43 protein-coding genes (2 of these 43 cut by a window edge) are annotated in these 57,671 nt (G+C 36.1%); 11 read left to right on the forward strand and 32 right to left on the reverse strand.

All coding sequences use genetic code 11. The features are described from left to right. The 4 genes from ACRD62_RS07945 to ACRD62_RS07960 all read right to left on the reverse strand — a co-directional run. Nucleotides 1–80, reverse strand: the beginning of a protein-coding gene (locus tag ACRD62_RS07945; protein WP_430819597.1) for a hypothetical protein. The gene continues 625 nt to the left of window position 1, outside the view; the window shows 80 of its 705 coding nt (coding positions 1–80); the start codon lies at nt 78–80; its stop codon lies off the left edge, out of view. Between the two features lie 163 nt (nt 81–243). Next, a complete protein-coding gene (locus ACRD62_RS07950; protein WP_430819598.1) occupies nt 244–999 on the reverse strand; it encodes a succinate dehydrogenase/fumarate reductase iron-sulfur subunit in 756 nt (251 codons plus the stop codon). Between the two features lie 39 nt (nt 1,000–1,038). After that, nucleotides 1,039–2,976, reverse strand: a complete 1,938-nt coding sequence (locus ACRD62_RS07955; protein ID WP_430819599.1) for a fumarate reductase/succinate dehydrogenase flavoprotein subunit — start codon at nt 2,974–2,976, stop codon at nt 1,039–1,041. A gap of 19 nt (nt 2,977–2,995) precedes the next feature. Continuing rightward, nucleotides 2,996–3,664, reverse strand: coding sequence for a succinate dehydrogenase cytochrome b subunit (locus ACRD62_RS07960; RefSeq protein ID WP_430819600.1), 669 nt, complete (start codon nt 3,662–3,664; stop codon nt 2,996–2,998). Nucleotides 3,665–4,278: 614 nt separating this feature from the next. Here ACRD62_RS07960 and frr point away from each other — a divergent pair. Then, nucleotides 4,279–4,842, forward strand: a complete 564-nt coding sequence (gene frr / locus ACRD62_RS07965; protein ID WP_430819601.1) for a ribosome recycling factor — start codon at nt 4,279–4,281, stop codon at nt 4,840–4,842. A 44-nt stretch (nt 4,843–4,886) separates the two neighbouring features. On the opposite strand, the gene ACRD62_RS07970 is transcribed toward frr, so the two are convergent. The 4 genes from ACRD62_RS07970 to ACRD62_RS07985 all read right to left on the reverse strand — a co-directional run bounded on the left by ACRD62_RS07970 (nt 4,887) and on the right by ACRD62_RS07985 (nt 9,715). After that, the gene (locus ACRD62_RS07970) at nt 4,887–5,684 is read right to left on the reverse strand and encodes a BtpA/SgcQ family protein (protein ID WP_430819602.1); all 798 of its coding nucleotides are present in this window, start codon (nt 5,682–5,684) and stop codon (nt 4,887–4,889) included. Between the two features lie 6 nt (nt 5,685–5,690). Beyond that, a complete protein-coding gene (locus ACRD62_RS07975; protein ID WP_430819603.1) occupies nt 5,691–7,523 on the reverse strand; it encodes an ATP-binding protein in 1,833 nt (610 codons plus the stop codon). Between the two features lie 177 nt (nt 7,524–7,700). After that, complete coding sequence (locus tag ACRD62_RS07980; protein WP_430819604.1) at nt 7,701–8,720, reverse strand: radical SAM/SPASM domain-containing protein; 1,020 nt, start codon at nt 8,718–8,720, stop codon at nt 7,701–7,703. Beyond that, nucleotides 8,720–9,715: an OmpA family protein gene (locus ACRD62_RS07985; RefSeq protein WP_430819605.1), complete on the reverse strand. Its 996-nt coding sequence runs from the start codon at nt 9,713–9,715 to the stop codon at nt 8,720–8,722. The genes ACRD62_RS07980 and ACRD62_RS07985 overlap by 1 nt, the downstream gene beginning before the upstream one ends. Nucleotides 9,716–9,815: 100 nt before the next feature. Between ACRD62_RS07985 and dxs the strand changes: the two genes are divergently transcribed. The 4 genes from dxs to ACRD62_RS08005 all read left to right on the forward strand — a co-directional run bounded on the left by dxs (nt 9,816) and on the right by ACRD62_RS08005 (nt 16,056). After that, complete coding sequence (gene dxs, locus ACRD62_RS07990) at nt 9,816–11,726, forward strand: 1-deoxy-D-xylulose-5-phosphate synthase (RefSeq protein ID WP_430819606.1); 1,911 nt, start codon at nt 9,816–9,818, stop codon at nt 11,724–11,726. 452 nt (nt 11,727–12,178) lie between these two features. Then, nucleotides 12,179–12,799 carry a T9SS type A sorting domain-containing protein gene (locus tag ACRD62_RS07995; RefSeq protein WP_430819607.1) on the forward strand — a complete coding sequence of 207 codons (621 nt, stop codon included), beginning with the start codon at nt 12,179–12,181 and terminating at the stop codon, nt 12,797–12,799. Nucleotides 12,800–12,936: 137 nt separating this feature from the next. After that, entirely contained in the window at nt 12,937–13,581 is a 645-nt protein-coding gene (locus ACRD62_RS08000) for an HD domain-containing protein (RefSeq protein WP_430819608.1), read from the forward strand. 93 nt (nt 13,582–13,674) lie between these two features. Next, nucleotides 13,675–16,056 (forward strand): penicillin-binding protein 1A, encoded by a 2,382-nt coding sequence (locus ACRD62_RS08005; RefSeq protein ID WP_430819609.1) that lies wholly within the window; start codon nt 13,675–13,677, stop codon nt 16,054–16,056. Nucleotides 16,057–16,073: 17 nt separating this feature from the next. Here ACRD62_RS08005 and ACRD62_RS08010 read toward each other — a convergent pair whose 3' ends face one another. The 7 genes from ACRD62_RS08010 to ACRD62_RS08040 form a co-directional block, all read right to left on the reverse strand. After that, the gene (locus tag ACRD62_RS08010; protein WP_430819610.1) at nt 16,074–16,493 is read right to left on the reverse strand and encodes an MgtC/SapB family protein; all 420 of its coding nucleotides are present in this window, start codon (nt 16,491–16,493) and stop codon (nt 16,074–16,076) included. A gap of 136 nt (nt 16,494–16,629) precedes the next feature. Beyond that, nucleotides 16,630–18,912 (reverse strand): S9 family peptidase, encoded by a 2,283-nt coding sequence (locus tag ACRD62_RS08015; RefSeq protein ID WP_430819611.1) that lies wholly within the window; start codon nt 18,910–18,912, stop codon nt 16,630–16,632. A 170-nt stretch (nt 18,913–19,082) separates the two neighbouring features. Then, nucleotides 19,083–19,556, reverse strand: a complete 474-nt coding sequence (locus ACRD62_RS08020; RefSeq protein WP_430819612.1) for a hypothetical protein — start codon at nt 19,554–19,556, stop codon at nt 19,083–19,085. Between the two features lie 164 nt (nt 19,557–19,720). Beyond that, nucleotides 19,721–20,533 (reverse strand): DUF2971 domain-containing protein, encoded by an 813-nt coding sequence (locus ACRD62_RS08025; protein WP_430819613.1) that lies wholly within the window; start codon nt 20,531–20,533, stop codon nt 19,721–19,723. Between the two features lie 23 nt (nt 20,534–20,556). Continuing rightward, a complete protein-coding gene (locus tag ACRD62_RS08030) occupies nt 20,557–20,946 on the reverse strand; it encodes a hypothetical protein (protein WP_430819614.1) in 390 nt (129 codons plus the stop codon). Nucleotides 20,947–20,985: 39 nt separating this feature from the next. Next, complete coding sequence (locus tag ACRD62_RS08035; RefSeq protein ID WP_430819615.1) at nt 20,986–21,864, reverse strand: exonuclease domain-containing protein; 879 nt, start codon at nt 21,862–21,864, stop codon at nt 20,986–20,988. 306 nt (nt 21,865–22,170) lie between these two features. Further along, complete coding sequence (locus ACRD62_RS08040; RefSeq protein WP_430819616.1) at nt 22,171–22,485, reverse strand: hypothetical protein; 315 nt, start codon at nt 22,483–22,485, stop codon at nt 22,171–22,173. A gap of 501 nt (nt 22,486–22,986) precedes the next feature. Here ACRD62_RS08040 and ACRD62_RS08045 point away from each other — a divergent pair. Then, nucleotides 22,987–23,760, forward strand: coding sequence for a class I SAM-dependent methyltransferase (locus ACRD62_RS08045; protein WP_430819617.1), 774 nt, complete (start codon nt 22,987–22,989; stop codon nt 23,758–23,760). Between the two features lie 80 nt (nt 23,761–23,840). On the opposite strand, the gene ACRD62_RS08050 is transcribed toward ACRD62_RS08045, so the two are convergent. From ACRD62_RS08050 to ACRD62_RS08060, 3 genes are all read right to left on the reverse strand, one after another. Continuing rightward, nucleotides 23,841–24,440, reverse strand: a complete 600-nt coding sequence (locus ACRD62_RS08050; protein ID WP_430819618.1) for a MarC family protein — start codon at nt 24,438–24,440, stop codon at nt 23,841–23,843. Between the two features lie 149 nt (nt 24,441–24,589). After that, on the reverse strand, nt 24,590–24,910 hold the full coding sequence (locus ACRD62_RS08055) for a hypothetical protein (RefSeq protein ID WP_321406038.1): 321 nt from the start codon (nt 24,908–24,910) through the stop codon (nt 24,590–24,592). A gap of 94 nt (nt 24,911–25,004) precedes the next feature. After that, entirely contained in the window at nt 25,005–25,781 is a 777-nt protein-coding gene (locus ACRD62_RS08060) for a LytR/AlgR family response regulator transcription factor (protein ID WP_430819619.1), read from the reverse strand. A 154-nt stretch (nt 25,782–25,935) separates the two neighbouring features. On the opposite strand from ACRD62_RS08060, the gene ACRD62_RS08065 reads away from it, so the two are divergent. Continuing rightward, on the forward strand, nt 25,936–26,304 hold the full coding sequence (locus ACRD62_RS08065; RefSeq protein WP_430819620.1) for a MotA/TolQ/ExbB proton channel family protein: 369 nt from the start codon (nt 25,936–25,938) through the stop codon (nt 26,302–26,304). A gap of 63 nt (nt 26,305–26,367) precedes the next feature. Here the strand turns inward: ACRD62_RS08065 and ACRD62_RS08070 are convergent, their stop codons facing one another. Continuing rightward, entirely contained in the window at nt 26,368–30,390 is a 4,023-nt protein-coding gene (locus ACRD62_RS08070) for a hybrid sensor histidine kinase/response regulator (RefSeq protein WP_430819621.1), read from the reverse strand. A gap of 196 nt (nt 30,391–30,586) precedes the next feature. On the opposite strand from ACRD62_RS08070, the gene ACRD62_RS08075 reads away from it, so the two are divergent. From ACRD62_RS08075 to ACRD62_RS08085, 3 genes are all read left to right on the forward strand, one after another. After that, the gene (locus tag ACRD62_RS08075) at nt 30,587–32,986 is read left to right on the forward strand and encodes a glycoside hydrolase family 2 TIM barrel-domain containing protein (RefSeq protein WP_430819622.1); all 2,400 of its coding nucleotides are present in this window, start codon (nt 30,587–30,589) and stop codon (nt 32,984–32,986) included. A 20-nt stretch (nt 32,987–33,006) separates the two neighbouring features. Next, nucleotides 33,007–35,844, forward strand: a complete 2,838-nt coding sequence (locus tag ACRD62_RS08080; protein ID WP_430819623.1) for an NPCBM/NEW2 domain-containing protein — start codon at nt 33,007–33,009, stop codon at nt 35,842–35,844. Nucleotides 35,845–36,164: 320 nt separating this feature from the next. Then, on the forward strand, nt 36,165–40,457 hold the full coding sequence (locus ACRD62_RS08085) for a family 43 glycosylhydrolase (RefSeq protein WP_430819624.1): 4,293 nt from the start codon (nt 36,165–36,167) through the stop codon (nt 40,455–40,457). Nucleotides 40,458–40,514: 57 nt separating this feature from the next. On the opposite strand, the gene ACRD62_RS08090 is transcribed toward ACRD62_RS08085, so the two are convergent. From ACRD62_RS08090 to ACRD62_RS08125, 8 genes are all read right to left on the reverse strand, one after another. Then, complete coding sequence (locus tag ACRD62_RS08090) at nt 40,515–41,870, reverse strand: glycoside hydrolase family 27 protein (protein WP_430819625.1); 1,356 nt, start codon at nt 41,868–41,870, stop codon at nt 40,515–40,517. Between the two features lie 166 nt (nt 41,871–42,036). After that, a complete protein-coding gene (locus tag ACRD62_RS08095) occupies nt 42,037–42,702 on the reverse strand; it encodes a hypothetical protein (protein WP_430819626.1) in 666 nt (221 codons plus the stop codon). A 145-nt stretch (nt 42,703–42,847) separates the two neighbouring features. Continuing rightward, nucleotides 42,848–43,750: a CPBP family intramembrane glutamic endopeptidase gene (locus ACRD62_RS08100; RefSeq protein WP_430819627.1), complete on the reverse strand. Its 903-nt coding sequence runs from the start codon at nt 43,748–43,750 to the stop codon at nt 42,848–42,850. A gap of 80 nt (nt 43,751–43,830) precedes the next feature. After that, complete coding sequence (locus ACRD62_RS08105) at nt 43,831–44,880, reverse strand: PEGA domain-containing protein (RefSeq protein WP_430819628.1); 1,050 nt, start codon at nt 44,878–44,880, stop codon at nt 43,831–43,833. A gap of 73 nt (nt 44,881–44,953) precedes the next feature. Beyond that, nucleotides 44,954–46,408 carry an MFS transporter gene (locus tag ACRD62_RS08110; RefSeq protein WP_430819629.1) on the reverse strand — a complete coding sequence of 485 codons (1,455 nt, stop codon included), beginning with the start codon at nt 46,406–46,408 and terminating at the stop codon, nt 44,954–44,956. A 67-nt stretch (nt 46,409–46,475) separates the two neighbouring features. Continuing rightward, entirely contained in the window at nt 46,476–47,909 is a 1,434-nt protein-coding gene (locus ACRD62_RS08115) for a M20/M25/M40 family metallo-hydrolase (RefSeq protein WP_430819630.1), read from the reverse strand. Nucleotides 47,910–48,043: 134 nt separating this feature from the next. Next, nucleotides 48,044–48,625, reverse strand: a complete 582-nt coding sequence (locus ACRD62_RS08120) for a hypothetical protein (protein WP_430819631.1) — start codon at nt 48,623–48,625, stop codon at nt 48,044–48,046. A gap of 90 nt (nt 48,626–48,715) precedes the next feature. Continuing rightward, nucleotides 48,716–51,136, reverse strand: a complete 2,421-nt coding sequence (locus ACRD62_RS08125) for a DUF5916 domain-containing protein (RefSeq protein WP_430819632.1) — start codon at nt 51,134–51,136, stop codon at nt 48,716–48,718. Between the two features lie 268 nt (nt 51,137–51,404). On the opposite strand from ACRD62_RS08125, the gene tyrS reads away from it, so the two are divergent. Further along, on the forward strand, nt 51,405–52,697 hold the full coding sequence (gene tyrS / locus ACRD62_RS08130; RefSeq protein WP_430819633.1) for a tyrosine--tRNA ligase: 1,293 nt from the start codon (nt 51,405–51,407) through the stop codon (nt 52,695–52,697). A gap of 67 nt (nt 52,698–52,764) precedes the next feature. Here tyrS and ACRD62_RS08135 read toward each other — a convergent pair whose 3' ends face one another. From ACRD62_RS08135 to ACRD62_RS08155, 5 genes are all read right to left on the reverse strand, one after another. Further along, nucleotides 52,765–53,997 (reverse strand): PP2C family protein-serine/threonine phosphatase, encoded by a 1,233-nt coding sequence (locus tag ACRD62_RS08135; RefSeq protein ID WP_430819634.1) that lies wholly within the window; start codon nt 53,995–53,997, stop codon nt 52,765–52,767. Between the two features lie 153 nt (nt 53,998–54,150). Then, a complete protein-coding gene (efp, locus tag ACRD62_RS08140; RefSeq protein WP_430819635.1) occupies nt 54,151–54,720 on the reverse strand; it encodes an elongation factor P in 570 nt (189 codons plus the stop codon). Between the two features lie 168 nt (nt 54,721–54,888). Next, nucleotides 54,889–55,698 (reverse strand): DUF3108 domain-containing protein, encoded by an 810-nt coding sequence (locus ACRD62_RS08145; protein WP_430819636.1) that lies wholly within the window; start codon nt 55,696–55,698, stop codon nt 54,889–54,891. A 70-nt stretch (nt 55,699–55,768) separates the two neighbouring features. Continuing rightward, nucleotides 55,769–56,470, reverse strand: a complete 702-nt coding sequence (gene tsaB, locus ACRD62_RS08150) for a tRNA (adenosine(37)-N6)-threonylcarbamoyltransferase complex dimerization subunit type 1 TsaB (protein ID WP_430819637.1) — start codon at nt 56,468–56,470, stop codon at nt 55,769–55,771. A gap of 42 nt (nt 56,471–56,512) precedes the next feature. Further along, on the reverse strand, nt 56,513–57,671 hold the 3' portion of the coding sequence (locus tag ACRD62_RS08155) for an efflux RND transporter periplasmic adaptor subunit (protein ID WP_430819638.1). The gene runs 113 nt beyond the window's last position; only the last 1,159 of its 1,272 coding nucleotides appear in the window; its start codon lies beyond the right edge, outside the window; the stop codon is at nt 56,513–56,515.

The raw sequence follows: 57,671 nt of genomic DNA on the forward strand, positions 1-57,671 counted from the left end.
TCCTGCATCCCTTTTAACTGTAAGGCCTTCATGGCTCTTAATCGGGCTTGATCAGTATTAGGTAGACGACGATATGGCATAGTCAATCAGTTTAAATGGAACCTATTCGCACCTAAAATAGAAAAAATACATATTATTAACAAGTTAAATTCTAATGAAATAACGTTTGGTCGGAAATGAAGTGCAAAAAAAAACCACCTTTCCAATGAAAGGTGGTTGGAGGAGTATAAAAAGCTTCAAGCCTTAGTCTTGAAATTTAGCTTTTAAAAATTCACGGTTCAAACGTGCGATATTTGAAATTGAAACACTCTTAGGACATTCAACTTCGCAAGCACCGGTATTGGTACAGTTACCAAAACCTAATTCATCCATTTTTGCAACCATGTTTTTAGCACGACGGGCAGCTTCAACTTTACCTTGAGGTAATAAAGCCAGGTGACTAACTTTTGCTGAAACGAACAACATTGCTGATCCGTTTTTACAAGTTGCTACACAAGCACCACATCCAATACATGAAGCTGCATCCATAGCCTCATCAGCATCATCCTTAGGAATAGGAATAGCATTGGCATCAGGTACACCACCAGTACTTACAGATGTGTAACCACCAGCTGCAATAATCTGATCGAAAGCACTACGGTTAACAATCAAATCTTTAATTACAGGGAAACCAGCAGAACGCCATGGCTCAATGGTGATGGTTTCACCGTCTTTGAACTTACGCATGTGCAACTGACAAGTAGTAACATCATCATCTGGTCCATGCGGACGTCCGTTGATGTATAATGAACACATACCGCAAATACCTTCACGACAATCGTGATCAAAAGCAACTGGTTCACTGCCTTCGTTTACCAACTGCTCATTCAAGATGTCCATCATTTCAAGGAATGAACTGTCGGTAGATACTTTCTCTAATTTGTATGTTTCAAAACGACCTTTATCCTTAGGCCCGTTCTGACGCCAAACCTTTAGAGTCAAATTTATATTATTTTCCATTTTTCTCTGTTTAACTATTGAAACTAATGACCTGTGAGATTATTTATAATTACGTTGAGCAACTTTTACCACTTCAAAAGTAAGGTCTTCCTTAATTAACTCAGGAGCTTTTTCCTCACCCTGGTATTGCCAACAAGCAGCGTATGCAAATTTGTCATCCTGACGTTTTGCTTCACCTTCTTCTGTTTGGAACTCTTCGCGGAAGTGACCACCACAAGATTCCTCACGATTCAGTGCATCGCGTGCCATCAAATCACCAATCTCAATAAAGTCAGCCAAACGAGAGGCTTTTTCTAATTCTACGTTCATTCCTTCTGATGATCCTGGGATACGAACATTTGAATAGAATTCTTTCTTGATTGCTGCAATTTTCTCGATAGCAGTTTCTAATCCTTCTTTGGTACGTGCCATTCCAACAAAATCCCACATCACTAGGCCTAGTTCTTTGTGGATGCTGTCAACAGAACGATTTCCTTTAATTGCCAATAATTTTGCGAATTTATCTTTTGCAGTTTTTTCTGCTTCGACGAACTCTTTTTCTTCACCGGTCATACGTGGTGTTGAAATATCATCAGCCAGATAGTTCTGAATAGTGTATGGAAGAACGAAATAACCATCGGCTAAACCTTGCATTAAAGCTGAAGCACCTAAACGGTTTGCTCCGTGATCAGAGAAGTTAGCTTCTCCGGCTGCAAATAAACCAGGGATAGTTGTTTGTAATTCATAATCAACCCAAATACCACCCATTGTATAGTGGATAGCAGGATAGATCATCATTGGTGTTTCGTATGGATTGTCATCAACAATCTTTTCGTACATCTGGAATAAGTTTCCGTAACGGGCACGAATTGCATCTTCACCTAAACGCTCAATAGCTGATTTGAAATCAAGATAAACAGCTAATCCTGTTGCACCTACACCAAAACCTGCATCACAACGTTCTTTAGCTGCACGAGATGCAACGTCACGAGGCACAAGGTTACCAAATGCAGGGTAGCGACGCTCTAAATAGTAGTCGCGATCTTCTTCTTTAATATCTTTTGGTTTCAGCTTTCCTGCACGGATAGCATCAACATCTTCTTTCTTTTTAGGAACCCAGATACGACCATCGTTACGCAATGATTCCGACATCAAAGTAAGTTTCGACTGGAACTCACCGTGCACAGGAATACAGGTTGGGTGAATCTGAGCAAAACATGGGTTTGCAAACAATGCACCTTTTTGATAAGCCTTAATCGCTGCTGAACCATTTGATCCCATTGCATTGGTAGAAAGGAAGAATGTGTTTCCGTATCCACCTGTAGCCAATACAACAGCATGACCAAAATGACGCTGGAATTCGCCGGTTACAAGGTCGCGGGCAATAACACCACGAGCTTTACCGTCAACCATCACAATGTCAACAATCTCTGTGCGAGTATAAAGATTAACTGTTCCTGCATTTACCTGGCGCATTAAAGCCTGGTAAGCACCAATTAACAACTGCTGGCCAGTTTGTCCTTTTGCATAGAAAGTACGACTAACCTGAGCACCACCAAAGGAACGGTTGTCAAGCAAACCTCCGTACTCACGTGCGAAAGGTACACCCTGAGCTACACATTGGTCAATGATGTCGTTACTTACTTCAGCTAAACGGTGTACGTTAGCTTCACGAGCACGGTAGTCACCACCTTTAACGGTATCATAAAATAAACGGTGTACTGAGTCACCATCGTTTGGATAATTTTTGGCCGCATTGATACCTCCCTGTGCTGCAATAGAGTGAGCACGTCGAGGTGAATCCTGAATAGTGAAGTTCTTTACATTGAACCCCATTTCTCCAAAAGAGGCAGCAGCTGAAGCTCCCGCTAAACCTGTTCCTACAACAATAATATCCAGTTTACGCTTATTAGCGGGGTTAACCAGTTTCTGGTTGGCTTTATATTTAGACCACTTTTCGGCCAATGGCCCTTCGGGTATCTTAGAATCTAATTTCATATCTTAATAATTAATTAAATTATGACAATAACATTGCAACAACAATAACACAGAAACCGAGACTTACAGCCCATGCAAAGATTGTTCCGATGATGGTCCAACGCTTACGCCAGATTCCGTTGTTTAAACCAACAGTTTGGAATGCTGACCAAAAACCATGTGTCAGGTGTAAGGCTAATCCTAAGCAGCCAATTATATATAAAATGGCCTTAACAGGATTTTGCAGATTGTTTTTTACAAGTGTGTACGTGTCATGCATGTGAGTGCCATGAACTTCTGGAGCTGTACCTGTAATTTGAAGAGGCACAAAATAATCGTAAACGTGAACAGTTAAGAAGGCAAGAACAACAATACCTAAAATGCCCATGTTTTTTGATGCCCACATTACTTCTTTAGTGTTGTTGCCTGAGGAATATTTAGCATTTCCTCGTGCTTTATTGTTTTGTGCAGTTAAAATAGCTGCATAAACAATGTGCACAATAAAACCTAAAGCCAACACCGGTTGTAATCCAAACTTAATAAGTGGTAAAGCCATGAAATTAGCAGCAATGTTAAATGTTTCGCCGCCATCTGGAACCAACAAACATAAGTTAATGGATAAATGGACTATCAGAAAGATAATCAAGAAAAGTCCTGATGCACCCATCATGAATTTTCTTCCAATCGAGGAACCGAAAAAAGTACCCATAAGAATCCTTTTAAAATTTATTGAATTGTGTAATTAATTTTTGATTTTTAAGTGTGCAAATGTAAATGTGAAAGTGCCTTTTGGCAAGCAATAATAAAGAAAAAATTCTCTATTTATATCAATTCTAATTAATTCTTGATTTTCCACTTTCTGATCGACTAAATTTTAACAAATATTATTACAATTTACCATTTATTTAAGGTGTTCATTTACATATAAATCATACGTAACTAGTATTGTTTTCGGCGGGTTAAAACAGTTTGAGTAAAGTTAATAAAATGTTTTGAGTGGAACTTTACATTATCTTTAAATAATCACTGAATTGGCTCTAGCAAATTATAAAATCGAAACTTTACAAGATAAATGGACTATAAAATCACTGATATGATTAAGAAGTGAGCTCAGTGTAATTACTTTCAAGGCAAAAAAGAACGAGGAGGGAAAATTTTGTTAGAAAATGTCAATATGATATATGGTGAATAAGGTTGTGAAAATCTTTAAACTGTATTTCTGGCAAGTAAAAATAAATGTGCTTTTAATGAAGGCTTTTTATATTCGTCTAAAGTTTTATACTTTTGTTGATGATAGAGTAAAACAATCATACATTTACGACCATGCAAGAAGAAATTGAATTAGTACTGGAAGATACCAAAGAAAGAATGGAAAAGGCTCTGGAGCATCTTGACAACGAACTGGCCAAGATTCGTGCCGGTAAAGCCAATCCAAAAATGCTTGAAGGGGTATTAGTTGAATACTATGGTAGTATGAGTCCACTTTCGCAGGTTGCAAACTTAAGTACTCCTGATCCAAGAACAATTGCGATTCAACCCTGGGAAAAGCAATTAATCGGAGCTATTGAAAAGGGAATTTTAGTTGCTAATTTAGGATTAAATCCAGATAATAATGGTGAGATAATTCGTATTAATATTCCGCCGTTAACAGAGGAGCGCAGACGTGATTTAGTAAAACAGGCGAAAAAAGAATGTGAAGATGCTAAAGTAAGTGTTCGCAGCGCTCGTCGGGATAGCAACGAAGAATTAAAGAGAATGAAGAAAGATGGTCTGTCGGAAGATTTAGAGAAAGATGCAGAAGCAGATGTTCAAAAGATGACCGATGCCTTTATTAAGAAGATTGATGAAATGTTTGAGGTGAAAGAAAAGGATATTCTTACTGTATAACCTCAATAATAATATATGGTAACCCCGATTTTTATCGGGGTTTTTTATTGCCTTAAGTTTTTAACTTTACTCATGAATGTTTTGATGCGTTCAATGTCAACATCGTTTGTCCATTTCCCATCGTATTTGAAATGGGAGCCAATAATAAAAACATCTGCCTGATGCCAATAGGTTTCAATGTTGTCAGCTGTAATTCCTGATCCTATTAGAATAGGTGATTTAAGTGCAGATTTTAAACCGGCCAGATCAGCCGGTTCAACAGCTTCACCGGTGCGATTGCCTGTAATAATAATTCCATCACTCAAAAAGAATTCTGCTGCTTTTGCCGTTTCAAGAAGTGAAACATCAGACGTAATAGCATGGGAAGAATGTTTCTTTTTGATATCGGTAAAGATCTTTATTTTTTCAGCACCGATTAATTTACGATACCTTAATAATTCACCGGCACAGCTATTCATCAGTCCTTCATCGGCAATATGAGAAAAAACAAATCCTTCAGCCCTAATAAAGTCCAGATCATTTGCATGAGCAACCGCCAAAGCCTGTTTGTTGGCCCCTGCTAAAATCTGAATACCTAAAGGAATACTGATATTTCTTCTGATCTCGTTGGCAATAACTGCCATCGCTGCCGTAATTTCATGATCAACCTCTTTGTTCAAATAAGGAATATCATGCATATTCTCTATCATAATCGCATCAATACCTGCATTTTGATAGAGGTTTGCCTCGGATACAGCTTTCTTTACAATTTCCTTTACCGATGATTGATTATGAGGTGTACCAGGAAGTGCACCCACATGTATCATGCCGACAATAATTTTGTACGGCGATTTAAGGTTCATATTTGCTTAAGCTTGATTTCTGTTCCCGGGTACGTACTTGTTGATAGTCAGCAATAAGTCTTCGTAACCAATTGGTTTGGCAATGTAGTCGTCACAACCAGCCTCTTTCGATTTTTCTTTTTCTTCAGAGAGAGCATAAGCTGTTTGAGCAATTACCGGAACATTTTTACTGATGCTCTTAATCTCGCGGGTTGCTGTATATCCATCCATTAACGGCATCTTAATATCCATCAATACAAGGTCTATATTATTGACCTTTCGGAATACATTTACAGCTTCCTGTCCGTCTTTTGCCCAGATCAGACTAGCATTGGATAATGCCAGTGCGACTTCTATGTATCTGAAGTTGTCTTCTTCGTCCTCGGCCACAAGGAATGTTTTGCCTTCCCAATTGAAGTCCCGAATAGCCTCTCTTTTTTTATCTTCTTCAAGCTTTTGGTTCATTAGTCGGTGGTAAGGTAGCGTGAAATAGAATGTTGTTCCAATCATTGCTTCCGATTCGACCCATATTTCTCCGCCTAATAAGTCTACCAGATGTTTGGCAATTGAAAGTCCAATACCGGTTCCTCCATAGAGGCGTTGCTTGTCATTGTTAAATTTAGAGAAACGTTCAAAAATTTCGTTTTCTTTGCCTCGAGGAAGCCCAATGCCTGTGTCTTTAACATAGAATTGCAGAAACTGATCTTCGATTTGCGTATATCCAAATTCGATAAAACCACGTTCGGTAAATTTAATGGCATTACCAATCAGGTTTACCAGAATTTGTTTCAGTCTGTGTTCGTCAGTGAGTATAAGAATGTTATTATCACTAACTCCTTCTTTAAGGTACAGCTTTAGGTTAAATAATCCTCTACGTTTAATGTCTTCATGGAAATTTTCAAAAATATCCGACATTAACGAATGAAGTTTACAAGGGCCATTCTTGATTTGTAATTGTCCACTGTCCAGTTTTGAGATATCTATTATATCTTCTACCAGTGTCAGGAGGTTTTTTCCGTTTATTTTGATAAGATTAACAAATTCCTCTTTTTCGGTAGTATCAATCTCTGGATGAGACAATAGATTTGAGAATCCCAAAATGGCATTCATCGGGGTCCTGATTTCGTGCGACATGTTCGACAAGAAAGAAGTCTTGAGGCGGTCACTTTCCTCGGCTTTTCTTTTTGCCAATACAAGGTTTTCATGTTCACGGCGTAGTAATCTTCTGAATCGTTGCTCTTTTTTAAGACTGAACAACATGCCGTTTAATAAGCTGTTAAGCGGTAGGAGGGTGATAAGAATAACTATAGTGAAAACGACTGCAAGTCGCAGGAAATCCATAAAAGGTATGGCTGGTTCGTAAGGGATTTTAATTATTGGTACATACAACAGTACTGCAGAAACTGTTAGTGAAACAGTAGAAATCAGGATGGATAGCCATGCGCTTTTCTGACCTACAAGAATGCCGGCCATAAGTGTGTAGGAAAGTAAAAACATGTATCCTACAGCTGAATTATTTGCTTTGAGAACTTGGTAAATGCCTATCAAATAAATTAAAAACAATATCCATCCAACCCTGAATTTAAAAGGTAATGATCTGACTGAGGTCACAAAAACAGCCGATAAGAAAACAAAGGTGGTGAAAACTGCGTTGGTATATGCTTCTTCCTGAATAAAGGTGAGTCCCAGATATAGATAAACTACAAGGCCAAAAAACAAGACTCCAATGGAGAAATAATGGAATATGCGCTCACGCCAGTAGTGAAGGCCATCTCCAGTTGGTGTGGATGAAGGACCTAAGCGCCTACGGATAAACACATCTATTTCCCTTACTAGCCTTGAACCTTTACTCTTTGCCATGAATTGATTAAGGCTTTACTTGTGTGTGACCATAATGGGTTAGTTAATCTTACCTTGCTAAAGGTAATTATTTCTAATAGTTATTCTAAGGTTTAAAAAGAAAAAGTAGGTAACAACTTATTAACAATTTTGAATATTTATTATACGGTTGAACAGGATGCTTTGAAACTGACCTAATTATGACCAAAAGCTTCTCCCTTCGGGACAATTGTGACACATGCTGATGTTTTTTTTATTCTGTAGAATGTTAGTTTTGAACAGCTGGCTTTCCTTCGATTTCCATATTTCGGAAAAGTTGTTGGTGGTAATGTCTCCTAATAGATAAATTGCATCTTTATCGTAACAACATGGGGCAACTTTGCCATTCCAGGTGATAACGGCTGAATGCCATTGACGCCAGCATTTATTTAGCATTTTTCCTTTTATTCTCAATCGATGCGTGTTTTCGTATCGGCGAAAGCGTTCGATTGTAGGAGGTTCAACAGGGCTGTCACTGTAATTGTTAAATTGGGCAGTTTTAAATTCAAGTTTATCAACAGATAAATCCTTCGCAATTTTCTTTATTTCTTCTAATTGGTGTTGGTTGTGTTTAAATACCAGGAATTGAATGATAACCAATGGGTATCTTTTTTTTAATTTCTTTTTGGCAGAAGTAATGTTTTTAATGCCTTCAATTACTTTATGTAAACTACCTCCGATTCTGTATTTTTCATAACTCTCTTGAGTTGTGCCATCAACAGAAAAGATAATTCTTGTAAGGCCAGATTCGACAATTTTTTTACCAAGAGCTGGTGTTATAAAGTGTCCATTAGTTGAGGTTGAGGTATAGAGGTTTTTATTATTGGCCAATTGTATTAATTCCGGAAAGTCAGGGTGCATGGTTGGTTCTCCCTGGATATAAAGGTTGAGGTAAATGAGTTCTTTGGGTAGTTGGTCTATGATTTTTTTGTATTCAACCAACGAAATTTTTCCACGAGGTCTTAAAAGTGTATTGGTTCCCGTTGGGCATTCGGGGCATTTAAGGTTGCAAATGCTTGTTGGTTCAATGGAAAGAGCTAACGGTTGGTGTTTAATAATTGCATACTTTGTAATTTGGGTCAGGTAGTAGTTAAGGATAGTCTTAAAAGCATTGGCTATTCTTTTGAAGTTTAAAACCCTAAGAATAGCCCAAGCTTCAAGTATTTTTATTCTTACCATTATTTATTTTCCAATAAATTCAGAATTTGATCCATTTTTGGTGTGAGAATAATTTCTGTTCTTCGATTAGCTTGTAATGAGGCGGCATCTGAACCATCTTTAACTGGTAGAAAAGCGCTTCTTCCTGATGCAGAAATCATGGAAGGGTCTATTTGACTATTGTCAAGCATGATTCTCACCACGGAAGTAGCTCGTTTGACACTTAAATCCCAGTTATCCAACAGTACACCACTTTTAAATGGAACCTTATCTGTGTGCCCTTCGACAATTATTTCAATATTCTTATTTTCTTCAAGAACACGTGCTATTTTTCTTAGTGCTTCAGCTCCTTGAGTATTCACCTGGTAGCTGCCTGATTGGAATAGTAATTTCTCTTCAAGTGATACATAAACCTTCCCGTCCTTCATATGAACTTTCAATTCGTCGCTTGAAAAACCAGTTAGGGCATCATTGATACTTTTTCTTAGGGCTAAAAGGGCATTGTCTTTTTGTTGTAGAGCTTTTTCTAATTCCTGTAACCTTGAGTTTTGAGATTCCATTTGGCTTTTTGAGGCTGCCAGCTCTTTTTGTTGTTTAAGCAGATCGGTCTCTGCTTTATGGAGTGCGTCTTCGCGTGCCTGTAGCTCTTCCTGTAGTTTTTGTAAAAAGGCTAATAATTCTTTATTGTCGGCATCGCTGCCTGATGAGTTTTTGAATTTTTGTAATGCGTCAGTGTAGCTTTTGTTAAGATCGGCATATTTGTATTGTTCTTTTTGAAGCCTACGACTTAGGTTGGTAGTGTCCTGAAGAAGTTGTTCGATTTGTTTTTTTAATCTTTGAACTTCGGCTGAAAGTTCGTTCTTGCTAACCTTCAATTCCTCATTTTCTGATCTGAGTATTCCGGCTTCTTGATCCAATTGGTTGGCTCTGTCAGCGGTTTCCTGATATTGTTTCAATGGAATACAGGCTGTTGAATAAACAATTGCTATAAAACTTACTAAAATCCACTTCTTCATAATATGTAATTTTTCAACTCAAAGATTATAAATTATCTTTGTCGGGCAAAATGCATTTTTGACATTTGTCAACGCAACCCAAGTATTAGATTATAATAATATGAACGAAGGCTCAAGCCGTTTATTGGATACTATCAATTCTCCAGATGATTTAAAGAAAATCGATTCAGAGTTTCTTCCTCAGGTTTGTAATGAGTTGAGAGAGTTTATTATCGATGCTCTTTCATGTAATCCAGGTCATTTTGGAGCCAGTTTAGGTGTAGTAGAACTAACGGTTGCTCTTCATTATGTATTTAATACGCCTTACGATAAAATTATTTGGGATGTGGGTCATCAGGCGTATGGACATAAAATACTTACAGGTCGTAGGGATCGATTTTATACCAACCGTAAATTTAAAGGCTTAAGCGGCTTTCCAAATATTTTTGAGAGCGAATATGATGCCTTTGGAGTAGGGCATTCTTCAACTTCGATTTCTGCTGGTGTTGGCATTGCTACTGCGGCTTCAATGCGAGGTGATGATCAACAACAGGTGGTTGCTATAATTGGTGATGGAGCTATGACTGCCGGTATGGCATTTGAAGGGTTAAATAATATGTCGGCTTTAAAGTCGAATATGACGGTTATATTAAATGATAATAATATGGCCATTGATCCAAATGTTGGAGGATTTAGTGAATACCTTGTTGATATTGCCACCTCTGGAACATATAATAAACTGAGATCTGAAGCTTTTAAGGCTTTGGAAAAGATGAAGCTTGCCGGACCACGTTCTAAGGAAATGATTACCAAGCTTAATAATTCGTTAAAGAATTTATTAACCAAACAGACAAATATTTTTGAAGGTCTTAATATAAGGTACTTTGGTCCGGTTGATGGTCATGATGTACAGCACTTAACTCGGGTGTTGAGTGATTTGAAAAACATTAAAGGACCTAAAGTGCTTCATGTAATTACCAAAAAAGGTAAAGGATTTAAATTTGCTGAAGAAAATCAAACAGCCTGGCATGCTGTGGGTGATAAGTTTGATAAGCTAACGGGAGAATTACTTAAATCAAATACTTCTTCTGTACCTAAACCGCCTAAATTTCAGGATGTTTTTGGTCAGACGATTGTTGAATTGGCTGAAAAGAACGAGAAGATTGTTGGTATTACACCTGCTATGCCATCAGGATGTAGTCTAAATATTATGATGGAGAAGATGCCTGATCGTGCATTTGATGTTGGAATAGCAGAGCAGCATGCTGTAACTTTTTCAGCAGGATTGGCAATTGCAGGCTATGTTCCTTTTTGTAATATCTATTCTTCTTTTATGCAACGGTCTTTCGATCAGGTTATTCATGATGTTGCATTGCAAAAACTTAATGTTGTTTTTTGTTTAGATAGAGGCGGACTTGTAGGAGCAGATGGGGCTACTCATCATGGTGTATACGATTTGTCATTCTTCAGGGGCGTTCCAAATTTGGTTGTTTCGTCTCCGATGGATGAAATTGAATTACGTAATTTAATGTATACGGCTCAGTTGCCTGATAAGGGTCCTTTTTCAATAAGGTATCCCCGCGGAATTGGCTCCAATATCGATTGGCAGCAACCAATGACTGAAATTAAAATAGGAACAGGACGAAAACTAAAAGATGGTAAAGATTTGGCTGTTCTTTCTATTGGTCCTGTTGGAGTGAAAGCTGGACAGGTCATTGCAAAGATCGAAAGAGATAATTTAACCATAGCGCATTACGATATGCGTTTTGTTAAGCCATTGGATGAGGCGTTGCTTCATGAAGTCTTCCAAAAGCATAAACGCATTGTTACCATCGAAGATGGTACTGTTGTAGGTGGTTTAGGAAGTGCTGTACTTGAATTTATGGCTGATAATGGTTATCGGGCAAGAGTAAAGCGCTTAGGTGTGCCTGATGAGTTTATTGAACATGGTACGCAAACAGAATTGTATGGGGTGTGTGGATTCGATAAAGAAGGAATTGAAAAAGCAATTTTTGAATTATTGGAAAGTTGATTTATGAAATTTATTCAATAACTCAACTTTATACTATCAGATTATAATTTTATAGCTCAAAAATTCTTATAATATTTAGTTATGGCTGCCGCAAAACTTCACATTTATTAAGACAAGCTATCCAATCTAAATGTATTTTAACAACTAAAAAGGCTTTGTTTCTACCCTAAAAATAATAAATACGACTTTTAGGTCTTATTTTTATTTAAAAAATCACTCATTTTTACTTTTTTTGAATCAACCCCCTAAAAAATTATCTAAAACACACTTAAAAATCACTTTTTTACTAATGTACCCCCAAAATACATATTAAATTTAAACTTTAATGCTTTTTTAACACTTGTGCCCCCTTTTTTGTATTGTTGTTTTATAAAAACCATCTACTTTTGTCATGTCAACCTATTCAAAGTAGGGGCAACAATAAATTATTAATAATTATAAATTTTATTACTATGAAAAAGGTAAGTGTTTTAAAAGGAGTTTTTGCTATCGCTGCGATAGCGTTTTTATCCACCAGTGCATTCGGAAAAGGTAAATTAGTTATCAGTAAATATCTTGATACTGATTATGCAGTTGTGTCAGCATTAAGTGATGCTAGCAGTAGCTTTAAAGTAAAAGTTTACGATGACGAAGGTTATGTATTGTATACAAGTCCATTTGTAAGTGATGCTTCTTCATTCCAAAAATTGTTTGACTTGAAATCTTTTGCAGATGGAAGATACAAAGTTGTTTTCGAAAGTGGAGATGCAAAAGTTTCTGAGGTGTTTTATGTAAGTAATCGTGAGTTGGTTCTACCTAAAGCTAAATTGGCAAAAGCAGAAGAGCAAGCAAATGCAGTTAAGCCTTTTGTTAGAAAAGACGGTAACAACCTTTATGTAAGTCACATTAACTTCGAAAAATCAGCTTTCTCAATGAGCATTGATGATTTGTACGGAAACGAAATCTACAGTTCAAGTCTGCCACGCGAAACTTCTTACTCAGGAATGTTCGATATCAGTAAGCTACCAGCAGGAAGCTATTCAGTAATGTTAACTTATGGAAATCAAAAGTACTACTATGAATTCAATAAATAATAATGATGAATGTGACCAAAGTGACCAAATAATCACTTTCAAAGAGCGAATAAGCGGTGTTTCAGAAATTTCTTGAAACACCGTTTTTTTTTGTGCTTATTTTAGAGTTATCATTTTTCGGATGCATATTTGTAATCATGAAAGAGCAGGTAAGAAATAATATTGAGGAATGGGCCAAAGAAAAACTCATTTCAGTTGATGCCGGTCATGATTGGTGGCATATCGAACGGGTATTGGCAAATGCAAAAAAAATACATCAGATTGAAGGAGGTGAATGGACAGTGATTGAGTTATCAGTCTTATTGCATGATGTTCCGGACCCAAAATTCTTTGATGAAGAACAAATGTTGCTAGAGATAAGAGATAAGTTACAAAATGAGAGAATTGACACTAATGTGCTGGAACATATTATGCAAATTATTAGTCATTTATCTTTCTCAAAAGGATGGTCAGAAAATGAATTCGATTCGCTCGAGTTCAGAATAGTTCAGGATGCTGACCGATTGGATGCCATTGGGGCTGTTGGTATTGCCAGGGCTTTTAGTTATGGAGGGCACAAGGGACGAGATTTTTACGATCCTAAAATAATACCTGCGCAATTTAATAGTGCCGAAGAGTATAGAAACAGTAATGGCACAACAATTAATCATTTCTACGAGAAGCTTTTATTGTTAAAGGATCAGATGAAAACTGTAACAGGCAGACAATTTGCCAATCAGCGGCATGAATATATGGAAGGCTTCCTTAATCAGTTTTATAATGAGATTGGAGATGTTTTGTAAATATTAAAAACGATATTTATTCTTTCTCAATTCTTCAAATTTTCACTTTCCCCAAATTCTTTATTATTTTTATCCGCACTCAAAAAAGAATAGATGCCGGCTAAAAAGAATACAACCAGAAAGCGTTCAACAAATAAAAAAACAAAACAATCGAGCTCTAAGAAAAAGATAATCTTGTTGTTATTGAAGTTGTTTGCAATGGCTTTGGCGGCAGGTTCATTATTCGTACTTTTTGTTTATCTGGGTATTTTTGGTCGTCTGCCATCGATGGATCAATTGGCAAAAATTCAGAACAATACAGCATCTGAAGTTTTTTCAATTGATCATGAGTTGATGGGGCGTTACTATGTTGAACAACGTCTTACGGTGGATAACAATCAGGTATCGCCCAATGTAAAAAATGCATTAATTGCAACTGAGGATAGTCGATTCTTTGAGCATAACGGACTGGATTTTATCAGTCTGGGTAGGGTTTTGTTTCGAAGTGTTTTTCTGGGTGACAGAGCACAAGGAGGAGGAAGTACCATTAGTCAACAGTTGGCAAAGAACCTTTATCCACGTAAACGACTTGGTTTTTTAACATTGCCGGTAGGTAAAACAAAAGAAATATTTACGGCTGCCCGACTGGAGGATACATATAGTAAAGATGATATTCTTACTCTTTATTTAAATACTGTTCCTTTTGGTGAAGATATTTTTGGTATAGAAATGGCTGCCCGCCGTTTTTTTGGGAAACAATCAAAACAGTTGAATCCGGCAGAAGCTGCAACATTAGTGGGTATGTTGGCTGCTAACACTGCTTATAATCCACGGCTTCATCCGGAGAGGAGTGTTCAACGTCGAAATATTGTTCTAAAAAGAATGAATGAGCAAAAATTTCTATCAGATACTGAATATCAGAAGTGGAAACAAAGCAAAATGATTCTTAACTATCATCGGATAGATCATAATACAGGAATAGCACCGTATTTCAGAGAGAAGATTCGTGTTCTGGCACAAAAAATACTGGAAGAGAAGTATGGCGATAAATATGATATTTATTCTGATGGATTAAGGATTTTCACTACCATTGATGCAACCTTACAGGAATATGCTGAGCAAGCTGTCGATCAGCAAATGGAGCGATTACAAGGGGAATTTGAACGTCATTGGAAAAACCGCGATCCATGGGAGAAGCATCCCAATATATACCTGGATGCATTGCGTAATTCGAAACGCTACAAGTTAATGGAAGATGCCGGCTGGAAAGAAGAGAAAATCTTTAAAGAGATGGAGAAGCCTGTTTCAATGACAATCTATACGGCTGCCGGAGAAAAAAAGGTATCCATGAGTCCGGTTGATTCAGTGAAGCATTACCTCATGATGCTCAATACCGGCTTTGTGGCAGTTAATCCAAAGAATGGACACGTTCTGGCATGGGTTGGTGGTATCGATCATAAAACTTCGCAATACGACCATGTTACCTCACAACGACCAGTGGGGTCAACTTTTAAACCCATTGTATATACTGCAGCATTAGCTGATGGGATGGAGCCTTGTGAATGGATTTCGAATGAACAGCAGGTTTATGAAGAATATGATAATTGGAAACCATCGAATAGCGACGGTAATCACGAAGGTTATTACACGCTAAAAGGCGGGTTGGCCAGATCGGTTAACACTATTAGTGCCAAGGTTATTACCCGTATTGGGGTTGATAAAGCCATAGATATGGCCCATAACATGGGCATTGAAGCTAGGATACCGGAAGTGCCGTCTATTGCCTTAGGAACAGCAGAGATCTCATTACTTGAAATGGTATCAGCATATACTACTTTTCCTAACTATGGTCGTCCGGTAGAACCGGTAATGTTGTTGCGTATTGAAGATCGTAATGGCAATATTTTGTATGTAAATGAAAATGAACAGCAAAGTAGACAGGTTTACGACGATCAAGTGGCATATTTCATTATTGAAATGATGAAAGGTGTGGTGGAGCGTGGAACCGGAAGTAATCTTAGAGCTTTATATAATCTTAAAAGTGAGTTAGTAGGAAAAACCGGAACAACACAGGATAATTCAGACGGATGGTTTATTGGCTATACGCCTTCACTAGTTGCAGGAGCCTGGGTTGGTAATGATCAGCCAAGCATTCGATTCCGTTCAACTGCTCTGGGAAGTGGAGGGCATATGGCATTACCAATATTTGCACGTTTTATGCAACGGGTGGAGCGAGATGCACAGTTGAGCGAATATTATGCAACTTCTTTTTATCCGGTTCCTGAAGAAATGAAAGATCGTATTATGTGTGATGATTATTCTCTGGATGATCCTGATAAAGATATCCTAAACCGTTTATTTGATAGTTTTGGCCGACCTGATTCAACGCGAATTAAACGACGTGAAGATCGCAAGGCAAAGAGGGATGAACGAAAAGAGAATCGAGATCATAAAAGTGTTTTGGATCGTATGAAGGAACTGTTTAAAAAGAATTGACAGGAGACAATATCTTTCTATTTATCACGCTCAGATAATTTTTTATCAAGTGGTAAAAGAAGATTGTTAATGATTAAAATAAATACGGTTCCGATCAATGTTTCGGTGTAATAGCCTGCTGCAGCAAAGCAGCCTATGGCAGAGCTACACCATACTGTTGCTGCCGTTGTTAAGCCATGCACCGTTATTCCTTCTTTAAAAATAATACCGGCCCCTAAAAAGCATATGCCGCTTACGACCTGACCAACAATACGGGTTACATCACCTTCGTCCTGTGTTAGATTTATTGAAAGCATTACAAAGAGCGCTGAGCCAACAGCCACCAGTGTATTTGTTATCAAACCAGCTGATTTATGATGCCAGCCTCTTTCAAAACCTATTATTAGTCCACCCGCCATTGCAATAACCATACGAATGATAAAATCCTGGATACTCATTGTTTGATTCTTTTTTACTAATACAAAGATACAGTGAAACAAAAAAAGAGTACAGAATAGATAAGTTATATAAGAAAATGTCAGGTAGAAATCTGGTCCCAATAAACTGTCTGTTATTGAGACCGGATCAGAAAAGTTAATTGTCGATATCAATATCTGATTTAATCAAACTGCGGTCTAAACCTACTGTATTCATTTTTACAGGTGATTGATGCATGATTTTTTCAATAAAGTAATTGATAATACGTCTTTCTCCGTATTCACCACCCCACTCATGGCCTTTGCCGGGTAGCGTTAATAAGTCGAAATCTTTATTTGCCTTTATTAATGCATCTGCCACCTGATAGGTACTGGCAGGATCTACATTCTGATCCATTTCACCAACTATTAGAAATAAATCACCTTGTAAACGATAGGCGTTATCAACGTTTGAGCTTTCGGCATATTCAGGACCAATAGGCCATCCCATCCATTGCTCATTCCACCATATTTTATCCATACGGTTATCGTGGCAACCACAAACCGAAGCAGCCACTTTGTAAAATTCAGGGTGGAACAAAACGGCACCTGTTGAGTTCTGACCGCCGGCAGATTTTCCATAAATACCAACATTGCTGATATCCATAAATGGATAATTCTCAGCCGCAGCTTTCATCCACAGAATGCGATCGGAGAAACCGGCATCTTTCAGGTTTTTCCAGCAAACATCATGAAAAGCCTTTGAACGGTTGGATGTTCCCATTCCATCAATCATCACCACAATAAAGCCCATTTCTGCCAATGATTGGCGGCAACGGTTATAATAGGCATTAAAATCTTTTGGAACATGACTGCTATGCGGGCCGGCATAGATGTATTCAATTACCGGGTATTTTTTTGAAGGATCAAAATCGGAAGGAGTTAAAAACATACCCCAGATATCTGTTTTTCCATCTCTGCCTTTGGCTGAAAATATTTGTGGTTTCTTCCATCCATTGGCTAATAGGGGAGAAATATCAGCTTCTTCCAAAGTCATCAATTGTTCGCCTGTTGAGGCATTTCTCAAAACAGTCACTGGAGGAGTATCAACCTTCGACCAGGTGTCAACCATGTATTTGTAATCAGCTGAGAAACTTACCTTGTGGTTTCCGTCACCCTTAGTCAATAATTTTAAATTGGAGCCATCAAAATCGATGGAGTAATAATGGATTAAATAAGGATCGCCTGTTTCTTTGCCACTGGCACCAAAAATGATTGTTCTGTTTTCTGGATTAACTTTAACTACATTTCGAACTACCCAATTCCCATCCGTAATTTTATTTTTTACCTCTCCTGTTCTTCCATCAAATAAATAAAGATGATTCCATCCATCGCGTTCCGAAGCCCAGATAATTTCTTCGCCATCATTAACATCGTAACGATAACGCTTACTACTGTAATCAATAAATGTTGGCGAAGTCTCATTAATCAGAATTCTGTTTTTACCCGTTTCAGCATTCATTTCAATTACCTGATAAACCTGATGTCCTCGTTTGTTGTATTCAAATGTCAGGCTTTCACTATTCTTTCTCCAACGGATATTTTCAATTGAGTATTGATTGGGTATCATATCCATCGATGATGAAATCATCTTTTTATCTGAAATACTGAAAATACAAGGGTAAAATTGTGGCAAAGCATCTCCTGGCTTGTAATATTCGATTGAAGAATAAAACGGTTGCTTTTGTGTCGTTGGGCTCGATTCGATATAATTCACAAAATGCTTTTCAGCGGGTTGTACCAGATAAGCCATAATTTTTTTGCTGTCGGGCGACCATTGTAGGTAAGTGGAGTAATAAAGACCCAGGCCACCGTTATAGCTTAAAGCCACTTCATTTTCATCTGAAAGGTCTTTAATAAATAAGTTGTAGTCTTTAATGTAAGCCAGCCATTTACCATCTGGTGATATTACCGGAGGATTATTGGTTTGATCTACCTGGTCCATTGTCCAATTGTATGGTTCGGGTCTGGTGTACTCAACTTTCTTAATAAACTTATAGGAAGGAATGCTGTATTGCCATTTGCATCCATTGAAAACAAACTCGCAGGTTTTGATATCATCGGCTACACTAAAATTTTCAAGATTGTTGTACGAAACATCTTCCCCGCATTCTGCTGAAACCTTTTTCAATAAGGTATTAACATCAAAAATCTCTTTCTTTTTTTGTTTTGAGGCATCAACCAAATAGTACTTAACGCCTTCTTGAGTTAATACATGATACCAAAATGAATGGCCTTCTTTTAGCCAATGGGTTTCGAACGCTCCATGAAGAACCTTGTCTTTGGTTAACGATTTTAATGCTTCGTATTTTGCATATCGGTCTTTTATATCCTGTGCCTTTAAACACAAAGGAAGTGCTACAAATAGCAAAGCGATGATTAAAATATTTTTTTGATACATCAATGTGGTTTTATGATTTTCTAAAGAATCCCTGCAATACAACTAGGGGCAATATCAAAAATACATTGATTTTAGAAGAAGCACTTGTACAAATGTGTATTATTCTTGTGCAAAATTGAATAAAGGTGATAGAAATTTATAAAACTAAAAAGATACGATGTGTTATGTCACTAAGAATAAGCTTCAGTTCTTTGTAATTGTACTTCTATGCGGTTAAACTGATGCTTTTTGCCGTAGATAACTATTTTGTTGTTAGCGGTTGAAATGCGAATGTTTTCTCTTAGAAAGAAATCAAAAAATCGTGCCCAACTATTTCTTTTTACATAACTGAATTCATGGTCCGATAGATTGATTCGATTGTATTTTTGTTGAAGAAAGGAATCGATCTGTTCAAAAAGAGATTGTGAATTATTAACATCAGAAAAAGTTAGCTTCCCTTTGCGATTTGCCAGGTTATTGGAAAATGCAAATAGTAACGGAAATAATAACTGGTAAAACCAGGGAGTAGATTCATAAAGCAAAGTGGGTGTACCTTCAAATACACTAATAATAAATAGCAGAATGGTTATTGCCAGACTCATGAAAACAAACAAAAGGAAGGTATCAGTGAGAGAGATATTAAAAAGTTTTATATCTGTTTTCATGTAATAGGTTTTGTGATTACTTGAGGTTAAAATTATAGAATTGAGTGTCTAAAAGCTAAGGTTTATAACGAAATTTTGTTTTGCTATTAATCCATGGGATTTACTTACTCATATTCTGGGATTAAAAACAATAACACTTTTAGATGCTCACCAGGAGCTAATTATTAAATATTTCGATAAGATACCTTAGATATAATTATATCCGTTTCTTCATTAAGATGTAGACCTTTATACTTTGCAAAATCAGCTACAGATTTCTTTGATTTTTCAGGATCAAGACAAGGTCCAAGAACTATTTTTTTGATTGCTTCTTGCGGGAAAATATGTTCTACATATGGAATTATTAGACCGTTCGAAACCCGATGTTTTTTAGTTTGGGTACTGTGTACATTTTGACATAAGCGCCATTCTGCTTCAATTGCATATTCTTTTCTTTTAAAACCGAAGTAAAATTTATTATATATTGGGAAAATGGGTGAGCCATGATATGAAGTTTTGCCTTCATTAATTTTATAATTATTATAAACTTTATCCCAGTGCGTTTGAAGTATAGCCTTTATCTTACTTTCATCGTAGAGACAATCTATGAGGTTAACATTGGGTTTCTCTTCCGGATTAGAGCCTATGACATATTTATCGAAACCAATGGCAATTCCATTCCCATTATCACCATATGCCCTCCACATAGTCAGGCTGTCAGGGTGTTCTGAGAAAGAAAGCAAATAGGGTTCTCCCAAGGCGGAATGTATGAAATTAATTACAAGTTGGTTCATACCTTGTTTGCGTTCTTTTATGTTGTTATCTTCTTCGTATTTACGAAAACTTTCTTCCAATAATTCAACTGTATACTTCCCTTCATATGGATCATTAAAATAAGCAGCGTGGGTTGCTCTAAGACAAATATTTTTAGTTCCTTCTTTGAATATCTTTAAAAAGGTATCGACAGAGGTGTAATGATAAAGTATATTGTTATCCATAAGTAATTAGAGTTAAAAGTGAACTAGTTTTGTGGAGTAATATTTTCAAGAATAAATGATTCTTCAGATTTAAAGCTAATTCGCATCTCTAATTCAAATACAGAAAATCCAAGAAAAACAACTTTAACAATCTCTTTGTTCTTAGCTTTTCTTTTTAGGTTTTTTGTTAGGTATTTTTCCTCTGAAAAGCTTATGTTTTTAATTCTTTGGTACTTCCCTTCAAGTTCTTTTAAATCCAAAAATTCGTTTGAGGGATTAGATGATTTTGAATTGGCAATTTTATGAAAGTTCAATTCCAGACGTTTAGGATTGTCATCAGAAATATTTATTCTATCACATGTTAAATAAATGATAACACCTCTATCAAAATTGATTGTTAGCCATGCAGAAGTCCTTTTTAAGTAATGACTCATTGGATTATTTATAGCTGATTTAAATACTTAATATCACAATTAATTGGCATTAAAACCTTCGTCCTCACACATTTTTATAAAGTCTTTTTCTGTCAATATTTTTATTTGATTTCCTTTTTCAATTAAAGCTTCAACTTTTCTTTGTTTAGAGCTTTTAGTATATCCGGCAAGTTTAAATGAGTCTTGTATTCCTACAACCAGCATTGAAGTTTTTGATGTTACATTATTCGAAACATTACATCCAATACCTGCTGCAAGATTAGAAGCTTCTTTTCTAGGTAAGGATAAAGTGCCTGTAAAAACTAAATTTTCGCCATATAAAGCTCCCTCGGGATTACCTTCTTGTTTTATAGAGGAAGAATATGAAATACTTTGTGATGATATTGGTTTTTGGGTTTGTATAATCCAATCTTCTGGCGTCATATTTTTTTTAGAACATGCATGCGCTACAATACTACCGGCAGCAATTGCATCTTGAAGTGCATCATGATGTTTAAAATCGATTTCTAAAAAGTTAGCAACGTTTTTTAAACCAAATCCTTTGTATGCAAATTGTTCCCAAGTTCTTCTGACTATTTTTGCAGAATCGAGCCATTTAATGTTAATTAAAGGCAATTGATATTCTTCACAGGCTTGATTAATTGCAATTTTATCAAATGGCATATGGTGTATTATAATATGATTATTTAATCTTTCAGAGAGATAATTGTAGATTTTAGTGAATGTTGGGGCATCTTTTACATCTTCTTCTGTTATATTATGGATTGAAACATTTATTGGATCAAAATAACACTCAGGATTAATTAAGGTACTCCATCTATTTATAATTTCTCCGTCTTCAAATTCTGCAATTCCAATTTGGCATATACTTGAATAATATGTGTTAGCAGTTTCTACATCTAATGCGAAGTATTTCATAGTCTTAATTTTCATCAATGATTACAAATTTTAAAGCATCGCCATAAGCCACAACACTATCTCGTCGTTTATCGTCAGTATTGCTTCAAAAGGAAGCAACTATGCTTATTGTTAAAGTTGTATTGCTACTTTATAAAGCACTTCTGTTTTAAGATAAAGAATGGTTGCTCACAACCAATGTATTAGTGTTTTCTAAGGAAGCAATGTTGCTTTTACCAGAAGAAGTTTTGGATAAGGCTGGAGCAACATTGCTTAAGTTTAAAGCCTAATGGTTTTTGATAGTTGATATTGAAAAAAGATTAAAACTTACTTTCGGAACTTGCGCATCTTTTTAACAATCTCACTTTCTTTACCCAAAGCACCCGAAATCATGTCGGCTAGGTTGGAGGCTTCCTGGTAGGCATCCTTCAGTGTATCCTGAGCCAAGGCTGTTGCTTCTTTAGAGCGTGCAGCTGCTTCTTGTTGGGCTATTTCAGCTTTATCGCTGATGTTATTCTTTTCAATCAGAGCGTCAAGTTTACCATCAGGTGTAAAGCCGGCAGCAATCAAGTTTTCTTTTTCATGAGTGGCTAACTCAATCATTTGTTTAATAAAATCACGTTTTGAAGATTCAGTAACCATAACTAAAGGGTTTTAAAAATTAAACAAGTTAACTTTCAGAAGATTGTTTACCACTTGAATGTTAATTGCATCATCGTCAAAACGTAACACGTTATGATGAGAAAAATAGATCAATGTTGATTAATAACTGTTTTACACTGATTAATATGAATATTTAGTTGATGAATATGTGTTAAATACGTGATTTGTCAAATGGCTGTAGTATGCGGGTAAAAATGATAAACTCAATTAAAATTGTCTCAATTATTCTATTAATCATATATGAATAACAATTTAATTGTTGTTTTCTAATAGGATTTGTAGATTCTTTATACCTATCTTTGTAATGCTTAAAACGCTTTATGATATTAATTAATAAGGATCTGGTAAAGTAAATAACCCTGGTTTCAGCCATGGTTATCCCTTCGCTAAACTCCGGCAATATCTGCCAGGAGGTATTTTTATATCCATACTTTATTAAACACATAGAATTTTCTATGTTATCATAAAAATGTAAATGTCATGAGCGACAATATAAAATCCATTCGCGAATTAGATTTAGAAATTATAGTAGAATATTATTCTACAGTAAAGAGGCAGGGGCCTGGTAGCCCCGATATTACCTTAAAGGCACTTAGCTTTATTGAAGGACTCACCGAGTCATCGCAAATAGTTGATTTAGGTTGTGGTTCCGGTGGACAAACTATGGTGCTGGCACAAGATGCGCCCGGTCAGATTACCGGTATTGACCTGTTCCCTCAATTTGTTGATTTATTTAATGCTAATGCAAAAGCATTGAACCTTCAAAATAGAGTTAAAGGTGAACTGGGTTCGATGGACAATTTGCATTTTCAGGAAGAATCATTGGATCTGATCTGGTGTGAAGGTGCCATTTATAATATCGGCTTTGAAAAAGGCATGAAGTATTGGCACAGGTTTTTAAAGCCGGGAGGATACTTGGCTGTTTCTGAGGCAACATGGTTTACTGATAAAAGACCTGCTGAAATCCAGGATTTTTGGATGGATGCGTATCCGGGTATTGATACCATTTCTCATAAACTGGAACAAATGCAGAGTGCTGGTTATTTTCCAATAGCTGCCTTTATGCTTCCCGAAAAGTGTTGGATAAAGCATTTTTATGAGCCACAGATTAAGGCACATGAAGATTTTCTAAGGAAGAATGCAGGTAATAGGGCAGTCGAAGATTTTATTAAAAATCAACAGCACGAAATGGAGTTGTATTATAAGTACAAGCAATATTATGGTTATGCTTTTTTTATTGGAAAGAAGATGTAATCTTTCATAGAATGCAGTAATAAATCAAAAGAGCCGTTCCATATTGTTTGAAACGGCTCTTCTGTATTTTAAGTTCGATATTACATTTTGATTGTGCTTATATATTGCATCACTACGTTCCCAAAATTGGTCAGGAATAGTTTTACTGCCATTGCCAATAAAATAATACCAAAAAATTTCTTCAGGATGTAAATACCACCTTCGCTGAATATTCTTTCAATCAGGTTAGTTGATTTTAGTACGATGTAAACTACAATGATATTAAGAAATAATGCGATGATGATATTGATGGTTTCAAATTCAGCTCGTAATGAAAGTAGTGTTGTAAATGATCCTGCACCGGCAATAAGTGGAAATGCAATAGGTACAATGGAGGCTCCTGAAGGTGAATCGTGTTTAAAGATCTCAACACCGAAGATCATTTCAAATGCCATAATGAAAAGAACAATAGAACCGGCAATTGCAAACGAAGATATATCAACTCCAAATAAACCCAACAGGGCTTCACCAACAAATAAAAATGATATTAATATTATAAAAGCCACAGATGTTGCCTGGAATGCTTTTACCGGACCACTTTTCTTTTGCAGATTAAGAATGATTGGAATCGATCCAAAAATATCAATTACCGCAAAGAGTACTATAAAAGCTGATACAATTTCAACGAATTTAATTTCCATATTAACAGTGTTTCCGGCAAAGTTAATTTAATAATTCAAATCAATTACTGACTCAAATAGAACGAAAGAGCTATAAAGTAAATGCTACCATCTAAAACAATGTTCATTGTATTAAATGATAGCAAATTCTTGTAGTTTTTATGTCAATATTATGCAGCTGAATTAATGGAAGCCAAAACTTCAGGTGTTACGTTTTTACCTCCTGTAAAATTTGTTGCTAATGACCCTATTGTATGAATAGGTCCCCAGGGTATTCCCCACCAACCGAAAAGGAAAGTGAGAATTGAATATCCAAAAATGTATTTTGAGCTTGATTCTCCCGAGCGAATAAAATATATGTTACTTCCCCGTTTGAAGGTCATAACAATAATTGAAATACAATATTGATAAACAACAAACTTGGCTCCTTTGCTTAATTCTCGATTAATATCATTGATAGTCAATCCTTCAATATTTTTGATTTTTGCCATAGAATAAAATTTAGTATTATGATTAGTCAATGGCAAATACGACTTGTATTATATTTTGTTACGTTAATTAAGATGATAAGTATTTAAAGTGTTCCTAAAGAGGTGTTCGTCCTATCATTTCGTTACGTACTACTTTTTGATAGCTTCGTCCAATGTTTAAAGTAATATCGTCGATGGTTACCTCATTATATGCAACTGTTTTGATCCGTGTCTTATTTACAATAAAAGAGCGATGAATACGTAAGAATTGGTCGGGTAATCGTTCGGCCAGCTTACTGATTTTTTCTTTACTTATTACTTCATCTTTGGTTGTATGTACCTTAATGTAATCGGCCATGCTTTCGATATAAATGATATCATCATATGGAATTTTAACAGTCTTTCGGTTGGATGTTAACTCCAGTACGGATATTTTGTTTTTATTCTGTTCTGTTATTAGTTTATTGATCTGCTGGTCTCTTTCTTTAATCTGACGGGCCATAAGTAAAAAGGAGCCAAGAAACACTAATAAATACATAACAACAGCCAGTAAAAGTGTATCAAATGAGTTAGGAGCCAGGTTATGGAAATTAAAATTACCCAGATAAATAAATGAAAACATAATTACGATGGATTCCAGGTAAAGAGATACAACGAACATGTAAAAGGTGTAGAGACCAAATTTTAGATATTTCTTTTTTAAGTAATATTTTGGAACCAGCACATAATTGAAAAAATAAGATGTACCCAATATGATTGGAAGCAACATGCAGACGAAAAATAGGGCTGCTGTATTATTTCCCCATGAGCGTCCGAAAATGATTGTGAGAATAAATACGACGAATAACCAATACAGGATATGATAATATGGATTTGATGATTTTTTAAGCATAACTTCAGTAAAATTTGTTCTAATTTCGATAAAACTTCAGAGATTCCCAGCGTCTGTCGATAAACAGCAGCTTTAGAATCGGATTCAACCTTGGTTAATTTCTGCCTGTCCATTTTATTTGATGGTAGTATTAATCATTTAAAAATGAATGAAGATGAAAGATTTGTTTTTTATGGGAGGTCCCCTTTTTATGAGTATCCTTACCCTGTTATTAATTGGGATGATCGCATGGTTTGTTTATCATTTTATCGTGGCAAATTTCAGTGAAAAAGAAAAAGTGCTGCGTTATATGAAATATGGAAGGTCAATTGGATTGTTTGCCTTGATCACCGGAATTCTGGGACAATTAATTGGCTTTTATGATGCTTTTTCTGCTATTGAAAAAATGGGAGAGGTATCACCGGCAATGGTTTTTGGAGGAATAAAAGTATCGATGATTACTACTCTTTATGGTTTTGTAATTTATCTAATTTCTTTGCTGATCTGGTTCATATTCAGTGTTGTTGTTGAAAAGTTTAGATAGTTGTAAGAAGAAAGGCTGTCGATTTTTGTTGACAGCCTTTTCTTAATTAATTTCATGTATGATTTATTCAGCATTCTTTAAACTTCTTATGTAATCAGATGGACTGATGCCATATTCATCTTTAAAGCATTGTCTGAAATAACCTGTGCTATTTATTCCTATTCGATACATCACTTCTGAAATTGTAAACTTACCGCTTAATAACAATTGTTCAGCTACCTTCATCCTGACTTTTCGGATATATTCATTGGCAGTAAGGTCTGTAAGTGCTTTAATCTTTCGGTATAAAGTTGAATGACTCATGTTCATGTGCTGAGCAATCTGAGAAATATTCATTTCCTCATCCTCAAGATTGTCTTCTATTATCTGGTTTAATTTTTCCAGAAACTCCTGATCCAGTTTATTGGTAGCTTCTTTAAAAAGTTGTTGTTTATCTTCAAACTTATTCGAATAAGAGTCTGACAGCTTTTTTCTGGTCTCAAAAATGTTTCTTAAACGACTTTTAAGCAAATTACTACTAAAAGGCTTGGTCAGATATGAATCTGCACCGGCATCGTATCCTTCACTTTTATCTTTTAACGTATCCTTGGCAGTTAATAAAATTACCGGAATGTGGCTGGTTCGGATATCTGATTTCATCTTCTTGAGCATCTCAATTCCATCCATTACGGGCATCATGATATCACTTATTATAATGTCAGGAACCTTCTCACAAGCCAGCTCATAACCAATCAGTCCATTATTTGCAGTAATAACATGATATGTTTCAGAAAGGCTATCATAGATGTATTCGGTAATTTCCTGGTTATCATCTACAACCAGAATCACATTTTTATCTCCCAATACCTCCTCATCCTCCAATTGTTCTTCATGAGTAGATATCAGCTTCACGCCCGGATAACTATTATTGGTTAAGAACCTGACAATAAAAGTGGTTCCTTTATCAAGCTCACTTGTAACTTTAATCTCAGCCTGATGAAGCTCAACTAAATTCTTTACAAGTGCCAGGCCAATCCCGGTGCCGCTAACAGCATGTTTGGTATCTTTGGCCTGATAATATCTCTCAAAAATATTGGAAAGGTTGGCTTCTGATATTCCGTAGCCGGTATCTGAAACTTCAAATTCGGTATACTCAATATCAAAATCGTTGTATCGCCGAACCTTTAGTTCAATTTTACCTTCTGTTGTGTATTTAAAGGCATTTGAAAGTAGATTATCTAAAACCATCCTAACCACTTCGGGATCATATAACATCTCGGTTTTTTCCTCAGGCAACTGTATGTCAAAATCTATTTTTTCGTTATGATTCAGTTCTTTGTATTTTAAACCTGTTTCGTATATAAAGCTTGCAAAGTCTCCTTTAACAACAGCCAGTTCCCGTTTTTTATTTTCTGTTCGTCTAAATTCAAGTACCTGGTTAATTAGCTGAAGTAATCTGTTGGCCACTCTATGCATTGAATTAATCTTTTTTGTAAGTGATTCATTCAACGACTTATCAGCAACTAAATCTTCCAAAGGCCCCAATAATAAAGTCATTGGAGTACGCAGCTCATGGGCAATATTGGTAAAGAATCTTATCTTCTCTTCATTTAATTCATGTTCCTGATGACGAATGTTCTTTTCCAGAACCAAAGCATTCTCAACCTCAACTTTATTTTTATAAAACCTTAACACAAACCAAATTCCCAGCACAAAAATCACCAAATACAATGTTTTTGCCTGCCAGGTTAACCAAATGGGAGGATCGATGGTTATTTTCATAGCACCGAACTCATCCGTCCATTCTTTATTGTGTAAGCGTGCTTTTAGATTAAACTGATAATCTCCTGGTCGAAGGTTTCGGAATGTAACACGATTTTCGTTTTTTATAAGATACCAACTGTCATCCAAACCAACCATCTGAAACATAAAGTCAACCTTATCTGTTAACGAGAAATCTGCAACATTGAAGTTAATTCTGAAAGAATTTTCATTGTATTTTAAAGTCATTTCCTCACTAAACGGAACATCGGTAAATTCACTGAAATTTTCATTGGCTTTCGCTGGAGCTTCAAAGCTCATAACAAATGCTTTTGGGAGATTATTTGTAAATACATCAATATTATCATTAAAGAAGGTCGCTCCATGTTGTGAACCAAAATAAATAGTACCGTCTTTTTTCTTTAGTATTGAACCATTGGTAAAATCACCCATTGATATACCATCACCTAAATTAAAGTTGATAACCTGCCCTGTTTTTAAGTTATAATGGCTAATTCCGTTTAAGGTACTAAACCACATTTCACCTTCTGAATTACCCTCGACAATAGCTCTTATATCTGTTTCTGTCAATCCATCGTCTTTTCCTATACGTTTTGCAGTTTTTGTATCGTTAAAACAAAATAAATCATTCTGACTACCAACCCATACGCGATTTTTCGAGTCTATATAAAGATGATTGATATTATAAAAATCATACTCTCGCCCATAGTTATATAGAAGTTGAAAATTTGGATCGAAAACACATAATCCCCCAATCGCTGTTCCTACCCAAATATTTCCATCTTTATCTTCAACAACAGAGCGAACTATATTATCACTAATAGATGAATTCTGGACAGTGTATACAAAATACTCTTCACTAACAATGTTGTATTTTAATAATCCGCCATCAGTACTTATCCATAGGTTCTTTCTTGAATCTTCATAAAAATTATATATAGGAATATTGTTGATTTGACTAAAACATATTATCTGTTTATACTGATTATTATTTTTATTGTATTTATAGATTAATCCATTGGTTGTTCCAATCCATATATTTCCATCACTATCTTTAAAAACTGACTGTGCAGAAATATGTGAATTATTAAGTTCTGTAATTTCTTTTATTTTAGTTTTACCATCGTATATACAAATACCACCATCACCATTTGCAATCCATGTATTACTATCATTATCTTCACAAACACCTAACACTAATTGATTATTTAAGCTATTATCATTGCCAACGATTGGTAGATATTCTAATTTTTTAAAGAATGGTTCTCTACTAGAGATTAAATTGAGTCCTCCGGCAAAACCTCCAAGCCATATATTGCCATAATGATCCTGATACATTGATTGTACAGATGAACTGGAAAGTCCTTCTGACGTGGCTGAAGCTTTTAATACTTCAAAAAATATAGATTCCGGATTATCAAATTGCTTCAGATCAACAATACTAACACCGCCGCCTTCAGTACCAAACCAAAGTGTTGAGTCTTTTGTTTCCATAATACTTTGGACGAAATTATTTGAGAGTGAGCCTGCTACTCCTTTTTGATGCTGGAAATTCGTCATGGTCTGATTTACCGGGTCAAATAAAGCTAAGCCACCACGAGTACCTACCCAGATATTTCCTTTTGAATCTTTAAATATTTCAGTAACAGTGTTGTCGGGTAGTGAATTTGGATCGTTTGGATCATGTTTAAAATTAATTGCTGACTCATTTTTTATATTGATGATACTCATACCATCTGTAACGTGCCCTACATAAATACACTCATCACTTTCATACAACATGCACCAGTTATAATTTGATGCCAGACCTTTGATATTGGACTGATTGTAATGAGTAAATTCACCTGTTTCTTTATTCAAACGATCCAATCCGTATTGATAGGTTGCAAACCATAGGTTTCCTTCATTATCACTGGTTATGTACGTTATTCCGTCGGCAATTAAACTGTTTGTTTGTCCACTGTAATCGTGTGTATAATGTTTGAATTGGTGAGTTTTATAATTATATGCATCCAAACCATTTTTTTCAGTAGCTATCCATATAATGTCATCTATTTTATCAGCATAAACGAAATTCAGAACATTACTTCCGGGTGAGTTATTACCCGATTTTCGAAATACCTTGAATGAATGTCCATCAAAACGGTTGAGTCCATCTTTGGTGGTAATCCATATCATACCGTCATTATCCTGCGCAATGCTGGTTATATTATTATTTGAAAGACCATCCTTGAGGCCTAACTTTTTAATTTCATATGCACTGATTGAAGAAGTAAAAAGTGATAGAACAATAAAAAGTAAAAAGATTTTTCCCTGGATTCTCATTTTCCCACAAATTCATATTTGTACTAAAATAATTATAAATTAATTGATAATGACGCCTCATTATCTAGTTGATGAATTTCTCATTATTATTTGCCGAATAAATGAATAAACCTAGTTTGGTTTCTGATTAGTTTTGTCTTGGAGGTTTCTAATCAGTTGTAAATTCAATTTCTCAGCGTATTAAATCTGCTTTTTTATGAAAAATACTATAATCTTATTCATAATTCTTAGCTTGTTTTTACCTTCATGTGATCAATCCAATGAGATTAAACGAAAGCAGAACTTTGATGAGAACTGGTCATTTAAATTAACGAATGATAATAATGCAGCGTTTACAGATTTTAATGATACAGATTGGAGAAACCTAAACCTTCCTCATGACTGGAGTATAGAGGGTAAACCAGAACAAAAAAATCCAATGAGTGGTCCGGGTGGTTATTTCCCTGATGGAACAGGCTGGTGCCGCAAAACTTTTGATGTTCCTGCTCAATGGAAGAATAAAAAAATATCGATTTATTTCGAAGGAGTTTATATGAATGCAGAGGTGTTTATTAACGGGCATTCACTGGGAATCCATCCTTACGGATATACTTCTTTTTATCATGATCTTACACCTTACATCTTACATGGTTCCTCAAATCTTATTGCAGTAAGAGTTGATAACTCACAGCAAATTAATTGTCGTTGGTACAGTGGTTCAGGTATTTATCGGCATGTTTGGCTAAAAGTAACTGAACCTTTGCATATTGCATATTGGGGAACAACTATTACTACGCCAGAAGTTAATGATTCGATAGCCATAGTTGAAGTTAAAACATTGGTTAAAAATGAGACAGATGAAACACAAAAATTTGAGCTGGTTACTGAAATAAAAGACAATCGTTTTAAAGGAGTATGTGGAGGAACTGAATTTGTTGAAATAGAGGCAAATGAAGAGAAAGAAGTAATTCAATCATTAACGGTAAATAATCCTTCATTGTGGTCACCCGAAAGTCCAATTTTATATACATCATCAACCCAAATAACAATTAATAGAGACAGTATTGATGAGGTAGAAACACAATTTGGAATCCGAACTATAGAATATAGTGCTGATAAAGGATTCCTTTTAAATGGAGAATCAGTGGTTTTAAATGGCGGTTGTGTTCATCATGATAATGGTTCGTTGGGGGCAGCAGCCTACGATAGAGCAGAGGAAAGAAAGGTGGAGTTATTAAAGAAGGCTGGTTTTAATGCGGTTAGAACATCACATAATCCACCTTCGGAGGCATTTTTGGAAGCGTGTGATCGATTGGGATTATTAGTAATTGATGAATCGTTTGACGGATGGAGAACACAAAAAACACCTTATGATTATGCGAGTATTTTTGATGAGTGGTGGCAACGTGATATTGAATCAATGGTAAAACGCGATCGTAATCATCCATCAATTATAATGTGGAGTGTAGGTAATGAAATCATTGAGAGAACCAGTCTGGAAGCAGTGCAAACGGCAAAGATGTTGGCTGAAGAAATATATAAACTGGACCCAACCCGCCCAATGACTTCGGCAATGACATCATGGGGTGAAGGATGGGAGATTTTTGATCCATTAATGGCTGAACATGATGTTTGTGGATATAACTATATGTTGCATGAAGCCGAGAAGGATCATGAAAGAGATCCGGAGCGAATCATATTTCAATCCGAATCATATCCTAAAGATGCGTTCTGGGTTTGGGACATGTCGCAAAAACATACATATATAATTGGTGATTTTGTTTGGACAGCCATGGATTACCTTGGTGAATCAGGCATTGGTCGTTATTATTATCCAGGAGAACCAAAAGGGGAACACTGGGAGTCTGATTTATACCCATGGCATGGGGCCTATTGTGGAGATATCGATTTAACAGGTTGGAGAAAACCAATTTCTCATTATCGCAATATTCTTTGGAACGAAACAGAAAAGCTTTATCTGGCTGTAAAAGAACCGCATCCTGCCAGTGGAGAAATTAAAACCACTATGTGGGCAGTTCATCCAACCTGGGAAAGCTGGAACTGGCCTGGTTTTGAAGGAAAAAGTATTGATGTTGAGGTATATTCGAAATACGCAAGTGTAAGACTTTATCTAAATAATGAGTTAATTGGAGAGAAGTCAACCGGTGTAGAAGAGCAATTTAAAGCAACTTTCTCAGTGCCTTATTTAGCAGGAACTTTAAAGGCTGTTGGGATAGAGAATGGAATGGAGGTTGAATCTAAAGTATTGAATACTGCCGGAAAAGTTGAATCAATAAATCTGATTGCTGACAGAACATCAATTAAATCTGATGGACAGGATTTGTCCTTTATAACTGTTCAGATGGTGGATAATGATGGAGTTTTGAATCCAACTGCTGTAAATCATTTAGATTTTTCTGTAACCGGACCAGGTGAAATTATTGCTGTTGATAATGGTGATTTAAGAGATACCAATGCATATATCACACCATCCCGCAAAGCATGGAATGGCCGTGCTATGGTAGTTGTAAAAAGCAGCAAAAAAGCTGGTAAAATAAAACTTACTGTTAGTTCTGAAGGATTAGCTGATAGTAAAATAGAAATTGAATCGAAATAATAAATAATAAACATATATAGATGAAATTAAGATTGTTATCATTATTCTCAATAATGCTGTTCGTGCAGGGGATAATGGCTCAAACAGGAAATGAACTGAATTTTCATAAATGGGCGATTACTCCTCCGATGGGATGGAATAGCTGGGATTGTTTTGGTCCCTCTGTTGTTGAAAGTGAAGTAAAGGCTAATGCCGATTATATGGCAGCTAACCTAAAAGAGACAGGTTGGGAGTATATCATCGTTGATATTCGTTGGTATGTTGATAATCAAACAACCGGGCACTATAATGCTTATGGCGACTCTGATTTTGTGCTGGATGAATATGGTCGTTATATGCCATCGCCAACCCGATTTCCATCAGCAGCGAATGGTGCAGGATTTAAACCATTAGCGGACTATGTGCACAGTTTGGGGCTTAAATTCGGAATTCATATAATGCGCGGAGTTCCTAAAGAAGCTGTATTCAATAGTATGCCAATTAAAGGAAGTACCTATAAAGCTTCAGATATTTATTCAACTGCTTATGAGTGTACCTGGTTACAGGATAATTATACCGTTGAGTCGACAAGAGCCGGAGCTCAGGATTATTATAATTCAATCTTTGATTTATATGCCGAATGGGGTGTTGATTATGTAAAAGTAGATGACCTTTCCCGACCCTATCATACAAACGAGATTCAGATGATCAGAAATGCGATAGATCAGTCTGGTCGTCCAATGGTATTAAGTATGTCTCCAGGGGCAACACCACTTACTGAACACGATCATGCCAGAACTCATGCTAATCTGTGGCGCACTATTGATGATTTCTGGGATAACTGGGCTCAATTAAATTATTCATTTGGAATATGTGCTGACTGGGCACCTTATATCACTCCGGGTGCATATCCTGATGCAGACATGCTTCCGTTAGGTAAATTTATTCGTGGCGAAAGAGCAACAAATCGTTATACCTACTTCACCGAAGACGAACAATATACCCTGATGAGTTTGTGGGCCTTGTTTAAATCACCTTTAATGTTTGGAGGTAATTTGCCTGATAACGATGCTTTCACTTTGGACCTGATAACCAATGAAGAGGTTCTTTATATCAATCAGCATTCGGTTGCCAATCAGGAATTATCAAATGAAGGAGATATGATTACCTGGACAGCTGAAGATCCTGCTAATGGAGATAAGTTCGTTGGATTATTCAATAACGGTGGAGATGGCTTTGTAAAAACACAGAATCTGTTATACCGAAGTGGCACAGTATCGCGCTTGACAGATGGTTATGGAGTAAATATAGATATTGAAATTCCTGAAGGTTCTGACCAGTTGTTTTTGATTGTTAATGATGGAGGTGACGGTTACAGCTGTGACCATGCCGACTGGATTGATCCGATTGTTGAATTAGCCGATGGCAGTATTGTTCAGTTAACAGATCTGGACTGGGAATATGCCACATCAGGATGGGCTTCTGTACTTAAAAACAAGAGTGTTTCAGGTGGAACTTTAAATATTAAAGGAACAACATATGAAACTGGTCTTGGGACACATGCTCAATCAATAATTTTATTTGAAATACCAGAAAACACAGTACGTTTTCAGGCGTTTGCCGGATTGGATATTGGAGGAACCAGTCAGACAGGAGGAGCAACTGTTGAATTTATGATTGCCAATCAAGATCCAACTCCCCGCAATGTAGAAGTAAATAATGCCATTGCCAATACCGGACGTATCAGTCGAACTCTTTTCCCTGAGGGAAAAAATATTGAAGCTGATATTACCGATGCCACCAAATTATATTTAGTAGTAACCGATGCCGGTGATAATTTTAATTACGACCATGCCGACTGGATTAATCCTGCTATTTATAAAGATAATGGTGATTCAACCTTACTTACCAATATGAGTTGGGTGAGTGCAACAAGTGGATGGGCTTCTGTTGTGAAAAATAAGAGTCTGGATGGAAATCCACTTAAAGTAAATGGAGTTACCTATGCAAATGGCTTTGGTGTTAATGCATATTCAATTATCGAATTTGACCTGCCGGAAGGTTATACATCCTTTAAAGCTTTTTGTGGAATAGACGATGAAGTTCTATCTGCACCTAATGGTGTAACTGTTGAGTTTATGGTCTTTACTCAGGATCCTTCAGTATTGGCTTCTTTATCAATTCCACTTAACCTTACAGAATTAGGCTATTCAGGTCCTTGTACAATCAGAGATGTTTGGAGTAAATCTGATTTGGGTACTTTTTCAGGATCTGAATTTGTGCCTGAAATCAATACGCATGGAGTAGGATTGTATCGGGTATCTGCCTTGAATAGATCAGCTGATGTTAGTGTTGGATTAATGGCATCGCAGAGTGAATTACAAAAAGGAAGTTCAGTAACATTTTCGGTTTCGGTATCAAATACTGGCGAAACAAGTGAAGTGCCAACGGGTTGGGTTCAGATTTATCAGGGTGATTCCATTGCTGCCTGCATTGAATTGACAGAGAACGGAACCATCCAGTTTTCAACTTCTGATCTGGAACCTGGTGTTTATACTTTTCGTGCCAGTTACAGTGGAGATACTGTTTACGAAACAGCAATTTCCAACCAGATAACGGTAACAGTTATTGATAGCTCAACGGCTATTAATGAAAATGAAAGTCCTGACCAGAAATTATGGGTAAGTAGACAAAACGAAAGCAGTTTTCTAAATGGTATCTCTGTTGGTGATTCGGTTTCTGTTTTTAATATAAAAGGTGAAAAAGTTTGGGAGTATATAGCTGAAACTACCAGCCAGTTATTAAATCTAAAATCTGGGTATTATATTATTAGAGTTATATCAGATTTTGGGATTTATGTGATTAAAGCCGTTATATAAAATTTTAGATTCGTTTTTTTAGAAAGGTTGTGCTAAATATTATAGGCAACCTTTCTTCTCTTAAATTATTCATTATTATGAAGGCTTTTTACTAATTGAGACATTCTCAACCAGTAAAGAAGAATAGAACCGGAAATTTGATAAGTTTCAAATTACTAATTGCCGAATAATTGAAAAAGCAAACATTAATTTCTGTTTAGTTTTGATGTGTAATTTTAACAATTGGTAGAATCAAAATATAGTGTAGGTGATTTCATTTGATGGTTACAAACTTTGTCTAAGAAAGTATTTAAATAGATAACAACTATAATAAAAATAAGATGAACCGTAGAGGGGCAATAAAAAACAACTCAATTATTCTCACAATCCTTTTATGGAGTGTGGGAGCGTCGATGTTATTTAACTTGCATGGACAAAACCTGAAAGTACATTATGGCTTATCAGGTGATTCACAGGGTAGCACAAGTGTTATTGATGAATCAGGAAATGGTTATGCAGCTGCATTAACCAATGGAGCTACAATTTCAACTTATGACGGTCAGTCTGTAATTGATCTTGGAACATCAAATGGATATGTGGATCTGGGCTCATCTTTTGGCACGGCTGTGGCTTCATTAGCTGATTACAGTGTAATGACCAAAGTGTTTATTCCTACTACATCAAGTATTACCGGTAATGGTAATTTTGTATGGACATTTGCTAATTCTAATGATATAGCCAATGATGCTAAAGGATGTCTTTTTTTTAGTGCAAAAAATACCCGTTATGCCATTTCTCCAACAAATTGGAGTAGTGAATCGGGCATAAGTAATTCATCAGCTATGACTAAAGGTAGCTGGCAAACACTTATTTATGTTCAACGTAATGGCGTTGGTAAAATTTACATCAACGGTCAGATGATCGTCAGTGGCGACATTACCATGACACCATCAGAATTGGGGGCAACATCATATAATTACCTTGGTCGTTCGTGCTACAGTGGTGATGCATACCTAAGCAATGCTAAAATTGCTGACTTCAGAGTGTATGATGGTCCGTTAAGTACCGATCAGGTTGAGGAATTATCAGGAATTTCAAGTGAATATTACCCTACAACTGTGCTTGCTAAATTTGATTTTGCAACAGCTCAGGATGTTGATGGTAATTATACAGGTACCCTAAACAACGGAGCAGAAATTATAAGTTATGGAGATGGCTCTGTATTAAGCTTGGGTAGCAATGATGGTTATTTTAATTTGAGTTCAGGATTTGGTGCACAGGTTGCAACATTGGATAGCTTCAGTATATCAACTAATATATTAATTCCATCAACCACTGATGTATCTGGAAACGGAAACTTCGTTTGGTGTTTCGCTAACTCAGATAATATGGCTTCTGCAGCTAACGGTAACCTGTTCTTCAGAGCAGCTCAAACACGTTATGCCATTACAGAAACATATTGGACTTCGGAGTCGACAGTGTCCGCTGGCGAGCAACTACTCAAAGGAGAATGGATTAATCTTACCTATACTCAACGCAACGGAAATGGAAGAATCTATGTTAACGGAGATTTGGTTGCAGAAGGAACCATTACTGTTGATCCAAAAGATTTGGGAGCCACAGCATATAATTTCCTTGGACGTTCATGCTACTCGAGCGATGCATATCTGGAAGCTGCTTGTTACGATGACTTTACATTATATCAGGGAGTGTTAAAAGAATCTGATATCTGGACAATATGCGAAAGTCTGACTCCATTGAATGATGTTAATGACTTAATTACTTTAAATGCAGCTATTGAAAGTTTAACAATTGCTGATGCAGATCAGGTGAGGTCAAGCCTTCTTCTGCCAACAACAGCAGGCAATGGCGTTTCTGTAAGCTGGACGTCGGGCAATACAAATGTGATTAGTAATACAGGAGTTGTGAGTCGTCCTGCCGTTGGCTCTGATCCTGTTGTAGTGGTTATGACTGCTACTCTTACTTTCAACAATGTATCCGGAACAAAAGAAATTGAAGTTACTGTATTACCACAATACAGCGATGAAACCAGTGTAAGTTTAGATCTTGAAAATCTAACCATTACAGGAAATATCAACAATATTAAGTCATCTATTGGTTTACCAATAAAGACAGATGAAGGTTCGATGGTTGTCTGGTCATCAGATTCTCCGGAATATCTTGATAATGTTGGAAAAGTTGTACAACTTTCGCCTACAGGTAATGGAAAGAAGAAAGTGATTCTTACTGCGACTGTTATCAAAGGAGAAGAATCAGCAACTAAAACATTTGAGGTTTGGGTAGCTGAAAAAGAAGATCGTGCTGCTTATCTGTTCTCTTATTTTACAGGAAATGATAAAGATGGCGAGCAAATCCGTTTTGCCGTTAGTAATAATGGATTTGATTATACTCCGCTGAATAACGGACAAAGAATAATAAGTTCCGATACAATATCTCTGAAAGGTGGTGTGAGGGATCCGCATATTTTAAGAGGTGAAGATGGCTATTTCTATATGGTAGTAACCGATATGAAGTCTGCTGAAGGATGGAGCAGTAATCGTGGAATGGTTCTTTTAAGATCAAACGACCTGGTTAACTGGACACATTCAACTGTTCACTTCCCAGACAGATGGCCTGATATCTGGGCCAATGTTTTGCGTGTTTGGGCACCGCAAACAATTTACGATCCTGCAGTTGGTAAATACATGGTTTACTTCTCTCTTTATACAGGAGATGCAACAGCTCCTTATGACCGTGTTTACTATTGCTATGCAAATGAAGATTTTACTGATCTGGAAGGTGAACCACAAATCTTGTTCGACCGTGGAACCGCTACCATTGATGGCGACATCGTATTTAACGATGCTGACAATCTGTATTATATGTTCTTTAAGAATGAGTCATTGGGTGGAATCAGCCAGGTTACATCACCAACTTTAACACAGGCTGATGGTGAAGCACCAAGTTCGCAGTGGAGCGATCCAACACCTCCTAAGCAGCAAACTACCCTGGCTGTTGAAGGTTCAGGAGTATTTCAGTTGATTAATTCAGATGACTGGGTTTTGATGTACGATTGTTATACCAGTGGACATTATCAGTACTGTATATCTCCAGATCTGCAAAATTTCACCTATGTTCAGGATAACTACAGTATCAATGCGCGCCATGGAACAACGATCTCTCTTTCACAGGAAGAACTCGAACGAATTATTGCAAAATGGCCAAGTACTGCCCTGACGAATGAACCTGAAGGTGCTCGTAATATCAACATCAGAAACAACGGATGTGACATTAACACTACTGATAAAGTAATTAACATTGCTGTCAATTATGGTTCAGATATCAGTAGTTTCGATCCTGAATTATACGCTTCGCCAGGTTCGGTAATTAGTCCAACCGGAGTGCAGGATTTTACCAATGGAGCCATAACCTATTCGTTCACTCAAAGTGGAAGTACGGTGACTTATCAGGTGAATGTAGCAGTTGAGGGCAATCCTGTATTACCCGATTTTCATGCTGATCCGGATGTGTTATATTCTGAAAAAACAGGACGTTTTTATATCTACCCAACAACTGATGGTTATGCCGGATGGGGTGGATATAGTTTTGATGTATTCTCTTCACCTGATTTGGTTCATTGGACCAATGAAGGTACGATACTTGATTTAAGTACAGACCAGGTATCATGGGCTACAGGTAATGCGTGGGCTCCTTGTATCGAAGAGAAAAAGATGGCCGATGGCTCTTATAAATATTACTTCTACTTCAGTGGTAATGCAGGTGATAAAAAAGAAATTGGTGTGGCTGTAGCCAACGATCCTACTGGTCCGTTTATCGATTCTGGTGAGCCAATGATTTCGCAACTACCTGATGGTGTTGGAGGTCAGTTAATCGATAGTGATGTTTTCACCGATCCTGTATCTGGTAAAAGCTATTTTTACTATGGTAATGGATTTATGGCAGTTGCAGAGTTAAATGAAGATATGATCTCGATTAATGAAAGTACTGTTACGGTAATTACTCCTCAAGGAGGTTCATTAAGCGATTATGCCTTCCGCGAAGCAGGATATGTATTCTATCGTAATGGACTTTACTATTTCCTTTGGTCGGTTGATGATACAGGTTCGCCAAACTATCACGTGGCTTATGGTACTTCTACCTCTCCAATGGGCCCCATTAATGTAGCAGAGGAACCAATCGTAATTATTCAGGATGCTGATAATGAATTGTATGGTACAGCGCACAACTCAATACTTCAGATACCAGGAACTGACGAATGGTATATTGTATATCATCGAATCAATGCGAATTATCTGAATAATGATCCGGGTGTACACCGTGAAGTATGTATTGATAAGATGGAATTCAATGAGGATGGAACCATTAAACAAGTTGTGCCAACTCGTGCTGGAATTGAACCGGTAATCCTCGATCATACTATTTCAACAGGAATTACAGATGTAATAAAAGCAGGAAAAAGAAAGGCTAATGGCAAAGTAGTATCCGAGGAAATGTATGATCTAACTGGTAAAAAGGTTAGCAAAAAAAAAAATCAAAAAAAAGGAATCTACATCGTTAAAGAAACATTCGAAAACGGAGTAGTTATAACACACAAAAACTTCATAGTAGAATAAAACAAGAAAAAGCGGTTCCGGGGAGGAGCCGCTTTTTTAATATCAATTGTATTTTTATTATTCAATGATGTAAAGAACTGAAGCATGAGGAGCCAGAACTTGACTAAACGTTTCAGCTTCTATTTGTCCAACTACTTCTCCAGTCCATAAGTTGGTAAGTTTTACTTTTCCTGAAAGTCCCAGATCAGCAAACTTCACTTCTACTTCCTGTTCAGAATTATCTGATAAATTAAATAATGCCAGGTAAGTAGAACCTTCGGCTTCGTTTTTAGAGGTTATAGCAGCCTTGTCATCTTTTAAATATAACTGACGAACTTGAGAACTCTGAGCGTGCATTTTCAAGACTTCTTTATTGGTAAGAAGCGATAATGTGAAATCATCGTTACTTGGAAGATCGCCACCAAACATAAGAGGAGAACGGAAAATAGTAAAGAAAGTCATTAAAGTGTATTGCTCGTCTGGTGTCAGGTTAGTCATACGGTCATCACCCACTTCACCTCTGATTGATAATCTACCCAGTGGAATCATATCACAATCAGGCCATGTTCCTGGCTTAACATATTGATACCAGTCTTGTGATACTTCCATTAAATGCTGGATGTGCCACCAGCTATCCCAAACATCATTCACCATTCGCCACATATTTGCATTCTCGCTAACATGAGCTGCAGCGTCTTCAGGTGTTTCTCCCGGAGATGTACTTAACACAATCTGACGACCGCAATTATCAATAGCCTTTCTGATTAAATCTATCTCATCGGCATGGTAAATAGGAGCAGAAAGGTCATCAATCTTGATGAAATCAACTCCCCAGTCAGCATATAATTCAAAAATTGAATTGTAATATTCCTGTGCACCCGGTTTATCAGCAACAATTGTATAATTGTCTTTAAGCCATTTGCACTGATTTTCGGTGGTGTAGATTTGGTCTGCAGTAATGCCGTCGGTTCCTTTAATAGGTAATTTTTGATCTACTGCCATTTTTGGAATCCCACGCATAATGTGAATCCCAAATTTCAAACCTTTACCATGGATGTAATCACCCAAAGCCTTAAAGCCACTGCCGTCGGCTGCAGATGGGAAACGGTTAACTGCAGGCATGTATCTGCCGTATTCATCCATTACATAAACTGGATCGGTTTGATTGTAGCCGTGAGACTTGGTATTTTCAACAAACCATCTGATATCAACCACTACATATTCCCAGCCGTAATCTTTTAGGTTTTCGGCCATGTAATCAGCATTGGCTTTTATCTCGTGTTCCTTTACTGTAGGACCATAGCAGTCCCAACTATTCCATCCCATTGGTAGTGTTTGTGCCCATTGTTTAAAATCGACAACTTCTGCTTTTTTCTTTGGAGTATTACATGCAGCAAGAAGTGCTACAAAAGCCATCGAAAAAACAAATTTCATAGATCTCTGATTCATGAATTACTTTTTTTTGTTTAGTGATATTTTATGCAAAGATATTATGATATTGTAGTTGATGCCTGCAGATTTTCGTCACATTAATGTAATAAAATGTGCAATTAGAGTTACTTCGGTAGTTTTGATAAGGCAGATAGTTATTAATTCAAAGTTATTTATCAAAGATCATTTTCTCAATATCCTCCAATGATAATTTTCCCTGACTATAAAAACCCATTTTCCATCTAAGCCTGTTCAAGATAGATTTTGGGTTGTCGTATTTTATATTGTATCCACAAACCAAACAAAAACTTACTTTTTTATTCCTGATAATTACATGTTCTGAACATTCACAGCAAGGGCAGTCTTCAGAAGACAAATCTTTATAAAATTTTTTTGCGTTATAGATTTGGCGAACCTTTTTTTGAGATAATGAACGGGTGTGAATTTCATTCAGTAGCTTGTTGGTACTTTGATCTGAAAGCCTGTAATATCTCATTGCCATTGCAGTAATTAATTCGTTATCGCTAAAATGATCAACAGCTTTTAAAAAACGTGCTTCCAGATTCTTGTTATGAGTTCGTCTGTAAAAATGATCAATATCCGCTGATCGATATAAAGGAACATAGGCAGTATCCATATTAGTTTTACGGCTGTAAAAATATCCCATTAGCCATCCAAGTGCTCCTCCAGTAATTCCACAGATAAGAATAATATCAAAAGATATTTCTTTATTGAGGTCGTTAAAAAAGAATATGCCAGCCATCAAACCCAATGTGGTTCCGGAAGAAATAAATGCTATCCAGCCACGTATTCCATTAACTTCATTTATTCTCATTAATTAGCTTCAGTTTAAGGGTACAGTTAAACACATGGGAGGTGTGCTTATTGGTAAAAGTTCTCGTTTTGGATTTAATTATTTCGTTAAAATAACAATTATCAACTTCTTAAACAATATGAGTATAGCTAATTTTAGAAGGTAGTTAAGAGTTAACTTGCTTTTTACCTAATTGGTAAGTAGCAAGGATAGAACCAATGATGATTACCAGACTAATGATGACACTTGCATCAAACGAATAATAAGTCTCGTTATTAGGAAAATTTGGCTCATTTCTCTGGTAAAATTGATAGATAATAACAGCCATAAAATTATTTGTAAAATGGGCGGTTATTGGCATCCATATATTACGGGAATAGATCATCATATAACCCAGAATCAAACCCAGAACAAACCTTGGCAGAAAAGTGAGAAACTGAATATGAATTGCGCTAAAAATGATTGCAGTGATAATTACAGCTATATGAGCATTTTTAAATAGGTTCATCAATTCACGCTGAATCAATCCCCTGAACAACCACTCTTCTCCAATGGCCGGTAACACAGCAATCAGAAAAACGGTTACTAAGGTTTGTTTCCAGTCAGAAGTTGTAAGCATTAAATCTGTTAAATTAGCAGCTTGCTCTTCTTTTAATGAAATCCAATTGGTAACACTACTTAGAAATTCGGGTAACTGAAGTTGTTGGTTGATCCAGGCTGTCCACGAAATAAAAGACTGACTAAGTAGAATTGTAATGAAGGCAATGAGGAAAAAAGCAAGATTAAATTTGCCTTTTCCGGGAATCACCTCATTATTCTTGAGATATAGCAAATGTACAGCTAAAGTAGAGGGTAATATAAAGACAAATAAGCTTTGAAGAATCTGAAGGACCTGAAGAAACTGGATGTTGTTATAAATATCATCTGCTGAGTTAATATCAACTCCAAATACTGGTTTGGCAATTAAGAGACTTATTAGTGAAAGTATTAATGAGCCTGTAAGAACAATTATTATAAGGGTTAATAATTTTAAAATAGGAGGAAAATGATTTAATGTACCTTTTGTCATTCGTTTGATTTTATTCAAAAATAACAAAAGGTAATAATCAAAATAAATTTTGGTTGATCAAATTAACCTGGAGTAACCTCTTAGAAAGCTACCCTCATACCTAACCAACCTGTTACAGGAGAATATCCCGGGAATTGATCTTTCCAAGCCTGTATATCATCCGGATGTTGTTCCTGATCGTATATGTTAATATCGAATTCCCCGAAAACCTGAAAATGAGGACTTGGTTTGATACTTATTCCTCCACCAATAATTAAGAATGTTGTAACGATATCGCCATTATATCCACCGTCATAAGTTCGTGCCATACCGCCGACTTTACCATAAATAGCAACTCCTCCAAAATCAGCAGGTGCAATAAAATCTAGTCCAAATCCGGTAATATTTGATTGTGTATTACTTTCTCCATACAAGCGTAAAAAATGACCAATATCTGCACCATAACGCCAGGCTGTTCCTTTTGCTCCATTGCTTCCCAACATGGCAAACATACCAACTGAACCAAATCCAAATTTAGCTTTATCATTCTTTTCTTTGTTCACATCATTATTTGTTTCCTGCACATATGGCTTTTCAAAATAAAACGGATCTGGTTTATCTGCAACCAATGGTTTGTCATCCCCATAATTATCAAGGTTGAAATCTGTAAAATCATGTGTAATGGTATACGTTGTATCTTCATTGATTACAAATGTGTTATTGTAATCTTCATAATCATTGTACGCGATTCTGATTTGATGATTCCCCCAACTGATTGGATAATTGTTGACAGGTGTGTAGCCAATTAATTGATTGTCGAGGTAGACTATTGCCTTATCCGGATTTGATTGAATACTGACACTTCCAGTCTTTGGGGTGAGGTCAAAATGATACTCCATAGTTGAATCAGCATAACAAGTCACCAGTGTATAAACATCGTGATAATTGTTTTTGCTGATTTTCACTTTATATTTCAGTGGTTTGTAATCGATGAATTGTGCAGGTGAATTTTTTTGTATATCAGGAAATTCCTCCAGACTTATGGTGGCATTTTGTGGTGTTGTTGAAATAACAAAAGAGCCTTTTTCTTGAGCAGAAAGGTTGAAAATAATAAAAAGAAATGCCAGAAACAGGGGTTTAGATTTGTGCATAATTCGGGATTTAGGTGTAAAAACATACACAAACAATATGCCAAAAATAAAGCGCCGTTAAAGGCGCTTAATATTATTTAGATTCTGATTTAAGAATAAACCTGTCGTAGATAAATAATGCAACAACAGCACCCATGGCAATTCCTGAATAAAGTATCCAAATCTTTGCCGGATTATAATTATTCCATAAATAATTAGTCAATTCTACATCGTTCATTCCTGTTAGTTGCATGGCTTTGTTCCAATAATCGTTCTTAGAAAAAGAATCAGATATTTGTTGAATCTCCAGTCCCCTTTTTGCTATTTCATTTTGCAGTAGAGTAATTTTTCCTGCTGCATTGTCATATAAATCACCAGATACAAAGCCAGCCAATTGATGTCCAGCAGCTATTGGTAAGAAAGAAGTTCCCATGTAAAGGGCCTTTTTATCAGCAGGTGCAATGCTGCCAACATATTCAGTGAATTTGGGACTACTTGCCATCTCGCCAATACTGAAGGTTAACACACCAATTAGAATGAACCAAATGTTTTGAAACGCAAACATCATTCCTACTCCAATTGCCAAAATAAAGATCCCACTCATCATTGCATTTAATGGTTTGTATCGCATTACAATACCTGAGATCCAGATTTGAAAAACAATGATGAAGAAAGCATCAAAGCTTCCAATGGTAACAGCACTAATGGTACCATTATCCCCAATTGCTTCTGCCAACCATGGCCATATACTATGAAGTGCATCATAAAATAGTGTTGTATCAACCCAATCATCAACAAAAACAGGGAAAGCATAATAAAGTTGGTTAAAGGCTGTCCAAAACGCAATCATAATGATTAGGAACAAAACGTACTTGAAATTTTGTAGTGTAACCCAAATGTTTTTTAGTGCTTGCCCAAATACCTGAAGCAATGGTTCTTTGTTTTCAATTAATTCCCGGCCAGGTTCTTTGAAAAGTAAAAGGACGAACAGATAATTTATTGATATGGTGATCATTGACAGATAAAACACCCAGTCCCAGCTTTTTTGATAGATAGCCCCGGCAATAAATGGACCAATGAAACCTCCAATATTAATCATCATATAAAAAATACCAAATCCAATAGATGCATTATCCTTATTGGTAGTTTTTGATATCATGGCTGAAATAATAGGCTTAAAAAGTGCACCTGCAAAAGCCAGATAAATATATGCAGCAAATACTAATGAAAATGAGTTAAATGTGGAAACCATCCAATATCCACTTACATACATTGTATATGAAAGTAGAAGCACTTTTTTATAACCTACTCGATCTGCAATGGCCCCGGTAAATAAAGGTAAAAAGTAAAGAAGCATAGAGCCTGTTCCCATTATAATACCTTTCTGACCAGCACTAAAACCTAGAGCACCTGTATCACTACTGTTGACAAGATATAATGCAAAAGCCATGTAAAAGCCATACCAAGCCCAACGCTCGAATAGTTCCATGGTATTTGATACCCAAAATACTTTTGGGAAGCTTTTAAATGTAGTTCCTATTTTAGACATATTTCCCTTTTTAATTTACTTATAAGGTAAAAATAAGGGCTTTGCAGTTGAAATAGTATGTTATATGTCAGTTCTTATTAAAAACTTCTTTGTCAACAAGCAGTTGTGAGGTATAATAGATTAATCTGATTCGCTTGAGCATTTCTTCGAATTCAATTTTATCTATTGTATCTGTTGGTTTATGGTAATCAGCGTGTAATCCATTAAAGAATCCAAGAACCGGAATTCCTTGTTTATGAAAGGCATAATGATCTGATAGATTCAATAAATTACCAAAGCTGCTGTTAGTTTCATAACCATAGTCAATTTTTAAATTAACAGCTTGATTGGCAATATTGCATAATGAATCAAGTACCGGATATTCTTTTGATCCGATCAGATAAATATAATTTGATTTACCAATTGAATCGTTTCTACCAATCATATCGATGTTGAGGTTAGCCTTAATGTCAAAAGGTAGTTTACTTTGTTCATCTGCAAAATGTAAAGCTCCTAAAAGTCCCAGTTCTTCTCCTGAAGTGGCCAGAAATAAAATATTTCTATCAGGCACTTCATTTTGTGTTCCAATCACCTTGGCTAATGAAAGTAAGGCGGTTGTTCCACTGGCGTTGTCGTCTGCTCCGTAATAAATATTGTCACCTTTTTTACCCAAATGATCATAATGGGCACTTAAAACAATGGTTTCGTTGGTTTTGCCTTTAATGTAACCGGCAACGTTTTCAGTTTTTACTTTTTCAACAATAACGGGGCAATGAACAGAAATAATCTTTTCGGAAATTTTAGTTGCATCTTTTGAGGTTTCAATCTTTTTAAGTGCTGCAATGTTCTTTCCAAATAATTCTTTTGCAAACGAAGGTTTTACAATAAAAACCTTAGTAGCTGTTTTTGAGAAAAACGGTTTTGCTTTCGAAACATTTACCCGATCAAAATCGACTCTGGATGATATTTTCTGATAAGCTTTTTCATCATTCGGATTTGTTAAAATGATGGCTTTAACACCTTTTGATTTTAATCGATAGGCCAAACTGTAATAATTCGAGTAACTGTTGGTAAATGCAAATGCAATTTTATCTTTTAAATCTAAATCGTTGATAATAGTGTCTTCACCAAATCCAACAAAAACACAGGAAGTTGAAGTACTATCCATCGGTGCATTGCTTAAAAACAAAAAGTCATTTTGTGATGTAAGGCTGGCGTGTTTGGATTTCAAAGTGCATTCTCCCCATTTCCACGACCATAAAGTGTAAGGCTGATAAAAACAAGTGTCGTTGTAGGGATGTAAACCCGCTGCCTCAAATTCAGATTGAATATATCGGGCTGCTTTTTTTTGACCTTCTGAAGAGGTAAATCTTCCGTTCAGACTATCAGAAGCCAGAACAGATAAATGATGTTTAAGAATGTCGACAGTTAAAGAGTTGACAGGATCAACTTGAGTCGCTGTATTCTGAGCACTTAATGCTGTAAAAGCAATAAAGATGATGCAGGTGAAAAAGGTGCGCATAGGTGGTTGATTTTATTCTAAAGATAGGAAAAAATGTTGTTTACGATGTTTCCAGAATAAAACCTTACCTCAGAAACTTTAAATAAAAAAGTCAATTGTGCATAATAACGGGCACAATTGACTTTTTGTAATAATTAAAATCGTTTGCCAATGCTAATTCCAAAAGCATACGAGCTATATTCTTCTTTAAAATCGTACGAAAAGACTGGGGTTAATTCCCAACCGTTTTCGATTTCAACTTCGTATTCAATTCCTGCTTTGAAAACAAAAAATGATTTTGATTCTTCTTTTTTGAATTCAGTTTCAAAACCTGGACCAGCAAAGATGCCGATTCTTTTGGTGGCTTTGAATTTGGTAACAGCAGCCAGTACAATTACATTGGCACGTTCCAGTTCATCTTCCTCAGAAGTGCGGATATAATATTGGTCAAGTTCAGCATCACCAATAAATCCCAAATCCCATTTTTTGTTTAACGTGTAATAATAATCTAAACCAATGGTAGGTACCCATTTACCTGTACTTTGTTCATGTGTTTCGTGTTCGTAAAAAGCAGAAGGTACGTGAGTAAAGCCGCTATAAAAAGCCAGCTTGTGTTTGCCGTGATGTACTTCTTCTGATTGGTGATGGCCATCTTTTGTTGATGTCTCATGCTCTTCGTGTTGAGCAAAAATGTTCATTGACAGTAAAGCCAAACCAAAAACTAAAATCTTTTTCATGTTTAATAATTTGCCTAGGTTTTAAATTAACAATCAGGTAGGGAAGAGTACTTGTTATTGCGCGGCAAATTTAAACAATATTCTTTCACATCAACTTTCTTGTTTATTAAATAAGTTATTATAGTCGATGTAATATAGAATGCGAAATGATAAAGTATTGGTTTGCGGACTTTTCCAAATAATATCAATATTTTTTCTATAGTTACTAATTGATTTGTCATCCTGATCAAAAATGGAATTCTTCCAACCGAAAGTCATTTCAGATCCCGGAGCAAATACCCACCGAAGAACCATGTCAATATTAAAAGCATTAAAGTTATTGTCAAAGTTTTCATTATAAATTGCATCCGGAAGAAGAGTTCCATCATTCTGAAGAAGGTAAAATTGCTTGTTTTCTACACCAGACCAATAATGTCGCCCTCTCAATCGAAGACTAAGTTCATTGTTAAATGTATATGATAACTCAAGCACATTCTCTACCGTGGCCACATTGCGACGGGCAAAATGGATACTATCCTCATTATCATTTTTACTAACATAGCCATAATCATTTTCTTCTCCTTCATATGCCATTTCAAATGATAATGAGAGTTTTTGTCCCAGCTGACAACCTAAGCCTAATCCAAGCCAGTTTCCTTTCTGATCTCGTTCAGGCCTTTTATATTCTCCATAATAGGAATATACATGGAGCTTTTTTGTCCAGTCGGAATGTGCAAAGAAGTTGTAGTTGAAAGTTTCAGGTTTATAAAAATACCTGCCTTCAACTCTGGGTTCATCATAGTTTCGATCATTGCCCACATAGGTAAACCTTGCTTCAACACCATAATTATTCATGAATTGCCATTCGGTATAAATGCCTGCTTCATGGTTATTTAAATCCCATGGCTTCATTACCCTGTTCTGCTCATACCAGGTGCGTGTAAACATTTGTCTGAAAATGCTGAAAGGTTCAACTTTTTGAAACAAAAGAAAAAGTTCGGTGTCAAATCGGTTGTTCCTTTGCAGATAACCCATATCATTCGGATTGTAGTCATCTGATATTGCACTTTGTTCGATACCGTATTGCCACTTACCCCTGTTCTTTGCAAACTCCAGCATGGTAAACCAACCCGTTTCCTTATCTTCGGCACCTCTGTGACTAACCCCGGCCTGGCCACTCAGGGCATATTTAAGTCCCTTATCTCTGAATTGAAATTCCGTAGCAGTTACATTAGCCATAAATGGATTATTGGCTACAATCATATTGGTGTTAATCAAGCTAATGTAGGAGTTGTTTTTTAACGATTGATCAATAACGGATACGTTATAATTGGTGAAGGGTTGAACCAATGCTTCCCTGGCTGAATTAGTAATAGTGTCTTTTATTGTAGCATAGGAATTCAAACTCATGGCATTCAAAAAACCAATGGCAAATCCCTTTTTATTACGGCCTGAAATTTTAGTTGCATTCACCAGTTGAGTTTCAGAAGGCATTTCTTCAACAATCTCGTTCGTCTTAAGATTGTCATATGCTGTAGAGGTAAATTTTGGATATGCTCCAATACGTCTGGAATAAAATATTTCGCCACGATTAAATAATTCAACTCCTTCAGTAAAAAATTGTCTTCTTTCCTGGTAGTATAGTTCATATGGTGACAGATTCAATTGTTTATCGTCAGATTGGATTTGACCGAAATCGGGGATAAGCATCATATCAAGCGTATAACTTTCGTTGATGCCGTATTTAAGATCCAATCCACCACGATATATAAAATCCGTTTCACCACTACTTTCGCTGTGTTCAACATAGGTTGCCAGATAGGGTGAAAAAGATAATCGAACTGGGGGTTTAATATTTTTAATTCCGGTCATTACTCCCTGTTGATGAATAAATCCATCCACATTCCGATCAATAAAATTCCATGAATTATTGGAATTATATCTTCTGATGTTTCGAAACATATTCAATCCCCATGTATGAACATCAGTCAAAGGGAATCGCAGTGCCGAATAAGGAATTCGCATTTCAATAACCCAGCCTTTATCAGTAATATTGGTTTTGCTCTGCCAAACAGCATCCCAGCTTCCGTCTTCATAATCGTAAGATGTTTTAATCGCCTTGATGTCAGTCTGAACTCCTGCTGGTGTAATAAAAAAGCCAAAAGCCAACTGCCCTTCGTTATACGGATCGAAATAAACCCCGAAATAATCAGACATACCGATATTATCTCTTGCAGTTAAAAAATTATAGATGCTATCCGGAGCATTATCATATAGCATGGCTCCGAGGTAAATGGCATTCTGATCATAAAAAAAATAAACTTCAGTGGCTTGATAGGAAGGTTTACCATTATATGGCTGTAGTTGTAGAAAATCTTTTGCTGGAAGAGCATTTGTATAACAGTTCTCATCCAATACACCATCAATTTTTAAAGGCTCATCTATGGCATAGCACTCCACTGTTTTTTTTGTTTGTGCAGAAATAGATAAAAAGGAAAACAGCAGGATGATTAGAAAGGTCAATTTGTTCATAGTCAGGATCTAGTTGCGTGTATGGCTAATTTAATAAATTTCTGGACTAAATGCTTGTAAATGGCTATCAAACATTTTGGAAATGATGGATTTATAAATAGGTGTGACGCATTGATATCTCATTAAGTTACAACCGTTGGGAATTACTTTTTAATGGGTCTAATTTCAACTTCGAAAACAGGTATTGTGTGCCTGCAATTATTATCTTTGTGCCTCTAAATGTTTTGAATAGTAAAAGTTTCAAACGAAACGCATAAAATAGCTGACAATGAACTTTGTTGAGGAATTAAACTGGAGGGGCATGATTCATGATGTGATGCCCGGAACTGAAGAACAACTGAAAAAAGAAATGACATCAGCATATGTGGGAATAGACCCTACTGCTGACTCTTTACATATTGGCCACCTGGTAAGTGTGATGATGTTAAAACATTTTCAGGCTGCTGGTCATAAACCTATTTGTTTGGTTGGTGGTGCAACTGGTATGATTGGTGATCCATCTGGTAAATCAGCAGAGAGAAATCTGCTTGATGAGGAAACTTTGCGTAAAAATCAGGATGGTTTAAAAAAGCAATTAAGTCTTTTTCTTGATTTTGATTCATCAAAAGAGAACGGTGCAGAGATGGTAAACAATTACGATTGGATGAAAGAGTTTTCATTTTTGGAATTCATTCGTGATGTAGGTAAGCATATCACTGTAAATTACATGATGGCAAAAGATTCTGTGAAAAAAAGATTGGGATCTGAGTCAAAATCAGGTATGTCGTTTACCGAGTTTACTTACCAATTGGTTCAGGGATACGATTTTCTTCATTTATACCGTGAGAAAAATTGTCGTTTGCAAATGGGTGGATCAGATCAGTGGGGTAATATTACTACCGGTACCGAGATGATTCGTCGTATAGAACGTGGAGAAGCTTTTGCTTTGACATGTCCTTTGATAACAAAAGCTGATGGTGGTAAATTTGGAAAAACAGAAAGTGGTAATGTTTGGTTAGATCCTGAAAAAACAAGTCCATACCATTTTTACCAGTTCTGGATGAATACATCGGATGCAGATGCTGAGAAATACATTAAGATTTTCACTATGCTTTCGAAGGATGAAATTGAAGCCATGGTGAAAGAACAAAACGATGCACCTCATTTACGTCCATTACAAAAACGTTTGGCGGAGGAAGTAACCGTGATGGTTCATGGGCGAGAGGCTTATGATTCAGCAGTTGAAGCATCGCAAATTTTGTTTGGTAAAGCCACAACAGAAGCTTTGCGTAAAATAGATGAAAGAACTTTGTTGGCAGTATTTGAAGGAGTTCCTCAATTCAATGTTGATAAGGCGGTATTTACTGAAGGAATAAGTATTGTTGATTTGCTCGCTGAGAAAACAGAAGTGTTTCCTTCAAAAGGAGAGTTACGTAGAACCATCAAGGGAGGTGGAGTAAGTATTAACAAAGAAAAAGTATCGGATGCTGAAATAAATGCTGATGCATCAATGCTATTGAACGATAAATATCTGTTGGTTCAAAAAGGTAAGAAAAACTACTACCTTGTTATTGCAGAATAATTATTAGAAGATATGATTAAAGAGCAGACCCTTGTGTCTGCTTTTTTATTTTTTTTAAGTTTTAGAATTACTTGAATTCAAGACCAAGTAATGAGATGTCGTCAAACACAGCTCCCTTTGTTACAAACTTATCAATGATGCCTCGTAATTGAGCAAAGTTTTGTTCAAGGCTTGCTGTAGTACAAAGAATATCTTCAATTTCCTGTGCATTGGATTCAACCTGATTGCCTTTATCCAATTCGACCACACCATCGGTAAAAGCCAATAATTTTGCTTCTTTAGGAATCTTTATTTTTCCAACTTCGATTGAAGGAACAAAATCAAGCATTCCTAAACCAATACAACCTTTTTCTAGGTGAGTCAGATGTTTCTTTTTTGTATCGTAAAGAAGGGGTGGAAGATGGCCGGCATTAACATATGTCAATCGTCTGGTCATTAAATTGTAGCGGCCAATAAAAAGAGTAATAAACTTCTCGTTATTAGCACTTGCATTCACCCTTTCATTCAGGAGGGGAATTAATTTTTTAAAATTTGTACCGGCTGTAAATAATGATCGCATCACTGCTTGAAAATTAGACATTACCATAGCAGCTGCGATTCCTTTGCCTGAAACATCAGCCATGCAGAATCCGATAGTTTGTCTCGATAATCGAAAAATATCATAATAATCACCTCCTACACCCATGTGTGGTTGATAGTATGTTTGAATATCGAGCTTTTGTGTTTTGGGCATCTGGTATTCACTTGGAACCAATTGGTTTTGAATACGTGATGCCAGTTCCATCTCCTTTTTTAATATTTCCTGTTCAAGCAATGCATTTTGCATTCGTTTGTTTTCAACAAATACAATAATAAGATTTGCAATAATCTGAATCAGCTTCAGATGCTTGATGGTTGGACTGATGCCTTGCTGTTCTTCTTCAATATCACCTATGAGAACATAGCCGATGGGAGCAAACCTGTGAAACAAAGGTATAACAGCATCAAAGCCTTTTAATTTAGGAGGATGTGAAATGGTTATACTTTCGATGGTTTTATAGCAGAGAAGATCTTCTTCAACATTTATCAGATTGGCTTCATCTTTGGTTACACCAGAAGTTAAAAGATTATGCCATACATTATTCGAAAGAGTGAAAACCAGTACTTTACCAACCTCCAGTTCTTCGCGCAACAAGATTTCGAACTCAGCCAATAAGTCCTCAATGGTGTGATCTTCATTGATCGTTTGTGCTATGTCAAGGATGATATTCAATCGATCCTTATACAGTTTGAGCCTTTTCTTTTTTATCTGCGTAACCATGTTAGGTAAGAAATATCAACTAAGATATTAAAAACTTCGTCTCAATAATAGTAAAGAAGATACAAAAACTAAAATACCCTTTCAAATAAATCCATATCTTTTGTTAAAATAGGGATTTTTCCGAAAGGGTATTTCTTAGCAAGTGCTAAAAAATTATTCTTTTACTCTTTCAACGTATGAGTTGTCACGAGTATCAATTTTAATTTTGTCGCCTACATTAATAAACAATGGAACCATAATTTGCGCACCAGTTGTTACCGTTGCAGGTTTTAGTGAGTTAGTTGATGAAGTATCTCCTCTAACACCCGGTTCAGTGTAAGTAATTTCGTACGCAACTGTTGTTGGAAGATTAACCATTAGAGGTGTTTCTGTATCAGCATGATATACCACTTCAACTTCCAAACCTTCGCTAAGTAATGCAGGATTGTCAATTAAATCCTTTTCAATTGGAACTTGCTCAAATGTTTCAGCGTTCATGAAGTGATAACCCATGTCATCATTGTATAAAAACTGATGTGGACGACGTTCAACGCGTGCTTCATTTACTTTTACACCTGCGTTAAATGTGTTTTCAATTACTTTTCCGGTTGAAACATTCTTAAGTTTTGTTCTAACAAAAGCAGCTCCCTTACCAGGTTTCACGTGCTGAAACTGAACAATGAAAAACAATTGTCCATTGTATTCAATGCACATTCCGTTTCTAAAATCAGCTGTAGTTGCCATAGTATTGATATTCTGTTGATTCTATTATTACTCAAAAAACGGTGCAAAAATAGTGTAAATGCTTAATAAATCAGCATAATGTGATAATAATTCAATCTGGCACCGCAGTAATATTGGCTCAATTCTGCATTATTGGTGAGAAAAGAAGGTGAAAATTCTTTTGAAGAGTTACTTTTTTATACTTGAGAATGGATGTTTAATACCCTTAAATTCATCCAGGTCGCAGATGAATGACCCAACTTTCAAGTCGAATTTTACCCTTATAGGAATGCGGTTATTGTCTTTGGAGATCCAAACCTGCATATCATCTTCAGTTTTAAAGGCTCTACCGACTTCAGTTACAGGTGAAAATTTGTAACATTCCACTTTGCCAAATTTTGTTTTTATGGTTTCAATACCACGATATCTGATACGTAAAGCAAAATTTTCGTCAGAGAAAAAGGTCATAAACTGAATTACGTCTCCTTTAGCTAACTGATCGTTGAATTTATGATTGCGTGCAAAATAAAAAGCTGATAATATATCAAGTATACCTTCCTGAACATTGTGAACGCCTGATTTTTGGCTGATAACCTGTGAAGAATCTCTGTTGTAATAAACTTCGTTGTAATATCTGTATCTGCCTTCTCTGATATTACGGACAGCCTTTACAGGAAGTTGGGTCTTCGTATCGATAAAGCTCTCGTACTGATCGCGAATTTTATATAAAACATCTGCAACCCCAACAGTAACACCTTTCCCGATTACATGATGAGTTTTGGTATTGTTAATGATAGTGTCATTTACTGATAAATAGGCTTTCCCTCCAGTTACAAAACCATAGTTAAGCGTAAAGACTAAATGTTCTCCATCTTTATATGATTTATGATTGGTAAGAGAATAGGGAGGTATAAAAACAGTATCTGCTTTCTCCTGATTATTACCATAAGAATAACTGGAAACTACAAGCAGAGACAATAAGATTAAAACGTATTTCATAAAACTGTTTAAAGGTTAGTATTTCTTACCTTATGACAATTTAACGTATTACATCACTTATTGGTTGGGATTATAAGATCTTTTTTTTAGGTGTAGTTGCAACAAAGTCTTTTAAATAAAATGGTTCAAAATAAGCAACATCCTCAAATTTGTTTTCAACGAAATATTTTTCAGCCATTGGGGCTAAATTCTTAGCTAGTGGATTAATGTCATCCACAAAAATGGCATTCTCGTGTTTGATAACATCTTTGCATTTGTCGGAGCCGTTACCAAAGAAAACAACCTTATTTTCACTAAGCAGAGAAGTAAATGTTTCTTCATCAACAATTTTAGCTGAAATTTCTTCTTTTAAATTCATTGCTGAATCAAAAATAGCTGTGTATACTTCCATTCGACGTGCATCCATCAAAGGGCAAAATAAGTAGGGAAGATCAGACTTTTGCCAATCCTGATTAACAATTGGAAAAGTCATTATATGCATTGAATCAATGGCAATTAAAGGTAGGTCGGAAGCGTAGCAAATTCCTTTGGCGGTTGAGACTCCAATTCTTAAACCTGTGTAGGACCCTGGGCCACTGCTTACTGCAACAGCATCTAAATCTTTACCGGCTGATAATTGATTCTCTTCAAAAAGTTGCTCAATTAAAACAGTAAGATGAGCTGCATGTGAATTGGCTTCAAAAAGTTCTTTTGATGCAACTACATTTCCGTCAATGCTGTAAGAAACAGAACAAACTCCTGTTGATGTTTCAATGCTTAAAATCCTTGCCATACTATAACTTAAATATGGCACAAAAATATAAAAAGAGAATAATTAATCCTTTTTATCCGACGTCAATTTGTCAACGATTTCAATTAAATCGCCATCTTCCAGTTTTCGTGAGATGGCAGAATAAGGTCCGCTTACAACTTGCTCATCTTCACTTACTCCTTCTGTAATTTCAATGTACTTTGAATCCTGAATGCCGGTTTCTACTGAACGTTGTTTGGCAACACCATCTTCAGCGATAAAAACAACTTCTATTTTTGATTCGGCATCTGGCTTTTTAATATCTGTAGAATCAGTTTTGGTGGTGTCGTTACGCATGGTAACAGCAATGATTGGAACCGTTAAAATATCATTTTTTGTATTGGTTTGGATATCAACGGTTGCCGACATACCCGGACGAAATGGGTATTTACTATGTTTTGTTTCATCAATCATATCTTCGTATGATTCTGGAAGAATCAATACCCTTACTTCAAAGTTGGTAATCTGATCAGCACTTGTTCCTTCAACTTTTGCCGAATTGGCAATTTGCGTTACAATTCCCTTAAATTTTTTCTTCAGGTAGGCATCTACTTCAATCAGACAGGTATCTTTTAGGCTTACCCGGATGATATCATTCTCATTAACATCAACTAATACTTCCATTTGATTAAGGTTTGCCAGAGTCATCATTTCTGTACCTTCGAATTGGGCTGTTCCAACAACACGTTCACCTTTTTCTACATTTAGCCTCGAAATGGTCCCTTCCATGGGAGCATAAATGGTTGTTTTATTCAGGTTATCCTGGGCTTCATTTAAACCTGCTTTTGAATTTACTACGCTTGCAAGAGCAGATTCAACATTGGCTTTGGCAACATTATATTCCGAAAGGGCTTGTTCGTATTCCGCTTCTGAGATGGTCTTTTCATCCCATAATTGTTTATTACGATTATAGTTAAGTTCTTTTTGAACCAATTGTGCTTTTGCCTGTGAAAGATTGGCCTCGGCAGACTTTAGCGCTGCCTGCATCTTTTCGAGGTTACGTTGGTAGATATCCGGTTGTATACGAGCCAGTATTTGTCCTTTTGTCACTTCTTCACCTTCTTGAACAAGTAACTCCAATATTTCACCAGATACATCAGAACTAATCTTAACTTCAACTTCAGGTTTTATTTTTCCATTAGCTGTTATTGATTCAGTTATAGTTCTTCTGGTTATTTTTTCA

The sequence above is a fragment of the Carboxylicivirga caseinilyticus genome (genome assembly GCF_050589785.1).
GTDB classification, from domain to species: domain Bacteria; phylum Bacteroidota; class Bacteroidia; order Bacteroidales; family Marinilabiliaceae; genus Carboxylicivirga; species Carboxylicivirga caseinilyticus.

What these genes read in the sequence shown, in the direction of transcription:
- ACRD62_RS08040 (WP_430819616.1), bottom strand. Translation starts at nt 22,485, where the DNA reads ATGGTTACTGAATCTTCAAAACGTGATTTTATTAAACAAATGATTGAG.
- ACRD62_RS08000 (WP_430819608.1), top strand. Translation starts at nt 12,937, where the DNA reads ATGAAAGAGCAGGTAAGAAATAATATTGAGGAATGGGCCAAAGAAAAA.
- ACRD62_RS07960 (WP_430819600.1), bottom strand. Translation starts at nt 3,664, where the DNA reads ATGGGTACTTTTTTCGGTTCCTCGATTGGAAGAAAATTCATGATGGGT.
- tsaB (WP_430819637.1), bottom strand. Translation starts at nt 56,470, where the DNA reads ATGGCAAGGATTTTAAGCATTGAAACATCAACAGGAGTTTGTTCTGTT.
- ACRD62_RS07975 (WP_430819603.1), bottom strand. Translation starts at nt 7,523, where the DNA reads ATGGCAAAGAGTAAAGGTTCAAGGCTAGTAAGGGAAATAGATGTGTTT.
- ACRD62_RS08145 (WP_430819636.1), bottom strand. Translation starts at nt 55,698, where the DNA reads ATGAAATACGTTTTAATCTTATTGTCTCTGCTTGTAGTTTCCAGTTAT.
- ACRD62_RS08095 (WP_430819626.1), bottom strand. Translation starts at nt 42,702, where the DNA reads ATGAGAATAAATGAAGTTAATGGAATACGTGGCTGGATAGCATTTATT.
- ACRD62_RS08115 (WP_430819630.1), bottom strand. Translation starts at nt 47,909, where the DNA reads ATGCGCACCTTTTTCACCTGCATCATCTTTATTGCTTTTACAGCATTA.
- ACRD62_RS07950 (WP_430819598.1), bottom strand. Translation starts at nt 999, where the DNA reads ATGGAAAATAATATAAATTTGACTCTAAAGGTTTGGCGTCAGAACGGG.
- ACRD62_RS08125 (WP_430819632.1), bottom strand. Translation starts at nt 51,136, where the DNA reads ATGAACAAATTGACCTTTCTAATCATCCTGCTGTTTTCCTTTTTATCT.
- ACRD62_RS08075 (WP_430819622.1), top strand. Translation starts at nt 30,587, where the DNA reads ATGAAAAATACTATAATCTTATTCATAATTCTTAGCTTGTTTTTACCT.
- efp (WP_430819635.1), bottom strand. Translation starts at nt 54,720, where the DNA reads ATGGCAACTACAGCTGATTTTAGAAACGGAATGTGCATTGAATACAAT.
- ACRD62_RS08005 (WP_430819609.1), top strand. Translation starts at nt 13,675, where the DNA reads ATGCCGGCTAAAAAGAATACAACCAGAAAGCGTTCAACAAATAAAAAA.
- ACRD62_RS08015 (WP_430819611.1), bottom strand. Translation starts at nt 18,912, where the DNA reads ATGTATCAAAAAAATATTTTAATCATCGCTTTGCTATTTGTAGCACTT.
- ACRD62_RS07985 (WP_430819605.1), bottom strand. Translation starts at nt 9,715, where the DNA reads ATGAAGAAGTGGATTTTAGTAAGTTTTATAGCAATTGTTTATTCAACA.
- ACRD62_RS08100 (WP_430819627.1), bottom strand. Translation starts at nt 43,750, where the DNA reads ATGACAAAAGGTACATTAAATCATTTTCCTCCTATTTTAAAATTATTA.
- ACRD62_RS08055 (WP_321406038.1), bottom strand. Translation starts at nt 24,910, where the DNA reads ATGGCAAAAATCAAAAATATTGAAGGATTGACTATCAATGATATTAAT.
- ACRD62_RS08065 (WP_430819620.1), top strand. Translation starts at nt 25,936, where the DNA reads ATGAAAGATTTGTTTTTTATGGGAGGTCCCCTTTTTATGAGTATCCTT.
- ACRD62_RS08135 (WP_430819634.1), bottom strand. Translation starts at nt 53,997, where the DNA reads ATGGTTACGCAGATAAAAAAGAAAAGGCTCAAACTGTATAAGGATCGA.
- dxs (WP_430819606.1), top strand. Translation starts at nt 9,816, where the DNA reads ATGAACGAAGGCTCAAGCCGTTTATTGGATACTATCAATTCTCCAGAT.
- ACRD62_RS08120 (WP_430819631.1), bottom strand. Translation starts at nt 48,625, where the DNA reads ATGAAAAAGATTTTAGTTTTTGGTTTGGCTTTACTGTCAATGAACATT.
- ACRD62_RS08105 (WP_430819628.1), bottom strand. Translation starts at nt 44,880, where the DNA reads ATGCACAAATCTAAACCCCTGTTTCTGGCATTTCTTTTTATTATTTTC.
- ACRD62_RS08035 (WP_430819615.1), bottom strand. Translation starts at nt 21,864, where the DNA reads ATGAAATACTTCGCATTAGATGTAGAAACTGCTAACACATATTATTCA.
- ACRD62_RS08110 (WP_430819629.1), bottom strand. Translation starts at nt 46,408, where the DNA reads ATGTCTAAAATAGGAACTACATTTAAAAGCTTCCCAAAAGTATTTTGG.
- ACRD62_RS08060 (WP_430819619.1), bottom strand. Translation starts at nt 25,781, where the DNA reads ATGCTTAAAAAATCATCAAATCCATATTATCATATCCTGTATTGGTTA.
- ACRD62_RS08085 (WP_430819624.1), top strand. Translation starts at nt 36,165, where the DNA reads ATGAACCGTAGAGGGGCAATAAAAAACAACTCAATTATTCTCACAATC.
- ACRD62_RS08050 (WP_430819618.1), bottom strand. Translation starts at nt 24,440, where the DNA reads ATGGAAATTAAATTCGTTGAAATTGTATCAGCTTTTATAGTACTCTTT.
- ACRD62_RS07995 (WP_430819607.1), top strand. Translation starts at nt 12,179, where the DNA reads ATGAAAAAGGTAAGTGTTTTAAAAGGAGTTTTTGCTATCGCTGCGATA.
- ACRD62_RS07980 (WP_430819604.1), bottom strand. Translation starts at nt 8,720, where the DNA reads ATGGTAAGAATAAAAATACTTGAAGCTTGGGCTATTCTTAGGGTTTTA.
- ACRD62_RS08045 (WP_430819617.1), top strand. Translation starts at nt 22,987, where the DNA reads ATGAGCGACAATATAAAATCCATTCGCGAATTAGATTTAGAAATTATA.
- ACRD62_RS08070 (WP_430819621.1), bottom strand. Translation starts at nt 30,390, where the DNA reads ATGAGAATCCAGGGAAAAATCTTTTTACTTTTTATTGTTCTATCACTT.
- ACRD62_RS08010 (WP_430819610.1), bottom strand. Translation starts at nt 16,493, where the DNA reads ATGAGTATCCAGGATTTTATCATTCGTATGGTTATTGCAATGGCGGGT.
- frr (WP_430819601.1), top strand. Translation starts at nt 4,279, where the DNA reads ATGCAAGAAGAAATTGAATTAGTACTGGAAGATACCAAAGAAAGAATG.
- ACRD62_RS08030 (WP_430819614.1), bottom strand. Translation starts at nt 20,946, where the DNA reads ATGAGTCATTACTTAAAAAGGACTTCTGCATGGCTAACAATCAATTTT.
- ACRD62_RS08080 (WP_430819623.1), top strand. Translation starts at nt 33,007, where the DNA reads ATGAAATTAAGATTGTTATCATTATTCTCAATAATGCTGTTCGTGCAG.
- ACRD62_RS08090 (WP_430819625.1), bottom strand. Translation starts at nt 41,870, where the DNA reads ATGAAATTTGTTTTTTCGATGGCTTTTGTAGCACTTCTTGCTGCATGT.
- ACRD62_RS07955 (WP_430819599.1), bottom strand. Translation starts at nt 2,976, where the DNA reads ATGAAATTAGATTCTAAGATACCCGAAGGGCCATTGGCCGAAAAGTGG.
- tyrS (WP_430819633.1), top strand. Translation starts at nt 51,405, where the DNA reads ATGAACTTTGTTGAGGAATTAAACTGGAGGGGCATGATTCATGATGTG.
- ACRD62_RS07970 (WP_430819602.1), bottom strand. Translation starts at nt 5,684, where the DNA reads ATGAACCTTAAATCGCCGTACAAAATTATTGTCGGCATGATACATGTG.
- ACRD62_RS08025 (WP_430819613.1), bottom strand. Translation starts at nt 20,533, where the DNA reads ATGGATAACAATATACTTTATCATTACACCTCTGTCGATACCTTTTTA.
- ACRD62_RS08020 (WP_430819612.1), bottom strand. Translation starts at nt 19,556, where the DNA reads ATGAAAACAGATATAAAACTTTTTAATATCTCTCTCACTGATACCTTC.